The following is a 57224-nucleotide window of genomic DNA, read 5'->3' as shown; positions in this document are numbered from 1 at the left end:
CCGCAGTGGACCTGGTCCCCGGCGAACAACTCCTTGCCGAGCGCCTGGTCGCGGCGGAAGACGCCAAGAAGAGCGGTGCCGTGGAAGTTCCCGCAGGGCTGCAGGAAGTCTCCTTCCAGCTGGAACCGCAACGCGTCGCAGGCGGGCGGATCAACGTGGGCGACCATGTGGGCATCGCCCTCAACTTCGAAAACGGCGCCTACAAGGCAAAAGCGGAAGACGCCAGCACCCAGCTCACGGTCCGCAAGGCTTTGGTCACCGCGGTCCAGCGCGCCCCGCAGGCCGCGGGCGCCGAAACCTCTGAAGACGGCACCAACCCGCAGGACACCACCCTTCCCGAAGGCTCACTTATGCTCACCGTCGCCGTCACCGACGTGGACGCCGCCAAGATCATCTTCACATCCATCAACGGCAGCCTCTGGCTCACCAAGGAACCCCTGGACGCCGAAGACAACGGCCCCCGGGTCGAACGCAAGGAAGTGGTGTACAAGTGAGCCGCTTCGTCCTCCTCTCCCCCAACGGCGAGTTCGACCAGAAGCTGCGCGCCGCCGTCGCCCACGGCCTGCGCGGCACCGTGCAGACCATCGCCTCGGACATCCTCCCGGCCGGCCCCGCCGAGCTGTTCTCCCTGCTCGACCAGGAGCAGCCGGAGGTCCTGATCATCGGCCCGGACGTGCCCTATGAAGAAGCACTCCGGTTCGCCAAGGTCTTCGACGTCCAGCTCCCCGGCCTCAGCCTGGTCCTGGTCAGCGACATCGAGCCGGACTTCCTCCTGCACGCCATGCGCGCCGGCATCAGGGACATCCTCAGCCCCCAGGCGGACGCGGCGGAAATCCGCGTCCTCCTGGAACGCGCCTGCCAGTCCTTCGCCACTCGGCACCGCAACCACGAGGCACCGCCCACGGAAAACGGCGGCAAGGGCCTGGTCATCGGCGTCTTCTCCCCCAAGGGCGGGGTCGGCAAGACCACCCTCGCCACCAACATCGCCATCGGCCTGGGCCAGATCGCGCCCATGAGCGTGGTGATCGTGGACCTGGACCTGCAGTTCGGCGACGTCGCCTCCGGCCTGTACCTGACCCCGGAGCACACCGTCACTGACGCCGTCACCCCGGCGGCCGCGCAGGACCCCCTGGTCCTCAAGGCCTTCCTCACCGTGCACCCGGCAGGCATCTATGCGCTCTGCGCCCCGCCGAACCCGGTGGACGCGGACCACATCACGCCCGAGCAGGTCACCCGCCTTCTTGAGCAGCTGGCGCAGGAGTTCCAGTACGTGGTCATCGATACCGCGCCCGGCATGCCGGAAATCGGCCTCGCCGCCATGGAACAGTGCACCGACGTGGTGTGGGTCAGCGCGATGGACGTCCCCAGCCTCCGCGGCCTGCGCTCCGGCCTGGAAGTCCTCCGCCAGCTGGACATCATGCCCGAGTCCCGGCACGTGGTCCTGAACATGGCCGACGCCAAGGCCGGCCTCAACGTCCAGGACGTCGAGTCCACCATCGGCGCGCCCGTGGATGTTAGCGTCCCCCGGTCCCGCGCCGTGGCCCTGTCCACCAACCGGGGCATCCCCGTCCTCCAGGAATCCAGGAAAGACCCCGCCGTGAAGAGCCTCCGCCAGCTGGTAGAGCGGTTCAACCCGGCGTGGCGTACCCAGACACAGCGGAAGCTTCACCGAAGGGTGGTCATCTGATGAAACTCTCCGAACGGATCAGCGCGGCCCAGGACCGCGGCCAGGCATCCGGCGCGGCCACCGCCGTGCTGGAGCGTCCCGTCTCCGCCGCCCCGGACACTTTTCCGGGCACGACGGCGGAAGGGCACCTTCCCGCGCGCCCCGCCGTCGTGGTGCCAGCGCCCGACGCCGGCACCCAGCAGGTGCCCACGGCACCCAAGGTGGATGTCTTCGCCGCCATGAAGCTGCGTGCGGCCAACGCCCTTTTCGAACGGATGGGCGCCCGGTTCAACGACGCAGCGGTCACCGAGCAGGAACTCCGGAGCACCGCCAAGGAGGAACTCTCCCGCATCATCGACGCCGAGCAGGTTCCGCTCACGTCCGAGGAACGCACCCGCCTGGTCCGCGACGTTGCCGACGACGTCCTGGGCTACGGCCCCCTCCAGCGCCTTCTCGACGATCCGGACGTCAGTGAAATCATGGTCAACCGGATGGACCAGATCTATGTGGAACGCAAAGGCAAACTGACGCTGTCCGAGTCCCGGTTCAGCTCCGAGGAGCACCTGCGCAAGGTCATCGAGCGGATCGTGTCCAAGGTAGGCCGCCGCATCGACGAGTCGTCCCCCTGGTGGACGCCCGGCTCGAGGACGGCTCCCGCGTGAACGCCGTCATCCCGCCGCTGGCGGTGGGCGGATCCTCGCTCACCATCCGTAAGTTCAGCAAGACGCCCCTGACCGTCCGCAACCTGATCGACTTCGGCACCCTGACCCCGGAGATGGCCGAACTGCTCAATGCCTGCGTCAAGGCAAAGCTGAACATCATCGTCTCCGGCGGCACGGGCACCGGTAAGACCACCCTCCTCAACGTCCTCTCGTCCTTCCTTCCGGCGGACGAACGGATCGTCACCATCGAGGACGCCGTGGAACTCCAGATCCAGCAGGAACACGTGGTCCGGCTCGAAAGCCGCCCGCCCAACACCGAAGGCAAGGGTGAGGTGACCATCCGCGAACTGCTGCGGAACTCGCTGCGTATGCGCCCGGACCGGATCGTGGTGGGTGAGGTCCGCGGCGGCGAATCGCTGGACATGCTGCAGGCAATGAACACCGGCCACGACGGCTCGCTGTCCACCGTGCACTCCAACTCCCCGCGCGACGCCGTGGCCAGGCTCGAAACCCTGGTGCTCATGGCCGGGATGGACCTGCCGCTGCGGGCCATCCGGGAACAGATCGCCTCCGCCGTCAACCTCATTGTGCAGATTTCCCGCCTCCGGGACGGGTCCCGGCGCATTACGCACGTCACCGAAGTGCAGGGTATGGAAGGGGACATCGTCACGCTCCAGGACGCCTTCGTCTTCGACTACTCCGCCGGAGTGGACGCGCAGGGACGGTTCCTGGGCAAGCCCGTGGCCACGGGAATCCGGCCCCGCTTCATCGACCGGTTCGAGGACCTGGGCATCCATGTGTCCCCGTCGGTCTTTGCATCACCCCTGAACCCCGCCGGCACCACCACTCCCGGACGATAGGCGCCACCGTGATCCTCGCAACCGGAGCCGTCATCCTGCTCACCGCCGTCTGCCTGCTGGGCGTGGCCGTGATCCTGCCCGGCGCCCCCTCGGTGCCGCTGGACCGCCGTCGTCCGTTCGACGCCGACCCGCCGTCCTCCCTGGCACGCTTCTCGCTGACGGCCGTCCGGTCCTTCGAACGGCTCCTGGCCGGGCGGAACCTCGCCCTGTTCTCCCGCCCCCAGCTTGAGAACGCCGGGCTCCGCCTCAGCCAGGCGGAATTCTTCCTCCTGGTGGGGATCGGCGCCTGCATCGGCATGCTGGTGGGAACTGTCACCGTGGGCCCGCTGGTGGGGCTCCTCCTTGCCCTGCTGGCACCCATGATCGGCAAGCTCGTCCTCGGGTTCCTGGCCGGAAAGCGCCGGGCGGCCTTCGACGGCCAGCTCGGGGACACCCTGCAGCTCCTCTCCGGAGGACTCCGTGCCGGGCACAGCATCCTGCGCGCCATCGACGCGGCCGCGGCCGAGTCGCAGAAGCCGACCTCGGAGGAGATGCGGCGGGTGATCACCGAAACCAGCCTGGGCCGCGACCTGCTGGCCGCGCTCAATGACACGGCCGACCGGATGAAGAACGAGGATTTCGTCTGGATTTCGCAGGCCATCCAGATCAACCGGGAAGTGGGCGGCAACCTCGCCGACGTCCTGGACCAGGTCAACGAAACCATCCGCGAGCGCGCGGAGATCAAGGGCCACATCAAGGCACTGGCGGCGGAAGGCAAGTTCTCCGCCTACATCCTGATCGCCATGCCGTTCGGCATCGTGGCCATGCTGCTCACCGTGAGTCCCACCTACATGGACTCAATGTTCACCCACCCACTGGGCTGGGCCATGATCGGCGCGTCCTTTGTCCTCATGACCATCGGCGCGCTGTGGATGCGCAAGATCATCAACCTGAAGTTCTGAGGACCCCGTGAACGTCATCATCCTCCTCTCCGTCCTGCTGGTCTGTGTCCCGCTGGCGGTCCTCGCCTGGTCCGCCCTGACAGTCGACAAGCAGGGCCGGCTGGCCGTCGGCGAACTCCTCGGCCGCGGCGCCCCGCCCGTCGCCGCGGCGCCGGAAACGAGGCCCGGGCTGCTCGAAGGCATCGGCCGCCGCCTCACTCCCCCCGCCTACGTGGCGTTCCTTGACCGGCTACTGTCCCTGGCCGGCCGCCCGGTCTCCATGCCGCTGGGCAAGGTGCTGGGTCCAAACTCGCCATCGGCCTGGCAGGCATCGCCGTCGGCATCTACCTGACCGCCATCGGCAGTACTCCGCTCATGAAGCTGTCAGGCCTTTTCGTCCTGTTCCTGGGCTACTTCATTCCTGACCTGCTGCTGTACAGCAAGGGGCAGGAGCGGCAGAAGGTCATCCAGCTGGAGCTCGCCAACACCCTGGACCAGATGCTGATCTCCGTGGAGGCCGGCCTCGGGTTCGAGGGCGCCATGGCCCGGGCCGGGAGAACGGGAAGGGGCCGCTGGCGGAGGAGCTGGTCCGCACGCTGCAGGACATGCAGGTGGGCCGCAGCCGCCGCGAGTCCTACATCGCCCTGGCGGAACGGACCAACATCCCGGAGCTGCGGAGCTTTGTCCAGGCCGTGGTCCAGGCGGACACCTACGGGATCGCCATCAGCCGGGTCCTGCGGGTCCAGGCCAAGGTGATGCGCGTGAAGCGCCGGCAACGGGCAGAGGAAAAAGCCATGAAACTTCCGGTGATGATCCTCTTTCCGCTGCTGTTCTTCATTTTCCCCGTCCTCTTCATTGCCATCCTGGGCCCTGCCGTGGTTAATACCGTGATGACGTTCAGCGGCCAATGACAGCCGCAAGGGCCGCTGAAGAGTCGGTCAAGGTTTACACAGATTCGCCCAAAATAGGCCAACGAAAGAATTCCAGGAAGTAGCCTTGAACAATGCACAGTCCAGATTCCGGCTCCAGCAGCGAGGGCCTTTCTGCCGGCCCCTTGCCGGCCGGGATCACAGCGCCCAGCCTTTCCGCGCCCTCACAGGAAGCGGCCGGGCTCTTGCCGCTCATTGACGCCGCCGTCCTGGACGAACTGGAAGACGAACTGGCCGGAACCGGGCTGGCCAAACGCTTCGCACGCGACTATGCGGCCATGTGGGACCAGCGCTATTCGCGCCTCGCCGCAGCGGTCCACAGCCAGGACAGCGAGTCGGCACTGGATGCAGCCATCAGCCTGAAGATCAGCTCCGCCATGGTGGGCGGCGTTCGCCTTGCCAAACTGGCGGAGCTGCTGGAAACACTGATCCGCCTGGGTGACTCTGGCCAGGGCAAGGTCCTGATGGAGCGCGTAGCCATGGACGGCGGCCTGACCATCACCGAGCTCCAGTCCACCTACATCCTGGGAACGGACTAGGTCTTTCCCACGGGCCTTGCCGGTGCCAGCCGGTAGCCCACGCCACGCACGGTCTGCAGCCAGCGCGGCTGCAGCTGGTCCTCCTTGAGCTTGCGCCGCAGGTTGCCGATGTGGACTTCGACGGCCCGCTCGTCCGCCTCGCTGATGTACGTGTCCTCGTCGTAGAAGTCGCCACGGACCGCCTTCACCAGGTCCGCCCTGGTACACACCGCGCCGCCGCCCTTCAGCAGCACATGGAGAAGGTCGAACTCGCTGCGGGTCAGCGCCAGAGGCGCACCGTTTACCTCCACGGTCCTGGTCCGGTGGTTCAGGACCAGGCCGTTGTGCTGCAGGACGGCCACGTCATGGGTCCGGGTTGCAGCGGCAGCGGGCGCGGACGCCCACGCGGTGGGCGCGGGCTTTTGGGCGTTGATTTCGTGCCGCGGCCGCCGCATCATGGCGGCAACACGCGCCCGCAATTCCCTGGGGCGGAAGGGTTTGGCGATGTAGTCGTCCGCCCCCGCGTTCAGCGCGGAGAGCAGGTCCGGCTCCTCGGTCCTGCCCGTCAGCATTACCACATAGGCGTTGCTGAAATGGCGGATCCTCCGGAGGACCTCAAACCCGTCAATATCGGGCAGGCCGATGTCCAGCGTCACCACGTTGGCCTGCTTGCTGCGGACCACCTCAACCCCGGCCCGCCCGTCACATGCTGTATGGACTTCGAAGCCGGCCTGGCTCAGGACCCCTTCCAGGAGGTTCCGAACGTCGGCATCGTCTTCGATGACCACAGCTACACCAAGATCGTCGTCCATTGCTATCCCCATGCCAGGCGGATACGACCCCCCATCGGCCCAGCGCCAATGCCATACCCGCTCCAACCATTTATACGCTACAAGTAAGCCAGGCTGATTACATCTGTTTCGACTTTCATTGTGAAAAGTCAATTATCATGACAGAACATGTGCATTATCGGCTGGGAAAGGATGTGCATGACGGTGACCTGCAGGAATTCGGCACCACAAGGGAACTTTGCCTGGATTATCGGGGCGGGAGGGCTCAAAGGCTTTCATGGCTGAACCCCTGTTCCGGCGCGGTCCGCTGCGCCTTTTCCGGGAATTGGGAACCCGCTCACAAGTCGCACTGTGCCAGTTGCCGCTGACACTGGTGGTGGCTGCGCTTGCCGTGGCCACGCCGCTCGCCTGGCCCACTTTGCTGCAAAATCCGTTCTACATGTCCGGCATCGTCCTGCATGCCTTCCTGTTCGCAGCCTGCCTCCTGGTTCCCTGGGAGCGCCTGCCGCACCGGCCCTACCTGCTGATCCCCGTCCTGGACTTCCTGGCCATCGGACTGCTGCGCAACGGCGCCGCGCCGCTCCTTCCGGGCCTCGCCGTGCTGGTGGTCTTCCCGGTGATCTGGCTCTCCGCCTCAGGGATGCTGGTGCGGAGCAGCTGGTTGCTCAGCTTCGCCGGTACCCTGCTGATCATGCTGCCCGGTGCAGTGGGACGATTCCCCAACCTCACTGCCTCGGACGTGACCACCGTGTTCCTCTTTCCGCTGATGATGCTGGCCGTCTCGCTGGCTATCCGGTTCGCGAGCATGAACCTCCGGCTGCAGCAGCGCGAACTGGCAGAGAAGGACCGCGAACTCCGGCAACTGCTGCACGAAAGCCGGGAACGGGAGAAGCTGCTGGAGACTGTGCTCGAGGCCACCGACGTCGGCATTGCCGCCGTCGACCGTTCCGGGCGCTTCCTCGTTTCGAACGACCGGCAGCGGAACTTCCGCCGGGCAACGGGGGCCGACGACGCCGCCCCCGGGCAGGGGCACCAGCTGATCTTCGGGCCAGACAGGCGGACCCTGCTCCCGCCCGAAAGGCGGCCGGTCAGCCGCGCAATGGCCGGTGAATCCTTCGCGGATTACCTGGTGTGGGCCGGAGATGGACCGGAACAGCGGGCGATGTCCACTGCTGCCCGCCCGCTGGTGGCCGAGGACGGCACCCTCACCGGCGCCGTGGTGGTCTACAGCGACGTCACCGGCTGGGTGGAAGCCCTGGCAGCCCACCAAGAGCTGATCTCCAACGTCTCGCACGAGTTCAAGACGCCCCTGAACTCCATCATCGGCAACGTGGACTTGGTGCTGGACGACGTGACCGGCCTGCCGCCGCAGGTGGAACGGCGGCTCACCGTGGTGCAGCGCAATGCGGAGCGGATGCTGGCCCTCGTCTCAGACCTCACCGCCTCCGCGTCCACGGCCCTGAACGTGCACCCGAAGCGCACCGATCTGGCAAGCCTCGTGGAAACCAGCGTGGGCTCCGCGCAGGCCCAGGCAGAGCAGGCACACATCAAGCTCACGGCGGACGTTCCGTCGCCGCTCTGGGCCTATGCTGACCCCATCCGGATCGGCCAGGCGCTGGACAACCTCGTTTCCAACGCCATCAAGTACTCCCCCGACGGCGGCCGCGTCCTGATCAGCGCCAGCGCCGGCAGCGACTGGGTTCAGCTGAGCGTCAGCGATACGGGGATGGGCATGAGCAACGACGACGCCGGCCAGGTCTTCCGGCGCTTCTTCCGCACCGACGCGGCACGCGAGGCTGCCATCCCCGGCGCCGGGCTGGGGCTGTCCATCACCAAGATGATCGTGGAACGCCACGGCGGCAGCATCACCTGCGTCAGCGGCCAGGGCCAAGGGAGCACCTTCACGCTCACCCTGCCCGCGGACGGACCCCCGCCGTCGTTCTAGGGTTTCCACAGGCTCAACCACCGGTGGTTGAGCCTGTCGAAACCAAGTGCCTTACTCCCGCAGCGCCCGGGTGAGCTCGGCGCGTGCCAGCAGTTCGCCGTCGGACGGGTAGGCCACTTCCTCCAGGACCAGGGGGTGCGGCGCGGCCAGCACGGATTTGGCGTCCCGTTTCTTGGCGAGCAGCCGCTCATAAAGCCAGCCGGGTTCCACCACGCCTTCGCCCACATACAGCGCCGACCCCACCAGGGCACGGACCATGTTGTGGCAGAACGCGTCGGCCTGGACGGTGGCAACGATGACGCCGTTCTCACCGCGTGCGAACTCGAACCGCTGCAGGTCGCGGATGGTGGTGGCGCCTTCCCGCGGCTTGCAGAAGGCCAGGAAGTTCTGCAGCCCCAGCAGCTGGGCGGCGCCCTCGTTCAGCAGGCCGACGTCCAGCGGGTTCTTGTGCCAGAGCGTGGAGTACCGGCCCAGCGGGTCCCAGAGCGCGGGGCCGTCCGCAATACGGTAGCTGTAGCGCCGCCAAAGGGCGGAGAAGCGGGCGTCGAACCCTTCCGGCGCGGGAGCCGCGCGGTGCACCTCCACGGCGCCGTGCAGGTCGCCCAGCACGCGGTTCAGCGCCCCGCGGATCCGCCGCATCATGGCGACGGCGGGATCCAGTTCGTGGCCGCGGGCAAGTCCCAGCCACTCGGCTTCGGAAAGGTCCAGGTGGACCACCTGCCCGCGGGCGTGCACCCCTGCGTCGGTCCGGCCGGCCACGGTCACCCGGACGGGACGCCGGATCAGCAGCTCCAGGGCCTCCTCGAGGACGCCCTGGACCGTGCGCAGGCCCGGCTGCACGGCCCACCCGTTGAACGGGCCGCCGTCGTATGAAAGATCAAGCCGGATACGCAAAAACCCGCCGCCCCCTAAAGCGGGGGCCGCGGGTTTTTGGTCGTTCATAGACCCAAGTCTATGCGAAGCCGGTCAGCGAATTACTTCGCGTCCTTCTCCTCGGCAGCGGGGGCCTCAGCCTCTTCTGCAGGAGCTTCCTCAGCGGCCGGAGCCTCTTCGGTTGCAGCTTCTTCAGCGGCGGGAGCCTCGGTGGTCTCCTCAGCTTCGGGAGCTTCCTCGGCAGCCGGAGCAGCAGCGGCGGCTTCCTTCTTGTCAGCGTCGCGCTTGGCAGCGTTCGTTGCCTCGGCAACGACGGCCTGCTTGGCGGAAACCGGCTCAAGAACCAGCTCGATGACAGCCATGGGAGCGTTGTCGCCCTTGCGGTTGCCGATCTTGGTGATGCGGGTGTAGCCGCCGTCGCGGTTCTCCACTGCCTGGGCAATGTCGGTGAACAGCTCGTGGACAACGCCCTTGTTGCTGATCAGGCCCAGGACGCGGCGGCGGGAAGCCAGGTCGCCACGCTTGGCGAAGGTCACCAGGCGCTCTGCGTACGGCTTCAGGCGCTTGGCCTTGGTCACCGTGGTGGTGATCCGCTTGTGCTCGAACAGGGAAGATGCCAGGTTCGCGAGCATGAGGCGCTCGTGAGCCGGGCCGCCTCCGAGGCGCGGACCCTTAGTGGGGGTAGGCATAATTGTTTCTCCTCATGTGGAAGCCGTGGGCGGCACCCCGTGGTGCTGCCCGACGGCCAAGGTCTGGTTTAGAGTTCGTCGTCGCCGAAGGCGGCGTCGTCCTCTTCGATTGCTGCGGCGCGTGCTGCGAGGTCAAAACCGGGAGGCGAGTCCTTGAGGGACAGGCCCAGTTCAACCAGCTTTGCCTTGACCTCGTCGATGGACTTGGCACCGAAGTTGCGGATGTCCATCAGGTCGGCCTCGGAGCGGGCAACGAGTTCACCCACGGTGTGGATGCCCTCACGCTTGAGGCAGTTGTAGGAACGGACGGTGAGGTCCAGATCCTCGATCGGCAGTGCCATGTCGGCTGCCAGGGCAGCGTCGGTGGGCGACGGGCCGATCTCGATACCTTCAGCTGCGGTGTTCAGCTCACGGGCCAGACCGAACAGTTCCACCAGGGTGGTGCCTGCGGAAGCAACGGCATCGCGCGGGGCGATGGCCTGCTTGGTCTCGACGTCGACAATCAGCTTGTCGAAGTCGGTGCGCTGCTCAACACGGGTTGCTTCCACGCGGAAAGTAACCTTCAGCACCGGCGAGTAGATGGAGTCGACCGGGATACGGCCGATCTCTGCGTCGCCGGACTTGTTCTGAGCTGCCGAAACGTAGCCGCGGCCGCGCTCGATGGTCAGTTCGAGCTCGAACTTGCCCTTCGAGTTCAGCGTGGCGATGTGCAGATCCGGGTTGTGGAATTCGACGCCGGCCGGCGGAGCGATGTCCGCGGCGGTGACGACTCCGGGACCCTGCTTGCGCAGGTAAGCCACAACAGGCTCGTCGTGCTCGGAGGAAACCGACAGGTTCTTGATGTTCAGGATGATCTCGGTGACATCTTCCTTGACACCCGGAACCGTGGTGAACTCATGCAGCACGCCATCGATCCGGATGCTGGTTACGGCAGCACCGGGGATGGAGGAGAGCAGGGTACGGCGGAGGGAGTTTCCGAGGGTGTAGCCGAAGCCCGGTTCCAGCGGTTCGATGACGAACCGGGAACGGTTTTCGGAGACTACCTCTTCGGAGAGGGTGGGGCGCTGTGCAATGAGCACTTAGGTTTCCTTTCGGCGAGCATCCGCTATATGACGCAACACAGGTGGTGGAAATTCGGTCTGAGACTTAACGCGCTGGGCTTGCCCGGACCATTGCTGGTCCGGGCAAGCTCCTGCTGCGGAAAAGAATTAGACGCGGCGGCGCTTCGGGGGGCGGCAGCCGTTGTGGGCTGCGGGGGTGACGTCCTGGATGGAGCCGACCTCGAGGCCTGCGGCCTGCAGCGAACGGATTGCGGTTTCGCGTCCGGAACCCGGTCCCTTGACGAAAACGTCTACCTTGCGCATGCCGTGCTCCTGCGCACGCTTTGCAGCGGCTTCGGCAGCCATCTGGGCAGCGAACGGGGTGGACTTACGCGAGCCCTTGAAGCCGACCTCACCAGAGGAAGCCCAGGAAATAACAGCGCCGGTCGGATCCGTGATGGAAACGATGGTGTTGTTAAAGGTTGCTCTTGATGTGCGCCTGGCCCAGCGCGATATTCTTCTTGTCCTTCTTACGCGGCTTGCGTACCGCGCCACGAGTCTTCGGGGGCATTTTTTCTCCTACAGAAAGTTATTGGGGAAAGCTCCGTTAATCCCGGCCGGGACTTTAACGGGCCTTCTTCTTGCCGGCGACGGTACGCTTCGGCCCTTGCGGGTACGTGCGTTGGTCTTCGTACGCTGACCGCGTACGGGCAGGCCCTTGCGGTGGCGCAGGCCTTCGTAGCTGCCGATTTCAACCTTGCGGCGGATGTCGGCTGCTACTTCGCGGCGAAGGTCACCCTCAACCTTGTAGTTGCCTTCAATGTAGTCACGCAGTTCAACCAGCTGGGCGTCGGTGAGGTCCTTAACGCGGACGTCAGCGCTGATGCCAGTGGCAGCCAGGGTTTCGTGTGCACGGGTCTTGCCCACGCCGTAGATGTAAGTAAGCGCAATTTCCAGCCGCTTTTCGCGGGGAATGTCTACGCCAGCGAGACGAGCCATAGTGGCAGTACTCCTTGAATAAACCGGAGGTCGTAGGCAGTACACCCGCACTTCTGTACGGCCCCAGCCTCCGACCGGGGGTTAGCTGTCCGGACTCTGTCGAGCTCAATGTTCCAGATCAGCTTGTGCTGCCTTTATTTACTTGCGTGGGTTAGCAACCCAGGGTTTCCCAGGAAAGGGAATTAGCCCTGGCGCTGCTTGTGGCGCGGGTTCTCGCAGATCACCATGACCCGGCCATTACGGCGGATCACTTTGCACTTTTCGCAGATCTGCTTGACGCTCGGCTTGACCTTCATGGCATTCCTTTGCGTGTAACAGTGGTCAACTGGAGCAGCAGCAGTTCATACTGACGCCGCCCAGCAATTTACTTGTAGCGGTAGACGATACGACCACGGGTGAGGTCGTACGGGCTCAGCTCCACCACTACGCGATCCTCGGGGAGGATCCGGATGTAGTGCTGACGCATCTTTCCAGAGATGTGTGCCAGGACGATGTGCTTGTTGGTGAGCTCAACGCGAAACATCGCGTTAGGCAGCGCCTCGGTCACAACGCCTTCGATCTCAATGACCCCGTCCTTCTTGGCCATACCCTCCGCTAACTGTTGTTGCCGCAGCCCTGCCGGATTGCACCAGGCATTGCCACGAACGTTTTTGTTGGATCAGTTGCCTGCCCCAGGCCCAAAAGGGCGCGGCAGTCCAGACAACCAACAAACAACACTACGCCATCGGGCCAAGAAAGTTAAATCCAGCCATGCTAGCGCATCTACCCGCCGTACGCACCATAGTCACCGGCCGGAGTGCTGACCGGCTCCGCGCTGGCAACACCGTCCAGGATCGCCAGGCGTACGACGTCGGCTGCCGCACTCTGCAGGGTTACCAGGCTGATTTGCCGGGCGGTTTCATCGCTCCGGTCCAGCGCCACACCGCCAGTGGCGAGGCAGAAGACGGTATCCCCGTCCGCGAGGGTGTGGCTGGGGTTCAGCGCCCGGGCGATCCCGGCATGCGATGCGGCGGCGGTCCGCTTGCATTCGGCCACATCGAGCACGGCATTGGTGGCCACCACAACGAGGGTGGTGTTCAACCCCTGGTGATTGAGCTTGCCGAAATCCCGGCCGCGGGTTTCGACAGGCTCAACCACCGCCTCCTCAACCACCGAATGCTCCACCAGCGGCAGGCCCAGGGCGTTGACCACAGCGAGGGCGCCAACCACCACCCCGCCTTCCAACGTTGCGGAGGCGGTGCCCACCCCGCCCTTGAACGTCCTGCCGATGAGTGCTCCCGTGCCGGCACCCACGTTGCCGCGTTCGACGTCGTGCCCTTCCATTTCAGCGGCCGCGGCAACCGCTGCCGCGTAGCCCATCTCGGGCGTCGGGCGGGCGGAAAAGTCGCCGCCCCTGCCAAGGTCGAAAATCGCGGCGGCCGGAACGATGGGCACCACTCCCCCCGGCACGGCGAACCCGCGGCCGTTTTCCTCGCACCAGCGCTGCACGCCGGCAGCGGAGGCGAGGCCGTAGGCGCTTCCGCCGGTGAGGACCACAGCGTCCACCTGGCTGACGAGGCTGGTGGGGTCCAGCGCATCCGTCTCATGGGTTGCAGGTCCGCCACCCTGGACGTCCACTGAACCCACCGTGCCGGGCGGCGGCAGGACCACGGTCACGCCAGTCAACCAGCCGGCCCCGATTTTGTGGACCTGCCCCACCCGGACACCCGGCACATCAGTCAGAGAACCCATGCGCCCATTCTGCCCCCGCATGGGTCATCGGCGGCGTAACTGAGATGCGTTTACTTAACCTATTGAATATCGATAGAATCATGTTGTTGTTCGATAAAGGAGAGTTCATGGGAAAGCTGGCAGTCCTCGCGCTGCGCATCGTCATCGCGCTGGTTTTGGCTGGTTCACTGTTCGTCCAGGTATGGATGGTGCCCCTGGTGTCCATCGACCTCCAGGAAGCCGCGGCCCCGGACGGGCTGCGGATCGCGTTCCTGGCCATCGTGGTCCTGGGCATCGTCTGCGTTCAGGTCACGGCGGTGTGCGTCTGGCAGCTGCTGACCATGGTGCGGCGGGGAACCGTGTTCTCCCACGGGGCCTTCCGCTACGTGGACATCATCTTCTGGGCCATCGCCGCGGCGGCAGTCCTCGTTTTTGGAATCGCCGTGCTGCTGGCCCCTGGGGACGTCGCGCCGGGCATCGTGCTGCTGATCTGCGGCGCCGCCCTGATGATCGGCGGCGTGGCCCTGATCGTGCTGGTGCTCCGGACCCTCCTGGCCCAGGCAGTGGCGCGTGATGCGGAGGCCAAGCACCTGCGCGATGAACTCGACGAGGTGATCTGATGGCCATCATCGTGGACATCGACGTTCTGCTGGCGAAGCGCAAAATGCCAGTGGGGGTGCTGGCAGAAAAAGTGGGCATCACGCCGGCCAACCTGGCGGTGCTCAAGAACGGACGCGCCAAGGCCGTTCGCTTCACAACGCTTGAGGCGCTGTGCGAGGTGCTCGAGTGCCAGCCCGGCGACCTGCTCCGGTGGGAACCGGACGGCGCTGGGACTGGTGGTTGAGCCTGTCGAAACCCCGCTTCGATTTCGACAGGCTCAATCAACGTCGGTGGTTGAGCCTGTCGAAACCCCGCTTCGATTTCGACAGGCTCAATCAACGGGTCCTAGGGGATCGGCACAGGGGTGACGCCGAGGGGGACAAGGTCCTCCGCGCCGCCGTCGGGCGCTGACAGGACCCAGATGCCCTTCTCGTGCACCGCAACGGAATGCTCCCACTGGCAGGAACGCTTGCCGTCGGTGGTGACCACCGTCCAGTCGTCCTCCAGCACGGCGGTTTCAATGCCGCCGCGGACCAGCATCGGCTCGATGGCAAGGCACAGGCCCGGCTTGATCCTAGGGCCGCGGTGGGTGGTGCGGTAGTTCAGGACGTCCGGCGCCATGTGCATCTCGGAGCCGATGCCGTGCCCCACGTAGTCCTCCAGGATGCCCAGCGGCTTGCCGGGAACCGACGAGACGTAGTCGTCGATGGCGGCGCCGATATCACCCACGTGCGTCCCGGTGGCCAGGGCCGCGATCCCCCGCCACATGGCGGCGCGGGTGACGTCGGAGAGCCGCTGGTCCTCCGGGTCGGCGGTCCCCACGATGACGGTCCGGGCCGAATCGGAGTGCCAGCCGTCCACGATGGCACCGCCGTCGATGGAGATGATGTCGCCGTCCTGCAGCACGCGGCTGCCCGGGATGCCGTGGACCACTTCCTCGTTCACGGAAGTGCAGACGGTGGCGGGGAAGCCGTGGTAGCCGAGGAAGTTGGACTTGGCGCCGGCCTCGTTGAGCACGGCAGCGAAGACATCGTCGAGGTGCTTGGTGGTGACGCCCGGGACGGCGGCGGCAACGGCTGCGTCCAGGGCGCGGCTCAGGACCAGTCCTGCCTCGTGCATGGTGCGCATCTGGGCGTTGTTCTTGAGTTCGATGCGGGGCTGGCGGAAGCCCATGGTGTGTCCTTTCAAATGGCTGAGGCTCCTCCCCTGTTCCGGGAGGAGCCTCAGAAAACGGTGCCTGGATCAGGCTGCCTGTGCCGCCTTGATGGCCTGCATCACGCGGTCGGTCACGTCATCGATGGGGCCGATGCCGTCAACCTGGGTGAGGATGCCGCGCTCGGCGTACTTGGCCACGACCGCTTCGGTCTGCTCGTGGTAGAGGTCAAGGCGGTGGCGGATGACGGCTTCGTTGTCGTCGCTCCGGCCAGTTTCCTTGGCCCGGCCCAGCAGGCGGTGCACCAGTTCCTCATCGTCGGCAGTGAGCTGCAGGACGACGTCGAGCTTCTCGTCGCCCTTGGCGAGGATCTCGTCGAGGTAGTCCACCTGCGCAGTGGTGCGCGGGTAGCCATCCAGCAGGAAGCCGCTTTCGACGTCGGCCTCGCTGAGGCGGTCACGGACCATCTTGTTGGTCACGCTGTCCGGAACGAAGTCCCCGTTGTCCATGTACTTCTTGGCCTCGATGCCAAGGGGCGTTTCGCCCTTTACATTGGCGCGGAAGATGTCGCCGGTGGAGATCGCCACAACGCCGAGGCGCTCTGAAATCCGCTCCGCCTGCGTTCCTTTTCCGGAACCGGGAGGTCCAATAATCAGCATTCTCGTCATCGCAAAAGCCCTTCGTAGTGACGTTGTTGTAGCTGCGCATCAATTTGCTTTACGGTCTCCAGGCCAACGCCCACCATGATCAGGATCGAGGTGCCACCGAACGGGAAGTTCTGGTTCGCGTTGATCAGTACCAGTGCCACCAGCGGAATCAGTGCCACGAAGCCCAAGTACAGGGCGCCGGGGAGCGTGATCCGGGAAAGCACGTACTGCAGGTAATCAGCGGTCGGCTTGCCGGCGCGGATACCTGGAATGAAGCCGCCGTACTTCTTCATGTTGTCGGACACTTCTTCAGGGTTGAAGGTGATCGCGACATAGAAGTAGGTAAAGAAGACGATCATGGCGAAGTACAGAACCATATAGATCGGCTGGTCGCCGCGGACCAGGTTGTTGTTGATCCATTCGACCCACGGCTGGAGCTGCTCGCCCTGCTGCGGCTGGTTGAACTGTGCAATCAGGCCGGGCAGGTAGAGCATGGAGGAAGCGAAGATGACCGGGATAACACCGGCCATGTTCACCTTGATGGGAATGTAGGTGCTGGTGCCGCCCACGGTGCGGCGTCCGATCATCCGCTTGGCGTACTGCACCGGGACCCGGCGCTGTGACTGCTCCACGAAGACCACCAGCGCCACGGTCAGCAGGCCCACGGCCAGGACGGTGAAGAACGTGGCCGGTCCCTGCGAGGTCCAGATGGCACCCAGGGAGGTGGGGAACGTCGCTGCGATCGAGGTGAAGATGAGCAGGGACATGCCGTTGCCCACACCCTTCTCGGTGACGAGCTCGCCCATCCACATGATCAGGCCCGTACCGGCGGTCAGGGTGATGATGATCAGGATGGTGGTGATGATGCTGTCATCGGGGATGATGGGCAGCGCACAACCGGGAAGCAGCTGGCCCGACCGGGCCAGGGACACCAGGGTGGTGGCGTTGAGCAGGCCCAGGGCGATGGTGAGGTACCGCGTGTACTGGGTCAGCTTGGACTGGCCCGACGCGCCCTCTTCGTACAGCTGCTGGAAGCGGGGAATGACCACCCGGAGCAGCTGGACGATGATGCTGGCCGTGATGTACGGCATGATGCCCAGGGCGAAGATGGACACCTGGAGCAACGCGCCGCCGCTGAACAGGTTGACGAGCTGGTACAGCCCGCCGGCCGTCTGACCGTTCTGCAAACATTGCTGGACATTCTGGTAGTCCACACCAGGCGAGGGAATGAAAGCACCCAAGCGGAAGATGGTGATGATTCCCAGCGTGAACAACAACTTGCGTCGCAGATCAGGCGTGCGAAAGGCCCGGCCAAATGCGCTAAGCAAGCGTCCTCCTGTGGTGTTTATAAGAGTGGTGTGATGGGGCCCAATAAATCCCAACAACCGAGTCTAACGGTTGGATGCGCCATGCGAACAATCCGCGGAAGCGCTGCTGCGCCGGATGGCGGGAAAAATACGGCGTGCGGATGTGAAAAACTCCCGATGACCGGGGCGTTGGCCCCGGTCATCGGGAGTTGAACAACGGGCTGTCGCCCACCGGCTCTAGAGAGCGGTGGTGCTTCCGCCTGCTGCTGCGATCTTTTCAGCGGCGCTGGCCGAGAATGCGTGGGCGGTGACGTCAACCTTGACGGTGATGTCGCCGGTGCCCAGCACCTTGACGGGCTGGTTCTTGCGAACGGCACCCTTTTCGACCAGGTTCTCCACGGTGACGGTGCCACCTTCGGGGAACAGCTCGTTGAGCTTGTCCAGGTTCACAACCTGGAACTCAACCCGGAACGGGTTCTTGAAGCCGCGCAGCTTGGGCAGGCGCATGTGCAGCGGCAGCTGGCCGCCGGCAAAGCCAGCCTTCACCTGGTAGCGGGCTGCCGTACCCTTGGTACCGCGACCGGCGGTCTTACCCTTGGATGCCTCACCACGACCAACACGGGTCTTGGCGGTCTTTGCACCCGGGGCGGGACGCAGGTGGTGAACCTTCAGGGCGTTCTGCTTTTCAGCCTGAGCCTTTTCGTTCTCTGCCATTTACTTCGCCTCCTCTACCTTTACCAGGTGCGGAACCGTGTTGAGCATCCCGACGGTCACGGCATCGGCGGTGCGGACAACGGTGTGTCCGATCCGCTTCAGGCCGAGGGACCGCAGGGTGTCGCGCTGGTTCTGCTTGCCGCCAATGGCGGACTTGATCTGAGTGATTTCCAACTGTGCGTCGGAGGGGACCAGGTTCTTAGCCATGACTAAACACCTGCCTTCGGAGCCAGGAGGGCCTTCACCAGTGCCTGCGGAGCGATCTCGTCCAGCGGCAGGCCGCGGCGTGCTGCCACGGATGCCGGCTCTTCGAGGCGCTTCAGGGCATCAACGGTCGCGTGGACGATGTTGATGGCGTTGGAGGAACCGAGCGACTTGGAGAGGATGTCGTGGATGCCCACGCACTCCAGTACTGCACGGACCGGACCACCGGCGATAACACCGGTACCGGCGGAAGCCGGACGCAGCATTACGACGCCGGCAGCGGCTTCACCCTGAACGCGGTGCGGGATGGTGTTGCCAACGCGGGGAACGCGGAAGAAGGACTTCTTGGCCTCTTCAACGCCCTTGGCGATAGCAGCGGGAACTTCCTTGGCCTTGCCGTAGCCCACGCCGACCATGCCGTTACCGTCACCAACGACGACCAGTGCGGTGAAGCTGAAGCGACGACCACCCTTGACCACCTTGGAAACGCGGTTGATGGTGACAACGCGCTCTACGAACTGGTTCTTTTCGGCTTCACGGCCACCGTCGCGGCCGCCACGGCCACCGCGGTCGCCGCGGCCCTGGCCGCGGTCGCCACGCTCGCCACGACGGGCGCCACCACGGCGGTCGTCGGCAGCGGGGGCAGTGGTCTCAGCAGCTGCGGCTTCGGGAGCCTTCTGATCTGCAGACACAGTGTCCTTTTCCTTGTTTGCTTCGGTCACAGTGACAGCCCACCTTCGCGTGCACCGTCAGCGACGGCGGCAATCCGGCCGTGGTACTGTTACCACCGCGGTCGAAGACAACTGCCTCGACACCGGCAGCCTTGGCACGCTCGGCAACGAGCTCGCCAACGCGCTTGGCCTTGGCGGTCTTGTCACCGTCGAATGCACGGAGGTCGGCTTCCAGAGTGGACGCGCTTGCTACGGTCTGGCCAATGCTGTCATCGACAACCTGGACAAATACGTGGCGGGCGGACCGGTTAACCACCAGGCGGGGGCGAACGGCCGTTCCTGCAATGCGCTTGCGGATACGAAGCTGGCGGCGGCTGCGGGCAGCAGCCTTGCTCTTGTTCGTGCGCTTCTTGTTAATGGCGATGGCCATGGTTACTTACCAGCCTTTCCGACCTTGCGGCGGATAACTTCGCCGGCGTAACGGATGCCCTTGCCCTTATACGGGTCAGGCTTCCGCAGCTTGCGGATGTTGGCAGCAACTTCGCCGACCTGCTGCTTGTTGATGCCTGAGACAGAGAGCTTGGTCGGTCCCTCTACTGCAAAGGTGATGCCGGCAGGAGCCGACACGTTGACCGGGTGGCTGAAGCCCAGAGCGAACTCCAGGTCAGATCCCTTGGCCTGAACACGGTAACCGGTACCGACGATTTCAAGCTTCTTCTCGTAGCCTGCGGTGACGCCCTGGATCATGTTGGCGATCAGGGTGCGGGTCAGGCCGTGGAGCGAACGGGAGGCGCGCTCGTCGTTCGGGCGGGTGACGGTCAGGGTGTTGTCTTCCAGGGCAACCTCGATGGGGCTGGCCACAGTGTGGCTCAGTTCGCCCTTGGAACCCTTGACGCTGACGACAGAGCCGTCAACCTTGACCTCAACGCCGGCAGGAACGGTGATGGGGAGACGTCCAATACGTGACATTATTCTCTTCCTTTCCCGTTACCAGACGTACGCGAGGACTTCGCCGCCCACGCCCTTCTTGCCGGCCTGCTTGTCAGTCAGGAGGCCGGAAGAGGTGGACAGGATTGCGATACCCAGGCCACCCAGCACGTGCGGCAGGTTGGTGGACTTCGCGTAAACGCGGAGACCCGGCTTGGAGATGCGGCGAACACCGGCGATGGAACGCTCGCGGTTCGGACCGAACTTGAGCTCGAGGGTCAGCTTCTTGCCGACCTCTGCGTCCTCTTCCTTCCAGCCGGCGATGAAGCCTTCGGCCTTGAGGATGTCGGCAACGCGAGCCTTGAGCTTGCTGTAAGGCATAGACACGGTGTCGTGGTATGCCGAGTTTGCGTTACGCAGGCGCGTAAGCATGTCTGCGACAGGATCTGTCATTGTCATGGTGGGCTCTTGCCCTTCCTCGTAACGGTTTCCGCCGTCTGCTTCCGATGAAGCCGGCGGCCGGACCTTTTACGTAGTAATTAAGCTTCGGTCTTGAACGGGAAACCAAGCGCCTTGAGCAGCGCGCGGCCTTCGTCGTCGGTCTTGGCAGTGGTCACAACCGTGATGTCCATACCGCGGACGCGGTCGATCTTGTCCTGGTCGATTTCGTGGAACATAACCTGCTCGGTCAGACCGAAGGTGTAGTTGCCGTTGCCATCGAACTGCTTGCCGCTGAGGCCGCGGAAGTCGCGGATACGGGGCAGGGCCAGGGTGACCAGACGGTCCACGAATTCCCACATGCGGTCGCCACGCAGGGTAGCGTGTGCGCCGATGGGCATGCCTTCGCGCAGCTTGAACTGTGCGATCGACTTGCGGGCCTTGGTAACCTGCGGCTTCTGGCCGGTGATCTGGGTGAGGTCGCGGACAGCGCCGTCGATCAGCTTGGAGTCCTTGGCGGCATCTCCAACACCCATGTTCACAACAACCTTGACGAGGCGGGGAACCTGGTTCACGTTCGCGTACTTGAATTCATCCTGGAGCTGGGCCTTGATGGATTCTGCGTACTTGGTCTTCAGACGAGGAACGATCTTCGTTGCCGGAGTCTCGAGAGTCTCAGTCATTAGATGTCCTTCCCGGTGCTCTTGGACACGCGGATGCGGACGGTCTTCTTGACGCCGTCCTTCTCTACGGTGTCGAGGCGGAAGCCCACGCGGGTCGGCTTCTTGGTCGACGGGTCAACCAGCGCCACGTTGGAGATGTGGATCGGGGCTTCAACAACCTCGATGCCACCGGTCTTGGTGCCGCGCTGCGACTGACCGACCTTGGTGTGCTTGGTGACGCGGTTGATGCCTTCAACCAACACGCGGTTGGTGTCGGTGAACACGCGCAGGACCTTGCCCTGCTTGCCGCGGTCGCCGCCGCGCTCAGCCTTGGCGCCAGTGATGACCTGGACCAGGTCACCCTTCTTGATCTTTGCAGCCATGGACTAGAGCACCTCCGGAGCCAGAGAAACGATCTTCATGAACTTCTTGTCACGGAGTTCACGACCAACCGGTCCGAAGATACGGGTACCGCGGGGGTCACCGTCGCCCTTCAGGATCACAGCTGCGTTCTCGTCAAACTTGATGTAGGAACCATCCGCACGGCGGCGTTCCTTCTTGGTACGGACGATGACTGCCTTGACAACATCGCCCTTCTTTACGTTGCCGCCCGGGATTGCGTCCTTGACGGTGGCGACAATGACGTCACCGATGCCTGCGTAGCGACGGCCGGATCCACCGAGAACGCGAATGGTAAGGATTTCCTTAGCACCCGTGTTGTCGGCGACCTTGAGTCGCGACTCCTGCTGAATCACTATTTACTCCTTGCGTCGCGCCGGTTCTCAGACCGAAAATCTTCCTACGGAATGAGCCTTGCGGAACGGTTGATCGGGGTGTCTCTTGACCTGCCTGGATTTTGCCAGACCAGGCCTAAACGCCCGTGCCAGAAGCAGTTGCTCCCATCTGTCCGGGACGGATCCCGGGCGCACAGGAGCACTATGCTGTGGCACGCTTGTTTACGAGTTTGGTGAACGGCGCACGAAAGGCGCCATACAAACTCAAAATCTTAGCACAGATCGGCCGGTTCCCCATATCACCACAGGCCGCTCCCCCGCAAGCAACACGGCGCCACCAACGCTCCCCCACTTACAGCGCGCCCTCTTCCAACGGGTTCTAGGCGCCGTTAGTCAGCGGGCGTCGGGGTACGACGGCGTCACGCCCGGCAGCCTTTCGGGCCGCCGAAGGTGCCGCTCCCCCGGAAAGCCGCGGCACCGCCGTCGTAAGCCCACCGGAAGCGTGCACCGCGTGACGCAGGGTTGAGTTAAACGGACAGCCCCCGCTCCCGATGGGAGCAGGGGCTACAACAGCGAAGCAGCAGGTGCTACTTGGCCTTCTCGAGGATTTCCACGAGCCGCCAGTTCTTGGTGGCGGACAGCGGACGGGTCTCGGCGATGACAACCAGGTCGCCGATGCCGGCGGTGTTGTTCTCGTCGTGGGCCTTGACCTTGGAGGTACGGCGGATGACCTTGCCGTACAGTGCGTGCTTCACGCGGTCCTCAACCTGGACAACGATGGTCTTTTCCATCTTGTCCGAGACCACGTAGCCGCGACGCGTCTTGCGGTAACCGCGCTGCTCAGCCGTGGCTGCGGTAGCAGTTTCCGTCACGTTCTGGTCCTTTTCACTCACTTGGCATCCTCCTCGGTCTCAACCGTTTCAGCCTTTTCGGCCTTCTTGGTTGCAGCCTTCTTGGACTTCTTCTCTTCCTTGGCTTCCACAACCGGTGCGGCAACCTCGGCACGGATGCCCAGCTCGCGCTCACGGAGAACGGTGTAGATGCGGGCGATGTCCTTCTTTACCGCGCGCAGGCGACCGTGGTTCTCCAGCTGACCGGTGGCGGACTGGAAACGCAGGTTGAACAGCTCTTCCTTGGCCTTGCGGAGTTCTTCAACGAGACGCTCGTTGTCGAAACCGTCCAGCTTTGCGGGAGCCAGATCCTTGGATCCTACTGCCATTTCTATTCACCACCCTCGCGACGCACGATGCGTGCCTTCAACGGCAGCTTGTGGATTGCCAGGCGCAGGGCCTCGCGAGCTACCTCTTCATTGACACCGGCGAGTTCGAAGAGAACCCGGCCCGGCTTGACGTTGGCGACCCACCATTCCGGCGAACCCTTACCGGAACCCATGCGGGTTTCGGCAGGCTTCTTGGTCAGGGGACGGTCCGGGTAGATGTTGATCCAGACCTTACCGCCACGCTTGATGTGGCGGGTCATCGCGATACGAGCGGACTCGATCTGACGGTTGGTGACGTATGCCGGGCTCAGGGCCTGGATGCCGTACTCACCGAACGAGACCTTGGTGCCGCCCGTAGCAGCGCCGGAACGACCCGGGTGGTGCTGCTTACGGTGCTTGACTCGACGTGGGATAAGCATTTAAGCCTGTCCTCCTTCTACTGCTGCAGCGGGTGCAGCCTCACCTGCCGGCGCTTCGGCAGCAGGAGCTGCGTCAGCGGCCGGACGGTCGTTGCGACGGCGGCGATCGCCACGGTCAGCGCCACCCGGGCGGCCCGGACGGTCGCCGGAGCGGCCGCGGGACGGGGCGGAAGCGGCCTGGGCGGCCAGTTCCTTGGCGGTGACGTCACCCTTGTAGATCCAGACCTTCACACCGATGCGGCCGAAGGTGGTCTTGGCTTCGTAGAAGCCGTAGTCGATGTTCGCGCGGAGGGTGTGCAGGGGCACACGGCCTTCGCGGTAGAACTCCGAGCGGGACATTTCAGCGCCACCCAGTCGACCCGAGCAGGCGATACGGATGCCCTTGGCACCGGCACGCTGCGCGGACTGCATGGCCTTCTTCATGGCGCGGCGGAATGCCACACGGGAAGTCAGCTGCTCAGCAACGCCCTGGGCAACAAGCTGGGCTTCCATCTCGGGGTTCTTGACCTCGAGGATGTTCAGCTGGACCTGCTTGCCAGTGAGCTTTTCGAGCTCGCCGCGGATGCGGTCTGCTTCTGCTCCACGGCGGCCGATGACGATGCCGGGACGGGCCGTGTGGATGTCCACGCGGACACGGTCACGGGTGCGCTCGATCTCGACCTTCGCGATACCGGCGCGCTCCATGCCCGTGGACATGAGCTGGCGGATGCGGATGTCTTCGCGAACGAAGTCCTTGTACCGCTGGCCGGCCTTGGTGCTGTCAGCGAACCAGTGCGATACGTGATCGGTGGTGATGCCGAGTCGGAACCCGTGCGGGTTTACTTTCTGTCCCACTTAGCGAGCCTCCTCTTTCTCCGGGGTAGCGACTACCACGGTGATGTGGCTGGTGCGCTTCTTGATCTGAAATGCACGACCCTGGGCGCGCGGCTGGAACCGCTTCATGGTCGGGCCTTCATCAACAAACGCTTCGCTGATGATGAGGTCACCTTCGTCAAACGCAACGCCGTCGCGGTCCGCGAGGACCCGGGCGTTGGAGATTGCCGACTGTACTACCTTGAATACCGGCTCCGAAGCTGCCTGCGGGGCAAACTTCAGAATTGCCAGAGCCTCATTCGCTTGCAATCCACGAACAAGGTTGACGACGCGCCGGGCCTTCATAGGCGTTACGCGGATGTGGCGCGCAATTGCCTTGGCTTCCATTGCTTTCCTTCTCTCGTCTATGACGTAAGCGCAGGCGCCTAGCGGCGCTTGCCCTTACGGTCGTCCTTGACATGGCCGCGGAATGTCCGCGTGGGAGCGAATTCGCCGAGCTTGTGCCCGACCATCGACTCAGTGACAAACACCGGGATGTGCTTGCGTCCGTCGTGTACGGCGATCGTGTGTCCGAGCATGTCGGGGATGATCATCGAACGGCGGGACCAGGTCTTGATGACGTTCTTGGTGCCCTTTTCGTTTTCCCTGGCTACCTTCACAAAGAGGTGCTGGTCAACGAAAGGACCTTTTTTTCAGGCTGCGTGGCATGTGTCCAGGCTCCTATCGCTTGTTCTTGCCAGTACGACGGCGACGCACAATAAGCTTGTCGCTCTCTTTGTTGGGGCGCCGGGTGCGGCCTTCCCGCTGACCGTTCGGGTTGACGGGGTTACGACCACCGGAGGTCTTACCTTCACCACCACCGTGCGGGTGGTCAACCGGGTTCATGGCGACACCACGGACGGTCGGGCGGACGCCCTTCCACCGCATACGGCCGGCCTTGCCCCAGTTGATGTTCGACTGCTCGGCGTTGCCGACCTCGCCGACGGTTGCGCGGCAGCGCACGTCAACGTTGCGGATTTCGCCGGAAGGCAGGCGCAGCTGGGCGAAGCGGCCTTCCTTGGCAACGAGCTGGATGGATGCACCGGCGGAGCGGCCCATCTTGGCGCCGCCACCCGGACGCAGTTCAACTGCGTGGATAACGGTACCCACGGGGATGTTGCGCAGGGGCAGGTTGTTGCCAGGCTTGATGTCAGCGTTGGCACCTGCTTCCACGAAGTCACCCTGGACAGCTTGTTCGGGGCGATGATGTAACGCTTGGTGCCATCAACGTAGTGCAGGAGCGCGATGCGGGCCGTACGGTTCGGATCGTACTCAATTTCGGCTACGCGGGCGTCAACGCCGTCCTTGTCGTGGCGACGGAAGTCGATCAGACGGTACTGGCGCTTGTGTCCGCCACCCTTGTGACGGGTGGTGATCTTACCGGTGTTGTTACGGCCGCCCTTCTTGGGCAGCGGACGTACCAACGACTTTTCCGGCGTCGACCGCGTGATTTCGATGAAGTCCGCTACGCTCGAGCCACGACGGCCCGGGGTAGTCGGCTTGTATTTACGGATTCCCATAATTTATTTCCTCGTTAAAGTGGTCTCCGCTACGAGAGCGGACCGCCGAAGATGTCGATGGTGCCTTCTTTGAGGGTGACAATCGCACGCTTGGTGTTCTTGCGGGTACCCCATCCGAATTTGGTGCGCTTGCGCTTACCGGCACGGTTGATGGTGTTGATCGATTCGACCTTGACGGAGAAGATCTTCTCCACGGCCAGCTTGATCTCGGTCTTGTTCGACCGGGGGTCCACCAGGAAGGTGTACTTGCCCTCGTCGATCAGGCCGTAGCTCTTTTCCGACACGACGGGTGCAAGCACGACGTCGCGGGGATCCTTGATGGTGGCTGCGCTCACTTGGCATCCTCCTCGTTCTTAGCTGCCTTGGCGGCAACGAATGCGTCGTAGGCAGCCTTGGTGAAGACAACGTCATCAGACACGAGAACGTCGTAGGTGTTCAGCTGGTCTGCGTACAGAACGTGAACACCGGCAAGGTTGCGCACGGACAGTGCAGCAACGTCGTTGGCGCGCTCGATGACAACCAGCAGGTTCTTGCGGTCGGAAACACCGCGGAGCGTTGCCAGTGCGGTCTTGGCCGAAGGCTTGTCGCCTGCAACCAGCTCGGAGACAACGTGGATGCGTCCGTTGCGGGCCCGGTCAGACAGTGCGCCGCGCAGGGCAGCAGCAATCATCTTCTTGGGGGTGCGCTGGCTGTAGTCACGCGGGGTGGGACCGTGGACAATGCCACCGCCGGTCATGTGCGGAGCACGGATCGAACCCTGGCGGGCGCGGCCGGTACCCTTCTGCTTGAACGGCTTGCGTCCTGCACCGGAAACTTCAGCGCGGGTCTTGGTCTTGTGGGTACCCTGGCGAGCAGCAGCGAGCTGGGCAACGACAACCTGGTGCAGCAGCGGCACGTTGGTCTGAACGTCGAAGATCTCTGCAGGCAGGTCAACCTGGACAGTGTTAGCCATTGAACTAGGCTCCCTTCACGGCGGTGCGTACGAGTACGACCTGGCCGCGGGCGCCGGGAACGGCACCCTTGATCAGGAGCAGCGACTTCTCGACGTCAACCGCGTGAACCGTCAGGTTCAGCGTGGTGTGACGAACGGCGCCCATGCGGCCGGCCATTTTCATGCCCTTGAAGACGCGGCTCGGGGTGGATGCACCACCGATGGAACCGGGCTTACGGTGGTTCTTGTGGGCACCGTGGGAAGCTCCAACGCCGTGGAAGCCGTGACGCTTCATAACACCGGCGAAGCCCTTACCCTTGGTGGTGCCAACGACGTCGATCTTCTGGCCGGCTTCGAAGAGCTCCACGGAGAGCTCCTGGCCCAGCTTGTACTCGGCAGCATCTGCGGTACGAAGTTCGACGACGTGACGGCGAGGCGTAACGCCTGCCTTTTCAAAGTGACCAGCCAGCGGCTTGGTGACCTTGCGGGGATCGATCTGGCCGTAGCCGATCTGAACGGCGACGTAGCCATCAGCTTCTGCGTTGCGCAGCTGGGTGATGACGTTCGAGTCTGCCTGGACCACAGTGACGGGGATGAGCTTGTTGTTCTCGTCCCAGACCTGGGTCATGCCGAGCTTCGTGCCCAGCAGGCCCTTTACGTTACGGGTTGCGGTCATAGTTTCTCAGCACCTCCCTACAGCTTGATTTCGATGTTCACGTCAGCCGGCAGGTCGAGACGCATGAGCGAGTCAACAGCCTTCGGCGTGGGATCGATGATGTCGATAAGACGCTTGTGCGTGCGCATTTCGAAGTGCTCGCGGCTGTCCTTGTACTTGTGCGGAGAGCGGATAACGCAGTAAACGTTCTTCTCCGTCGGCAGCGGCACGGGGCCAACTACCGTTGCGCCTGCGCGCGTGACCGTCTCAACGATCTTCCGTGCTGAAACGTCAATGACCTCGTGGTCGTATGACTTCAGCCGGATGCGGATTTTTTTGTCCCGCCATGTCGCCTGACTCTCTTTCAGTCTGTGCTTCCCCGGTTTAGGGCTGCCCTGTTCACTTTCCTGTTGTATGTGGCTGCCGAAGCATTTGAAGTCGTAACTACCACCCGCCGCACAAACTGAATCCGGATGAATCCGGGTTCCTCACCTTGCCGGCGTAACCGACCCCCGCGGTCGGGCGTGTCGCGCTCAACACGCATACAAATCCGCAATTCCATTGGGGTGGGTTATGTTTGGTCTTCAACCTGGACCCTGCATCCGGCATTATCCGGATCGGGACGCGAAGAAGCGCTTGAACAACTCATCTAGTATGTCGGAAATCCCCGGCAGATGCGAATCGTCCCTCGTGGGGCCGGGCCTGGCCGGGCCATTGCCCTTGGTTGCCTCCGAATGGATGATAAGGACATGACGCTGGAAAGCACTGAATCGGTGACGGAACTGGCCGGCCGGATGCCGCCGTCGTTCACTCTTGGCGTGGCGGCCGCCGCCTTCCAGATTGAGGGCGCCCTCGGTGAAGGCGGTCGCGGCCCCTCGGGCTGGGACGCGTTCGCGGAGAAACCCGGCGCCATCATGGACGGCCACTCCCCCCGCCGTTGCCTGCGACCACTACAACAGGCTGCCGGAGGATGTGGCGCTGCTGCAGGAACTGGGCGTGGATTCCTACCGGTTCTCGCTGTCGTGGCCGCGGATCCAGCCTGACGGCCGGGGCAGCTTCAACCCGGAGGGCCTGGACTTCTACGACCGGCTGATCGACCAGCTGCTGGAGGCCGGCGTCTCCCCCATGGCCACGCTGTACCACTGGGACACGCCCCTGCCCCTCGAGCACCGCGGCGGCTGGCTGAACCGCGAGACCGCCGAACGCTTTGGCGAGTACGCCGCCGCAGCCGCGGCGCGCTACGGCGACCGCGTGGCCCAGTGGGTCACGCTCAACGAGCCCCTCTCGGTAACCCTGAACGGCTATGCCCTGGGCGTCCACGCCCCCGGCCACGCGCTGATGTTCGATGCCCTCCCCTCCATCCACCACCAGTTGCTGGCGCACGGGCTGGGCGTACAGGCACTCCGGGCTGCCGGCGTGACGGGCAGCGTGGGCGTGACCAACCTCCATGCGCCCGTCCGGCCCGGCAGCCGGAGCATCGGCGACCGGATGGTGGCCCGGATGTATGACCTGCTGATGAACCGGATCTACGCCGACCCCGTCCTGCTGGGCCGGTACCCCACGCTTCCGGTGTACGCCCGGCCGTGGCTGCGCTCCATCGGCAGGATCTCCGACGCAGACCTGCGCACCATCCACCAGCCACTGGATTTCTACGGCCTGAACTACTACTTCCCGGTGAAGGTGGCCGTCGGCCGGGGCGTCACCCCCATCCCGGCCAACACTCACAAAGCTGTGGCCCGGCTGCCCTTCCACGAGGTGGGGTACCCAGAGCTCAGCAGCACCGGATTCGGCTGGCCCGTGGCCCCCGAACATTTGGCCATCCTGCTCAAGGAACTCCAGGACCGGTACGGGACGCCCTCCCGCCCGTCTACATCACCGAAGGCGGTGCCAGTTTTCCCGAGCCCGACAAGGTTGAAGGCACCCTGCAGGATGAGGAGCGGGTGCAATACCTGGCCACGCACCTGCGCGCAGCGCTGGACGCCACATCCCCGGGCGGCATGGCGGCAGGCGTCGACCTGCGGGGCGATTACGTGTGGACGCTGATGGACAACTTCGAGTGGGCTGCCGGCTACTCCCAAAGATTCGGGTTGGTCCACGTTGACTTCGAGACGCAGGCCAGGACCCCGAAACAGTCCTTCTACTGGTACCGGGCCCTTTCGCGGGCGCGGAAGAACCGGGCGGGCCAGTAGCCGGGCCCAGGTATTCCTTATCCGCGGAAGCCGGCAGAGCGGCCAGCTACTGGTTCTTGTTGGCCCGGTTGATCCGCTTGGCGCGGTCGATCTCGTGGCGGAAGTGCTTCTTGGCCCAGAACACGCCTGCCACCACCACGGCCACGATGATCAGGAAAATAAGCCATCCCATAATGATCTCCTCTCGATGCTGCCACAGTATCAGGGGAGCTTCCGCGCGGGGCCGTCCTTCCCGCCGGCAGCTTCAGCGCCCGTGCTGCGGTTGAGGCGCCACACGGCAAAGGCAATCAGTCCGACGGCGACAATCGCCAGCAGCGCGAAGGTGTACTCCCGCATTGCCCACAGGATGCAGGCAGCAACCCCGCCGGCGCCCCAACGAACAAAGAACCGGTCCCCAGTACCAGGCCCGCCACCAGCAGCCCGGCCAGAAGGAGCAGGAGCCACAACTGCTGGCCGCCAGTCCCGCCCGCGACAACTCCGGCGCCGGACAGCGTGAGCAGGGCAGCCGACGCCGTTGCAAGAGCCCGGCCAGGCGCGTTCTGGCCGGCAAGGTACCGCAAGGCTGCGAGCAAGGTTCCCAGCACCACGTACCACTGGACTGCCCAGAAGGGGTCCGGCAGGTCCGCTGTATCGAATCTGAAGAGGGCCGCCCGCTGGGCCGCCGCAACCACTGCCAGTGCCCCGATTTCCGCCGCTACGCGGCGCAGTGCTGCAGGGGCTTCAAGCACGGCGACTCCGGCAGCACAAGCCAGCAGTGCAGCAGCACACCACGCTGTTGAATCGACCGGAAGCCCGGCCAGCGCAGCTGTGCCGAAGCCCAGGAAGGATGCGCCCGCCAGTGACCAGCGGCGCAGCGGCTCCTGGACCAGGCGGGAGGCCCTGGCCCGGCGCAGCGCATACAGGGCTGCGGCCGCAAGTCCGGGGCCGGCCAGCCACGGAAGATAGCGGCCCCAGTCCCCACCGAGCCCGTCAAATACTGGGCCTGCGAGCATGAACGCGCCGGTGGGCAGTGCTGCCGCCGCGGGCGGGTACAGCGCCGGGATCCGTTCAACGTCTGAGGCAATGAACAGGACAGCGGCCAGGGCAAGGACGGCGGTGCCGGAAACCCAGCCCGCCGCCTGCGGTGCAACCAGCAGGGCTGTGCCTGTGAAAGATACTGCTGCAACAAGCCACAGCCAACGCTCCACCCCGGCAGGCGTAGTGTGCCGACGGTTCCCCAGCACGCCTGCCCCTGCTGCGAGGAGGCCCAGGAGCATGAGGACCGCTGAGGTTTCCGTGTATCCCAACAGCGGCCCGGCCCCGAAAGTAGCGAACGGACCGAGCACCAGCACCCCGAACAACACGGCGTAGAGGCCGAAGTACAGGGCACCGCGGGCAACAAACAGACGGCGGGCCAGCACAGCGGATACGAGCAGCAGCGCCAGCTCCAGGAACAGGACGCCGCGGCCCCCGCTTTCACCCGCCTGGCCGTAGCGGAGGGCGTATCCCAGGGGCAGCAGGGCCTGTCCGGCCAGCGTAATCCAGACGGCTGCCTGCTGGAACGGCACCGACTGCAGGCTGGACCGCAGCAACCAGCGCACCGCATGCTGGGCCGCAAGGACCAAGGCGAACGTCAGGGACACCGCGGCCGGCGAAGCAGTGATGTCGTAGCTGAGGACCACCGCCAGTGCAGCCGTCAACACACGGGCCGCGACGAAGTACCACCCTTTCTGCAGGGAGGAGGAAGCAGCCGGCACCATGACTGCGGCGAACAGTGCGAAAATGCCGAGCAGCACCTCTACGAGGAGCAGGTTGCCGGACGAGAGGTACACCAGGACAACGAACGCCCCCGGCGCAAACCATTCGGCGCCACCCTCACGCCGCAGTACGTACCCGGCCAGCACGGCCGATCCGGCCGCCACGGCCGGAACAAAGACGGCCTGCCAGCTTCCTTCACCCAGCGGGGCCGTCAGGGCGGCGATCAGCTGCACCACGAGGACCAGGCCGATATCAACTGTCACACCGCGCGGCGTGCGCTGCCGGAGATACGCACCCAGGACAAGGACCAGCTGGAGTCCCAGGGCCACGGCCAGCATGGTGGCCGGCCGGACCTGCTCCCTGGCCAGGACGGGCACGGCCCCACCCTGCACAAGCTGCCCGAACGCCGTCAGCACCAGGATTGTTCCCGTAACCCTCGCCAGCCACCAGTAGCTCCAGCGGTGGAGGCGGGCAGGCAGCGTCAATGCGACACCAGCCACATATGCCAGCAGCAGCACAAGCGCCACGTTTCCTGCGCCGGTGGAAACCAGCCGAAAGGCGAATTCCACCATGACGGCGGAAACCACAAGCGGCAGCAGTTCGCCAACGGTGGGACGCCAGGTGCTGGATCGGCAGGACGCCGGAGCAGCATCAGGCCGGTGGACAGAGCTGCCAGCAACTGCAGCAGGATCGCGACCATTGTCAGGAGATTTCCACGGGTGGCGTCGACTGACGCCAGGACGGCGACTCCCACAACACCAAGGCCTGAAAAAGCGGCCAGTGTGGCTTGCGAAGCAAGAGCGGCGTGCCCCAGGCGCTGCAATGCTGCGGACAACAACTGCTGGCTGACTGCCACCGCAACAACGCCGAACCACACCGCGTGGTTCTGCAGAACCCCCTGCGTGAGGGCCGCTGCCGCCGCGGGAACCGCCAAGGTAGCGGCAACCCGGGCGTTCAGCACCAGCAGCCCCGGCCGTTCCTCCCCCTTCCGGAGCGCCCTCGCCAGCCAGATGAGCGACGCCAGCAGCGGCAAGGCCGCAAACGCCCACTCCCCCAGCACCGGACTGAAGAACCAGGCCAGCCCCAAGGCCGCGAACGGTGCCAGTTCAGCGCCGCCCTGGAGCCTTGCAGCCAGCACGAAGCCGGCGAGCAGCAGGATCAAGGCCGGCAGCCAGAGCGGTACCAGGCTGTCGCCCTGCAGGGAGGCAACCGCCGTTCCCGGCAGCGCGGTGACGGCGGCCAACGCCGCCGTCACCGCGAAGTGCGCCGCATGTGTCAGGAGCGCGTCAAGGCGCCACCACCCGGCACTCCGCAAAGTGCCGCCGTCGGGCGCCTGTGGTTGCCTGGCCAGCCACCCTGCCGCGGCGGCGTCACCTGGAAACCAGCCGGCCAGGACGCGACCGCCAAAGGCGGTTGCGGTGGACTGCAGCGCCAGGAACAGCCCGGCAGCGAACAACGCATCCGCCCCGTGGCCCGTGACTTCCCACACCGCTACACTGCCGGACACAGTCAGCGCCAGCCGCGCAGCATAGAAATTCAACAGCCTGAACGGGGCGCCCCGGACGGCGGTCATCACGCCGAAGTACACCCCGCAGATGCCCAGGACCAGGGCATACTCCCACCTGGCCAGCAGCAGCGGGAAGAAGGTCGATACCAAGGCAACCGCCGGCACCACCAGAGGGTGGAGGGTGGCCAAGGGCCTGGTGAAGACAGGAGGAAGCCATCCCGGCCGCAGCAGGGACACCACCGTAAACAGCACCGCCACGCCTGCGAGAGCAACGAAGTACCACACGAGGGCGCCACCCAGCACGGCAACGCCGGACCATGCTGTTGAAACGACGAACGTTAACGACAGGTACACCAGGACCCTGCTCTCGAGCCGAAGGGCGGCGGCGATGTAAGCGAAGGTTCCGGCGAGGGACGTCAGCAGCCAGACTGCTGGTCCGTGGAACAACACGAAGTTATACAGGGCAAGGCCGATCACCGGTATCAGCGCGAGGCCCGTACCGGTGAACGCCACGGCGGCAGGCCTGAGCCGGTGGACCCTCCGGTGAAGGACCAGTCCCGAGGCGTAGAACAGGGCAGCGACTGCGCAGACGCCGGCGAAGCGGAACATCGGCGCCAACCCGGTCCCCACGAACAGCGCCGCTGCCGCAACAAGGAGGAGGCTGGCAACGTACAGCGTGACGTTGATGTTCTGCCGGTCCCGGCGCTCCCGGCGGGCCTTGCGTTCTTCGTCGGATTCGGCGAGACGTGCCGGCCTGGCAGGATACGTTTGCTGCCTGGCCGGCGGGAGCACTTTCGCGGCAGGCTGCTGCCGGGCAGGGGGCCGGGCTGGGGGCTGGGGCGGCGGCGTCCTTCCAATAACAGGCGCGGCTATCCCGGGCACGGACTGCAGCGGCGGCATGGACTTCGGCTGCCGCTCCTGGGCGACCTTCGCCATCGCGTCCAGCCACCCCTGGAGGTGGCCGTCCCGGTACCCCGCCTCGTAGGATGCATCCCTCATGCCGCTTCCTCTCGCTAGGCAGTACTGTACGACTGCAATTTATCCAATGACTGGATTAACGGTAGCAAAAGAAAGCCCCGCTGCACATGGCAGCGGGGCTTTCTGTGGATTATGCGGGTCTATTCCCCCATGATCCGGTGATCAGCAAGGACTACTTGATGATCTTGGTAACGCGTCCCGAACCCACGGTGCGGCCGCCTTCGCGGATAGCGAAGCCGAGGCCCTCTTCCATAGCGATCGGCTGGATGAGCGCAACGGTCATCTCAGTGTTGTCGCCGGGCATAACCATTTCCGTGCCCTCGGGCAGGGTGATAACGCCGGTAACGTCCGTCGTGCGGAAGTAGAACTGCGGGCGGTAGTTCGAGTAGAACGGGTTGTGGCGTCCGCCTTCGTCCTTGGACAGGATGTAGACGTTGGCCTCGAAGTCGGTGTGCGGGGTGATGGAACCCGGCTTGACGACAACCTGGCCACGCTCGACGTCGTCGCGCTTCAGACCGCGGAGCAGGAGGCCACAGTTCTCGCCGGCCCATGCTTCGTCGAGCTGCTTGTGGAACATCTCGATACCGGTAACCGTGGTCTTCTGGACCGGGCGGATGCCGACGATCTCAACCTCGGAGTTGATGGCGAGGGTTCCACGCTCGGCGCGGCCCGTAACAACGGTGCCACGACCGGTGATGGTAAAGACGTCTTCGATCGGCATCAGGAACGGCTTGTCGCGGTCACGAACGGGGTCCGGAACGGACTCGTCCACAGCAGCCATCAGGTCCTCAACGGACTTGACCCACTCGGGGTCGCCTTCCAGGGCCTTCAGGCCGGAAACGCGGACAACCGGAGCGTCGTCGCCATCGAAGCCCTGCGAGCTCAGGAGCTCACGAACTTCCATTTCAACGAGGTCGAGGAGTTCCTCGTCCTCAACCATGTCAGCCTTGTTCAGCGCGACCAGCAGGTAGGGAACACCAACCTGGCGGGCGAGCAAAACGTGCTCGCGGGTCTGTGCCATGGGGCCGTCGGTAGCAGCAACCACGAGGATTGCGCCGTCCATCTGGGCAGCACCGGTGATCATGTTCTTGATGTAGTCAGCGTGACCGGGGGCGTCAACGTGTGCGTAGTGACGCTTCTCGGTCTGGTACTCCACGTGGGAGATGTTGATGGTAATACCGCGCTGACGCTCTTCGGGAGCAGAGTCGATCGACGCGAAGTCGCGCTTCTCGTTGAGATCCGGGTACTTGTCGTACAGCACCTTGGAAATGGCGGCCGTCAGCGTCGTCTTACCGTGGTCAACGTGACCGATGGTGCCGATGTTGACGTGCGGCTTAGTCCGCTCGAACTTTGCCTTTGCCACAGGTTCCTCCTAGAACGTTTTCAAATGGCTTGCCCTCTAACCGCGCTTCTCGCGGCAGAAACTCAGGCAAGTCTACTTGGGGGCTTTGGATTGGTGAAATTGCAGATTCAGGAACTAATACTAGTCCCTTGAGCCTGTTCGTACAGGTGGCCGGATCCGGCCGGGACCAGGCCCGGCCACCTGTACTGGCTGCGCTTTCCGTTTCCGGCGGGCGCACCCGAGGTGTTCGCTTTGAAAGTCCGAAGGACTACTCGCCGCGGCTCTTCTGGATGATCTCGTCGGCAACTGCCTTCGGGACCTCGGCGTAGCTGTTGAACGTCATGGAGTAGACAGCACGGCCCTGGGTCTTCGAACGCAGGTCGCCGATGTAACCGAACATGCCGGACAGCGGAACGTGTGCACGAACAACCTTGACGCCTGCTGCGTCCTCCATGGACTGCATCTGGCCACGACGGGAGTTGAGGTCACCGATAACGTCACCCATGTATTCCTCAGGGGTGCGGACCTCGACATCCATCAGCGGTTCGAGCAGAACCGGGTTTGCCTTCCGCGCAGCTTCCTTGAAAGCCATGCGGCCGGCGATCTTGAACGCCATTTCCGAGGAGTCAACATCGTGGTAGGCGCCGTCAATCAGCGTTGCCTTGATGCCGACAACCGGGTAACCGGCCAGCACACCGTCATTCAGGGCGTCCTGGATACCGGCGTCCACAGACGGGATGTACTCGCGCGGAACGCGGCCACCGGTGACCTTGTTCTCGAACTCGTACAGCTCGCCCTCGGCCGTGTCCAGCGGCTCGATCGCGATCTGGACCTTTGCGAACTGGCCGGAACCACCGGTCTGCTTCTTGTGCGTGTAGTCGTGGCGCTCCACGGCACGCTTGATGGTTTCGCGGTAAGCAACCTGCGGCTTGCCCACGTTGGCCTCGACCTTGAATTCGCGGCGCATGCGGTCCACCAGGATGTCCAGGTGGAGTTCGCCCATGCCGGCGATGATGGTCTGGCCGGTGTCTTCGTTGAGGGACACCTGGAAGGTGGGGTCCTCAGCGGAGAGCTTCTGGATGGCCGTGGAGAGCTTCTCCTGGTCACCCTTGGTGTTCGGCTCGATGGCCACGGAGATCACGGGCTCCGGGAAGCTCATGGACTCGAGGACGATCTGGTTGTTGGCATCACACAGGGTGTCGCCCGTGGTGGTGTCCTTCAGGCCGATCGCTGCGTAGATGTGGCCGGCGGTGGCTGCCTCAACGGGCATTTCCTTGTTGGCGTGCATCTGGAACAGCTTGCCGATGCGCTCCTTCTTGCCCTTGGTGGAGTTGACCACCTGGGCTCCGGATTCAACGTGGCCGGAGTACACGCGGATGAAGGTGAGCTGGCCGAAGAACGGGTGTGCCGCAATCTTGAACGCCAGGGCCGAGAACGGCTCGTCGGCGGAAGGCTTGCGGGTCAGTTCCTTCTCTTCGTCCTTCGGATCGTGACCGATCATCGGAGGAACGTCGAGCGGGTTAGGCAGGTAGTCCACCACTGCGTCGAGCATGGGCTGCACGCCGCGGTTCTTGAAGGCGGAGCCACAGAAGACCGGGTACAGCTCGGAGTTGATGGTCATCTTGCGGATGCCGGCCTTGAGCTCGTCGATGGTGAGCTCTTCGCCTTCGAGGTACTTCTCCATGAGTTCCTCGGAGGCCTCGGCAACGGTCTCAACCAGCTGCGCGCGGTACTCTTCAGCCTTCTCCTGGAGGTCAGCCGGGATCTCCTGGATCTCGTACTTCGCACCCATGGTGACGTCACCCTTGGCATCGCCGGGCCACACCAGTGCGCGCATGTAGAGCAGGTCCACGACGCCGATGAAGTCGTTCTCGGCACCGATGGGCAGCTGCATGACCAGCGGCTTGGCACCGAGGCGGCTGATGATGGTGTCTACGGTGAAGTAGAAGTCAGCACCCAGCTTGTCCATCTTGTTGACGAAGCAGATACGCGGGACGTTGTACTTGTCAGCCTGGCGCCACACGGTCTCGGACTGCGGCTCAACGCCTTCCTTGCCATCGAAGACGGCAACGGCGCCGTCGAGGACGCGCAGGGAGCGCTCTACCTCAACGGTGAAGTCAACGTGGCCGGGGGTGTCGATGATGTTGATCTGGTTGTTTTCCCAGAAGCAGGTCACGGCGGCAGACGTGATGGTGATGCCGCGTTCCTTTTCCTGTTCCATCCAGTCAGTGGTCGAAGCGCCGTCGTGCGTTTCGCCGATCTTGTGGTTCACACCCGTGTAGAACAGGATGCGCTCGGTTGTGGTGGTCTTGCCGGCATCAATGTGGGCCATGATGCCGATGTTGCGGACCTTACTAAGGTCGGTAAGCACGTCCTGTGCCACGGGGTCTCCTTTTGGGATGGACTACGCGTTCGCCGCCGGCTCTTTTGAGCCGGCGGCGTCCGGGGAGTATTACCAGCGGTAGTGTGCGAAGGCCTTGTTGGACTCGGCCATCTTGTGGGTGTCTTCGCGACGCTTCACAGCGGCACCGAGACCGTTGGAGGCATCCAGGATTTCGTTCTGGAGGCGCTCGGTCATGGTCTTCTCACGGCGGGCCTTGGAGTAGCCCACCAGCCACCGCAGGGCGAGTGCGGTGGAGCGGCCCGGCTTAACCTCAACCGGAACCTGGTACGTGGCGCCACCGACACGGCGGGAGCGGACCTCGAGGGAAGGCTTGACGTTGTCCATGGCCTTCTTCAGGGCTGCTACGGGGTCGCCGCCGGACTTGGCGCGTGCGCCTTCGAGGGCACCGTAGACGATGCGCTCTGCCGTGGACTTCTTGCCGTCAACGAGCACCTTGTTGATGAGCTGGGTTACCAGCGGGGAGCCGTAAACCGGATCCGAAACGAGCGGCCGCTTGGGGGCCGGACCCTTGCGAGGCATATTACTTCTTCTCCATCTTTGCGCCGTAGCGGCTGCGGGCCTGCTTACGGTTCTTCACGCCCTGGGTATCGAGGGCGCCACGGACGATCTTGTAGCGGACACCCGGGAGGTCCTTAACACGACCACCGCGAACGAGCACAATGGAGTGCTCCTGCAGGTTGTGGCCAACACCGGGGATGTAGGCGGTTACTTCCACGCCGCCGTTGAGGCGCACACGTGCCACCTTACGCAGAGCCGAGTTCGGCTTCTTGGGGGTGGTGGTGTAGACGCGGGTGCAAACACCGCGGCGCATCGGGCTGCCCTTAAGCGCGGGAGCCTTGGTCTTTGAGACCTTAGGCGTGCGGCCCTTGCGGACCAGCTGGTTAATCGTAGGCACTCTCGTGTTCTCCGTTTTATCCGGAACAGCCGCTTCCGGCCGCTCTCTTGTTGCGTTGCCCCGCCGCCCGGGCCCTTGGAGGAATCTCCGGAGGCGGCGAAGGCGAAGCCTTAATAGTCGGATCCCATGCCCGTGACCCGACTCGCGTCAAAATGTCCCTAGGCATGCGAAAATGTGGCATACGTTGCACAAGAACCCTGCAAACCGGAAACGTCGCTCTGGCTCAGCCTTTCAGCTGGTGCCGGCGCACTCATCCACTGCCACAATAACAATTGGTAACAAGTCTAGCATGGACGGCCTCCATGCCTTAATCGGCCCTGTTAACGGGGATGGTCCCGCACCGTACGGTGCGGGACCATCCCTTACAGGCACGTCTACCGGAAGTCGTTGCCCAGGTCGTAGTCATCCAGCGGGATGGCGTGGAACTCAGGAGCTCCGTCGCCGCCCAGGGTGTCGTACGAGAAGTCACTGAATGCGCTGGGGCCTGTGAACAGGTTGGCCTTCGCTTCCTCAGTGGGCTCGACGGTGACCTCGGTGTAGCGCGGGAGGCCCGTGCCGGCCGGGATCAGCTTACCGATGATGACGTTCTCCTTGAGGCCAAGCAGCGGATCGCTCTTGCCTTCCATGGCCGCCTGCGTCAGGACGCGGGTGGTCTCCTGGAAGGAAGCTGCCGACAGCCAGGACTCGGTGGCCAGCGATGCCTTGGTGATACCCATGAGCTCGGGACGTCCGGATGCCGGAGTCTTGCCCTCGGATACAACGCGGCGGTTGGCGTCCTCGAAGCGGCTCCGCTCGGCGAGTTCGCCGGGGAGCAGGTCCGATTCGCCGGACTCGATGACCGTGACGCGGCGCAGCATCTGGCGGACGATAACCTCGACGTGCTTGTCGTGGATACCGATGCCCTGGCTGCGGTACACGCCCTGGACTTCGTCCACCAGGAACTTCTGTGCAGCACGCGGACCCATGATGCGCAGGACCTGCTTGGGGTCCACCGGTCCGTTGATCAGCTTCTGGCCGACGGTGACGTGGTCGCCATCCTCGATCAGCAGGCGTGAACGGCGAAGGACCGGGTAGGCGATCTCTTCGGTTCCGTCATCCGGGGTGATGACCAGGCGCATCTGGCGCTCGGACTCTTCGATGGTGATGCGGCCGGCTGCTTCAGCAATCGGTGCGACACCCTTCGGAGTACGGGCTTCGAAGAGCTCCTGGATACGGGGCAGACCCTGGGTGATGTCGTCGCCACCGCTGGCGGAAACAGCACCACCGGTGTGGAACGTACGCATGGTCAGCTGGGTACCGGGCTCACCGATGGACTGTGCGGCGATAATGCCCACGGCCTCGCCGATGTCCACGGTCTTGCCGGTGGCCAGTGAACGGCCGTAGCACAGCGCACAGGTTCCGACGCTGGACTCACAGGTGAGTACGGAGCGGACCTTGACCTCGGTGATGCCTGCCTTGAACAGCTCATCGATCACCACGTCACCGCAGTCGGTGCCGGCGGCTGCGAGGACCTTGCCCTCGGAGTCCACGACGTCGACGGCGAGCGTACGTGCGTAGGCACTGTTCTCGACGTTCTCGTCCAGCACCAGCTCGCCATTGGCGTCGGCGACGGCGATGGGCGTGACCAGGCCGCGCTCGGTGCCGCAGTCCTCTTCGCGGACGATGACGTCCTGGGACACGTCCACCAGACGACGGGTCAGGTAACCCGAGTTGGCGGTACGCAGAGCAGTATCGGCGAGGCCCTTACGGGCACCGTGCGTGGCGATGAAGTATTCCAGCACCGACAGGCCCTCACGGTAGGAGGACTTGATGGGGCGCGGGATGATTTCACCCTTCGGGTTGGCCACCAGGCCACGGATACCCGCGATCTGGCGGACCTGCATCCAGTTACCACGTGCACCGGAGGACACCATGCGGTTAATGGTGTTCATCGGGGACAGGCTCTCGCGCATCACCGAAGCGATCTCGTTGGTTGCCTTGTTCCAGATCTCGATCAGTTCCTGGCGGCGCTCGTCGTCGTCGATCAGGCCCTTGTCGTACTGGCCCTGGATCTTCGCTGCACGCTCCTCGTACCCGGCAAGGATTTCCGGCTTTGCGGCCGGGACCTCGATGTCGGAGATGGCGACGGTGACGCCCGAGCGGGTGGCCCAGTAGAAACCGGCGTCCTTCAGGTTGTCCAGCGTGGCAGCCGTGACGACCTTCGGGTAGCGCTCGGCGAGGTCGTTGACGATGCGGGACAGTTCGCCCTTGTCGGCAACAGCCTCAACCCACGGGTAGTCCTCAGGCAGGGTCTCGTTGAAGAGCACCTGGCCCAGGGAGGTCTGGACGAGCGCGGGCTGGCCCGGCTCCCAGCCCTCGGGGGCTTCCCAGCCGGCGTACGGCACGAAGCCTTCGAGGCGGATCTTGACCTGCGAGTTCAGGTGCAGCTCGCGGGCGTCGAACGCCATGATGGCCTCGGAGACCGAGCCGAAGATGCGGCCCTCGCCGGCCGAACCCTTCCGCTTGGTGGTCAGGTGGTAGAGGCCGATGATCATATCCTGCGACGGCAGGGTGACCGGGCGTCCGTCCGAGGGCTTCAGGATGTTGTTCGAGGACAGCATCAGGATGCGGGCCTCAGCCTGGGCTTCAGGGCTCAGCGGCAGGTGGACTGCCATCTGGTCGCCGTCGAAGTCGGCGTTGAAGGCGCCACAGACCAGCGGGTGAAGCTGGATGGCCTTGCCTTCAACGAGCTGCGGCTCGAACGCCTGGATGCCCAGGCGGTGCAGGGTAGGTGCACGGTTGAGCAGCACCGGGTGTTCGGTGATGATCTCTTCGAGCACGTCCCAGACCTGCGGACGGTAACGCTCCACCATGCGCTTGGCCGACTTGATGTTCTGGGCGTGGTTGAGGTCAACCAGGCGCTTCATCACGAACGGCTTGAAGAGCTCCAGCGCCATCTGCTTGGGCAGGCCGCACTGGTGCAGCTTCAGCTGCGGGCCGACGACGATGACCGAACGGCCGGAGTAATCGACGCGCTTGCCGAGGAGGTTCTGGCGGAAACGGCCCTGCTTGCCCTTAAGCATGTCGCTCAGGGACTTCAGCGGACGGTTGCCCGGGCCGGTGACGGGACGGCCGCGGCGGCCGTTGTCGAAGAGGCTGTCAACAGCTTCCTGAAGCATGCGCTTCTCGTTGTTGACGATGATCTCCGGCGCACCCAGGTCAAGCAGGCGCTTGAGGCGGTTGTTGCGGTTGATCACGCGGCGGTACAGGTCGTTGAGGTCGGAGGTCGCGAAGCGGCCACCGTCCAGCTGGACCATGGGGCGCAGTTCCGGCGGGATCACCGGGACGGCGTCGAGGACCATGCCAAGCGGGCTGTTGTTGGTGGTCAGGAACGCATTGACCACCTTGAGGCGCTTGAGGGCGCGGGTCTTGCGCTGGCCCTTGCCGTTGGCGATGACGTCGCGGAGCAGGTCGGATTCGGCCTGCATGTCGAAGCTTTCAAGGCGCTTCTTGATCGCTTCGGCACCCATGGAGCCTTCGAAGTACATGCCGTAGCGGTCACGCAGTTCGCGGTACAGGCCCTCGTCACCTTCGAGGTCGGCGACCTTCAGGTTCTTGAAGCGGTCCCAGACCTGCTCGAGGCGCTCGATGTCGGCGTCGGCACGCTTGCGCACGTTCGCCATCTGGCGGTCGGCGGAGTCGCGTGCCTTCTTCTTGTCGGCAGCCTTGGCGCCTTCGGCCTCCAGGCGCGCGATTTCGCCCTCGAGGTCGCGGGCAATCGCGGCGATATCGGAATCGCGGTTGTCGATCAGCTGCTTCTTCTCGATGTCGTGCTCAACCTGCAGGTTGGGCAGTTCCTCGTGGCGGGCCGCCTCGTCGACGCTGGTGATCATGTAGGCAGCGAAGTAGATGACCTTTTCGAGGTCCTTCGGTGCCAGGTCAAGGAGGTAGCCCAGGCGGGACGGAACACCCTTGAAGTACCAGATGTGCGTGACCGGTGCGGCCAGCTCGATGTGGCCCATGCGCTCGCGGCGGACCTTGGCGCGGGTGACTTCGACGCCACAGCGCTCACAGATGATGCCCTTGAAGCGCACGCGCTTGTACTTGCCGCAGTAGCATTCCCAGTCGCGGGACGGGCCGAAGATCTTCTCGCAGAAGAGGCCGTCCTTCTCGGGCTTGAGCGTGCGGTAGTTGATGGTTTCCGGCTTCTTTAACCTCGCCGTAAGACCAGCCGCGGATGTCTTCCGCGGTGGCGAGGCCGATCTGCATGAGGCCGAAGGAGGATTCGCTGGACATATGGTCCCTGTTCTCTCTTGTTCTCTAAATTCTGAAGTCTTTACGGTGCCGGGGTTTCGACTCGGTTGTTGAGCCTGTCGAAACACAACCACCGGGCACCTTGGGTGCGGGAGAAGGAAGGAGGACGACGGCGGACGCGGCCCGCCGTCGTCGGACTCCTTAGACCTCTTCTACGGAGCTGGGCTCTGCACGAGACAGATCGATGCCCAGTTCCTCCGCAGCCGTGAAGACTGCGTCATCAGAGTCACGCATTTCAATTGTGGTTCCGTCCGTGGAGAGGACTTCCACGTTCAGGCACAGCGACTGCATTTCCTTGATCAACACCTTGAAGGACTCGGGAACACCCGGCTCCGGGATGTTCTCGCCCTTGACGATCGCCTCGTAGACCTTCACGCGGCCGTGGATGTCATCGGACTTGATCGTGAGGAGTTCCTGGAGCGTGTAGGCGGCGCCGTAGGCTTCGAGCGCCCACACTTCCATTTCACCGAAGCGCTGGCCACCGAACTGCGCCTTACCACCCAGCGGCTGCTGCGTGATCATGGAGTACGGGCCGGTGGAGCGGGCGTGGATCTTGTCGTCCACCAGGTGGTGGAGCTTCAGGATGTACATGTAGCCGACCGAGATCGGATCCGGGAACGGCTCGCCGGAGCGGCCGTCGAACAGGCGGGTCTTGCCGGAGGAGTTGATCAGGCGCTCACCGTCGCGGGTCACGTTGGTGGAGTCCAGCAGGCCCGTGATTTCCTCTTCGCGGGCGCCGTCGAACACCGGAGTGGCAACAGTGGTGGGGCCACTCTCGCGCGGCAGGTTGGGCAGCTGCTTGACCCACTCGGGCTCGCCTTCGATCTTCCAGCCGGTCTTGGCGACCCAGCCAAGGTGCGTCTCGAGCACCTGGCCGACGTTCATACGGCCCGGAACACCCAGCGGGTTCAGGACGATATCAACGGGGGTACCGTCCGCAAGGAAGGGCATGTCCTCGACCGGGAGGATCTTGGAGATAACGCCCTTGTTGCCGTGGCGGCCGGCGAGCTTGTCGCCGTCGGTGATCTTGCGCTTGGCAGCCACGTAGACGCGGACCAGCTGGTTGACGCCCGGGGCAGCTCGTCATCGTTGTCGCGGTCGAAGACGCGGACGCCGATGACGGTGCCGGACTCGCCGTGGGGAACCTTCAGGGAGGTGTCGCGCACTTCGCGGGACTTCTCGCCGAAGATGGCGCGCAGCAGGCGCTCTTCCGGGGTCAGCTCGGTTTCACCCTTCGGGGTGACCTTTCCGACCAGGATGTCGCCGGCTTCGACCTCGGCACCGATGTGGATGATGCCACGCTCGTCCAGGCCTGCCAGGACTTCCTCGGACACGTTGGGGATGTCACGGGTGATTTCCTCGGCACCAAGCTTGGTGTCGCGGGCATCGATCTCGTGCTCCTCGATGTGGATGGAGGAAAGGACGTCCTCGGCAACGATGCGCTGCGAGAGGATGATGGCGTCCTCGAAGTTGTGGCCTTCCCAGGACATGAATGCCACGAGCAGGTTCTTGCCGAGGGCAAGCTCACCCTGGTCCGTTGCCGGGCCGTCGGCGATGATGCCGCCGACCTCGAGGCGCTGGCCTTCGTTCACCAGGACACGGTGGTTGTAGCAGTTGCCCTGGTTGGAGCGGGCGAACTTGTTGATGCGGTAGTTGGTTTCCGTGCCGTCGTCGTTGAGCATGATGACGAGTTCGGCGGAGACCTCGGTGACCACACCGGCCTTCTTGGCGATGACCACGTCACCGGCGTCCACGGCAGCGGCGCGCTCCATGCCGGTGCCCACGAACGGGGCCTCGGAACGGACCAGCGGCACGGCCTGGCGCTGCATGTTGGCACCCATGAGTGCGCGGTTGGCGTCGTCGTGCTCGAGGAACGGGATCAGGGCCGTAGCCACGGACACCATCTGGCGCGGGGACACGTCCATGAACTCGACGTCTTCAGCCGGAACCAGGACGGGCTCGCCTCCACCACCACGGGCACGGACCAGGACGGTCTCTTCCGCGAAGCGCTTGTTCTCGTCCAGCGGCGCGTTGGCCTGGGCGATCAGCACCTCAGCCTCGTCGTCGGCCGTCAGGTACTGGACGTCGTCGGACACGACGCCGTCCTTGACCTTGCGGTACGGGGTCTCGATGAAGCCGAACGGGTTGATGCGTCCGTAGGATGCCAACGAACCGATCAGACCAATGTTCGGGCCTTCAGGGGTTTCGATGGGGCACATACGTCCGTAGTGGGACGGGTGCACGTCACGGACTTCCATGCCGGCGCGGTCACGGGACAGACCACCGGGGCCAAGGGCCGACAGGCGGCGCTTGTGGGTCAGGCCCGAGAGCGGGTTGTTCTGGTCCATGAACTGCGACAGCTGGGAGGTTCCGAAGAACTCCTTGATGGCTGCAACCACGGGGCGGATGTTGATCAGGGTCTGCGGCGTGATGGCCTCGACGTCCTGGGTGGTCATACGCTCGCGGACAACGCGCTCCATGCGGGACAGGCCGGTGCGGACCTGGTTCTCGATGAGCTCGCCGACCGCGCGGATGCGGCGGTTGCCGAAGTGGTCGATATCGTCGATCTCGACGCGCAGGTCCACTTCCTGGCCGTCGCGGACGCCCTTAATGGTCTTCTCGCCGGCGTGCAGCGCGACGAGGAACTTGATCATGGCAACGATGTCTTCAACGTGCAGGACCGAGGCTTCCTTGTCGCCAAGGGAGCGGTCGATGCCGAGCTTGCGGTTGATCTTGTAGCGGCCGACCTTGGCCAGATCGTAGCGCTTGGAGTTGAAGTACAGGTTGTCCAGCAGGGACTGGGCAGCCTCGACGGTGGGCGGCTCGCCCGGACGCAGCTTGCGGTAGATGTCCAGCAGCGCGTCTTCGCGGGTCTCGGTAGCGTCCTTCTCCAGGGTGGCGCGCATGGAGTCGTACTGGCCGAACTCTTCGAGGATCTGGCCTTCGGTCCAGCCAAGGGCCTTCAGCAGGACGGTGACGGACTGCTTGCGCTTGCGGTCGAGGCGGACGCCGACCTGGTCGCGCTTGTCGATTTCGAGCTCGAACCATGCACCGCGGGACGGGATGATCTTGGCAGTGAAGATGTCCTTGTCGCTGGTCTTGTCAGCGGCGCGCTCGAAGTAGGCGCCCGGCGAACGGACCAGCTGGGAGACGACGACACGCTCGGTGCCGTTGACCACGAAGGTGCCCTTCTCGGTCATCAGCGGGAAGTCGCCCATGAACACGGTCTGCTGCTTGATTTCGCCCGTGTTGTTGTTCATGAACTCGGCCTTGACGTACAGCGGAGCCGAGTAGGTTGCGTCCCGGTCCTTGCACTCGGCCATGGTGTACTTGGGGTCGGCGAACTCCGGATCGGAGAAGCTCAGGGACATGGTGCCCTGGAAGTCCTCGATCGGGGAGATTTCTTCGAAGATGTCCGAGAGGCCGGACGTGGTGGCGACGCTGAGATCGTTTTCTTCGACAGCCTTTGCTACGCGTGCCTGCCAGCGTTCGTTGCCGACCAGCCAGTCAAAGCTGTCCGTCTGCAGGGCAAGCAGATTCGGAACGTCAAGAGGTTCGTGAATCTTTGCGAATGAAAGCCGGCGAGTGGCACCATCAGTGCTGTCGGCGGTGTTAGCGGTTTCGTTATTAGAGGTGCTCGAGGCGACCAAGAGGGATCCTTCCACAGACCTTCAGGCGTTTTCAGATCTCCCCCGCTGTGCACCCTGCAGACAGAGTCCGCAGCGCTACCATCCGGTTCCGCTATATGACCCGGGGCCGGCACCGACTATGCTGTGACGTTGTTACGGCACGTTGATTGTCAGCTGCCAGGCAAAGCCCACCGCTATATGAAGGCTGAAGGTAAACAGGGAAGACGCAAATATCTACGATACGGCAAAATAACCTACGTGTCTACCCCACATCCGGCCGGAATGCAAGCACTTGTTTTGAGGTGCGCCGGATACCCTGCCGGAACCCTTCAGAGCCGGAGGGTGACCCCTTCCGCCGTGCAGGTTCCGGAGTTCGCGAAGACCGCATCGCGCACGGCGTCCCGCGATTCCTGGGCTGGCGCCCCGCCGGCTTCCGCCGTCGACGAATGGTCGATGGCCAGCAGGCTAAGGGCAGCGAACAGGCCCCGCAAGTCCCCCGCCACGGTGTCCTTCGCGTCCTCGGCCTGAAGGTAGATGTCCTCATAGCCGCCGGCGTCGTCCGCCCTAACGGCTGCATACTCGGCGAACAGGGAGTTGAACCGCTCGCATGCCTCCCGCGCGCCTGAGGCTGCGGCTGGGGCGCCGGACGGCGCTGACGGCGCCGGTTCGGTCCCGCCGGAAGCCGGCGCCACGGATTCCGACGGCGACGGTCCGGCAGGTGCCGGGGCAGAGACCGAGCAACCGGTCAACGCCGCCAGGCCGGCAGCGGCCACGAGGGCCAGAGTCTTCTTCACTTTTACTTCTCCGTCCGCCCGGCGTCCGGGTCCCCACCGGCAATACTGTCCGCCGCCCACCCTACGCAGGCAGCCGCCGTCGTGCATCCCGAAACGATGGGGACCTCTCCCCTGGCGCCAGGCGCACAGGGCGGAATGCACATAGCCGCTCCGGCGTTTGAATAGTTAGGTGACCAGGGTCACGATAGCCTTGGTGGCTTACATCGGATCAGAGCGGAAGAGATAACCATGGCCAACTCTCCAGACAACAGCGACGTTGTTATCCTCGCGGCAGCACGCACTCCAACAGGCCGGATCAACGGCCAGCTGGCGAGCTTCACCGCCGTCGATTTGGGAGCCCACGCGATCAGGGCTGCGCTGGAGGCCAGCGGCGTGGACGCTGGCGACGTCGAGGCGGTGATCATGGGCCAGGTCCTGCAGGCCGGTGCCGGCCAGAACCCTGCCCGGCAGAGCTCCATCGGCGCCGGCATCGGCTGGAATGTTCCGGCGGTGACGGTCAACAAGGTGTGCCTCTGGGCCTGACTGCGGTCATTGACGCCGCCCGGATGATCCGCGCAGGCGAGGCCGCCGTGGTGGTGGCCGGCGGCCAGGAGTCGATGACCCGGGCACCGCACCTGCTGCCCGGCTCGCGGCAGGGCTGGACCTACGGCTCCATCCAGGCTTTGGACGCCGCCGCCCACGACGGCTTGACCGACGCCTTTGACGGCCAGTCGATGGGCCTGTCCACGGAAACCCGGAACCTCACCCTGGGCATCGACCGGACGTCACAGGACAACGTGGCTGCGCAGTCGCACCAGCGCGCGGCGCTGGCGGCAAAGAACGGAACGTTCGACGACGAGATCGTCCCCCTCAGCGTGAAGCAGCGCAAGGGCGACCCCCTCGTGGTGGACACTGACGAGGGCGTCCGCCCCAACGCCTCCGTCGAGTCCCTGGCCGGGCTGCGGGCTGCCTTCGTCACTGACGGCACCATCACCGCCGGCAACTCGTCTCCCCTGTCCGACGGCGCCGCCGCCCTGGTGCTGGCCTCGCGGGCTTATGCCGAGGCCCACGGGCTGGAGTACCTGGCCGTGGTGGGCAAGCCGGGACAGGTGGCCGGACCGGACAATTCCCTGCATTCGCAGCCTTCGAACGCCATCATGAACGCGCTGGGCCGGGCCGGGTGGACCACGGCGGACCTGGACTTCATCGAGATCAACGAGGCCTTCGGATCGGTGGCCGTGCAGTCACTCAAGGACCTGGACTACCCGCTGGAGAAGTGCAATATCCACGGCGGGGCCATCGCCCTGGGGCATCCCATCGGCGCTTCCGGTGCACGTCTGGCGGTCCATGCCGCCCACGAGCTCAAGCGCCGCGGAACAGGCAAGGCCGCCGTGTCCCTGTGCGGGGGCGGCGGGCAGGGCGAGGCGCTCCTGCTGTACCGCGACTGATGGCGGGGGCAGCCTCGAACGGAGCGGACGGCGCCGGGCAGGAACGGTTCCTGGCCGACGCCGCCGCCCGCGGCCTGAAGGTCGACATCGTGGAACGCCCGGCCGCCCGGAGCCTCGAGGAAGCGGCGGGCATCCTGGGAATCAGCCCCGCCGACATCGTGAAATCGCTGGTGGTCAAGCACAAGGACGGGACTTTCCTGTTCGCGCTGGTTCCGGGCGACCGGCAAATTTCCTGGCCGAAGCTGCGCACCCTCGTGGGGGTCAACAAGCTGTCCCTGCCGCCAGCGGACATGGCGCTGGAGGCAACCGGGTACGAACGCGGCACCATCACCCCGCTGGGAAGCACCACCCCGTGGCCTGTCTATGCGGATGCCACCATTACCGGCCGGCGGATCTCCATGGGTGCCGGCGCCCACGGCTACAGCGCCTTCGTCGACGCCGACGCCCTGACGTCCGCCTTGGACGCCGTGGTGGCTGACATCTCCGATCCCGCCTAGGACCCGTCCAGGACGCAGAAAACCCCGCCCACCGGAGTGGACGGGGTTTTCCAGGAGTATGCGCTGTTACTTGAGGGTAACGGTGGCGCCTGCAGCCTCGAGCTGCTCCTTGGCCTTCTCGGCAGCTTCCTTGTTTGCACCTTCGAGGACAGCCTTGGGGGCACCGTCAACCAGGTCCTTGGCTTCCTTGAGGCCGAGGGAGGTGATGGCGCGAACTTCCTTGATGACTGCGATCTTCTTGTCGCCAGCAGCTTCGAGGATGACGTCGAAGTCGGTCTTCTCTTCAGCCTCTTCTGCAGCACCGCCGGCAGCGGGGCCAGCAACTGCAACAGCAGCAGCGGTAACTTCGAAGGTCTCTTCGAAGAGCTTGACGAACTCGGAGAGCTCGATGATGGTCAGTTCCTTGAAAGCTTCAATGAGCTCTTCGTTGCTGAGCTTCGCCATGGTAGGCGTCCTTCCTGTTGTGGTGTCCGGCAGGCTCATCGCCCGGCCGTGCACCTGAGTCTTGTGGGGTAAAGAGAATTAGTTCTCTTCGGCTGCGGGAGCTTCGGCAGGTGCTTCGGCTTCGGCGGCGGAGCTTCTTCAGCGGCGGGCGCCTCGGCAGCAGCCGGAGCACCGTTCTCTTCTTCAAGCTTGAGGCGCAGTGCGTCAATGATGCGTGCAGCTGCGGCGGCGGGAGCCTTGAGGACGCCTGCAACCTTGGCGAGCTGCAGCTCGCGGGACTCGAGCGCTGCCAGTTCGGCAACCTCGCTGGCGTTCAGTGCCTTGCCCTCGAAGTAGCCGGTCTTGATGACCAGCTGCTTGTTGGCCTTGGCAAAATCCGTCAGGCTCTTGGCAGCGGCAACTGCGTCACCCTTGATGAACGCGATTGCAGTGGGGCCGGCAAGCTGGCCGTCGAATGCTTCGACGCCGGCTTCCTTGGCTGCAATGGCGGTCAGGGTGTTCTTGACGACCGCGAACTTGGTGTCCTGGCCAGAGAAACACGCAGCTGCTTGAGCTGTGCAACGGTGAGCCCGCGGTATTCGGTCAGGACAGCGGCGTTCGATTCCTTGAAATCGTTAGTGATCTCAGCTACTGCTGAAACCTTGGTAGGCGTTGCCATAACCCTCCTTCCGGGGATAGTGCCGGGTATTCGACGGTCCCCGCTCAAGAGAGCTAAAACTAAAAACGCCCCGCGCAGATGCACGGGGCTTGGCTCAACACGGTTCTCCATGGAGCTTTGCTTCGTTCACCTGCGCCGGCCGCCCTATGTTCAGGGGCCTTCGTAAGGAAAACCACGGCACCTCCCGCGCAGGACAGCAGAGTTGCGCCATGTCCGGGAGAGTGGATTTCCAATAACCGACGGTCTTTGGTCATCCCAGTCTACGGGAGGGCATGACGGACCGCCAAATCGTGCCCCTGCCACTCCTTCAGGGGCGCGGCAGGCCGTCAGCTGTTCCGGCTCTGCAGCTTGGGAAGTTCCTTCTGCCAGATGCCTGTGACCCCGGCGGTGCGGAAGCCCAGCTGCTGGTTGACTGTCAGCAGGTACCGGTTTTCCGGGGCATTCCAGGTGTAGATCACGCGGGCATCAGGAAACTGCTCTGTGAGCCGTTCCATGTTGGCCACCTTGATCAGCAGCCCCAGCTTGTTGCCCCGGTGTTCCTGCAGCACCAGCGTGTCGTCCTGAAACACCACGTCCGTGCGGTGCGCCAGCACCGTAATGGTGGTCAGCCCCACCAGCGAACCGCTGGCGATGTGCTCGACGGCGGTGACCACCGTCCGCCTGCCCTGCGCAATGGCGACGTCCTCCGCTTCACGGAGGATGCCGCCGTCGAACACCATGTCCTGCTCCACCGGCACGTCCAGTGCGGGGTCCACATCCGCGCCCGCCTGGTTCTCCAGGACGGCGACGGCTTCCAGCCACCGGTCGGGGCAGCGGTCAGTCCAGTGGTGCAGCCGGTACCGGCCGTTGTTCGCCTCGTCCGCCTCGGCCTGCAGGTCGGCCACGAGCTTCGAATCCAGCGGGAGTGAACACGAACTGAACTGCTCGATGTGCTGCAGCGTGTAGCCCGTCTTCTGGGCGAACTCCACTTCCCGGCTCTCCAGCGGGACGAACCCCAGCCCCGAACCCGGGACCAGCAATGCCTTCTCAAACTCGTGCAGGGAAGCACCAGGGTGGTTCGTGTCCACCAGGATCATGGTGCGACCCTCAGCGCGGGCCAGGTGTTCGGCGGCTTCGAGGAGGCGGCGGCCCACGCCCTGGCGCTGGAACTCGGGCAGGATGTCGAGGGTGAACTCCGCAAGGTCCAGGTGGTCCGTCATGGGCAGGGCGATATCCACGGTGCCCACGATTTCGCCGTCGACTTTTGCCACCAGGATGAGCTGGCGCTCGTACGGGTCCTCGAACTCGAGAAGCTTCTCCAGCGGCCCGTAGGCGAGGTCGTCACTCCCCCAGGTCTGCATCCTGACCTTGCGGCCCACTTCGACGGCGGCCAAAAAGTCCGCCGCGTCCGGAGAGTCCAGCGAGTCGGGGATCCAGAGCTGCTCGATCTTCACGTCTTTTGCCATATGGGGCATCATCCCAGCCGTTTCTGCCACTCACCCTCATAGCCTGCAGGTGTGAATCCAAGCGCAATATTAATCGCCAGCATATGCTGGTTTTCGTTGGCGTTCCATGTCAAGACCGACTTCGCTGCGGGCCATCTGTCCTGGGCCACCTGCAGGTTGCTGATCTTGATCAGCATCCCCAGGCGGTGCCCCCGGTGCTGGCCGGACACCAGGGTGTCCTGCTGCAGGATGACTCCGGGGACCTCCGGCCGCCAGTTGAGGACGGTGTAGGCCACCAGTTGGCCGGTAGGCCTGTGCATCGCTGCTGACACCACGGACTGCACGCCGCTGCGGGCAAGCATCTCCTCGTCCCGGCGAACCCTGTCCGCGTCCCAGAGTTCGCCCTCCCAGTCCATTCCGGCCGTGGGCACATCAACACTCATCCGGGCGTTCAGCTGCGCGTAGCTGTCCACGAGTTCGGCGGGGCAGGCATCAGCCCATCCCACGAGCGTGTAGTCCCCCGCATGGGCGGACGCGGCAGCCTCCAGTGCGGCCAGCCGCTCGGGCGGCACGGGCAGGACAAGGCGGCTGGACGTCTCCACCTGTTCAAGCTCGTAGCCTCCGGCCGCCGCGAAGGCGGTGGAAGGCTCCCCCGCCGGCAGCCCCCCGGCCCCGGATTTTGCGGGCAGCAGCGGACCTGCGCCTTCCATCACGTGTGCCGGCAGTTCAAAGTAGCCGTCCAGCGAGGTACGGCCGTGCTGCTGCGCCACGTCCTCGGCAAACAGCAGGAGCTGGCGGCCCAGTCCGCGCCTGCGGTACCCGGGTGATACCAGGACGTTGATGCCGGCCGTCCACAGGTTCTCCCGCAGTGGCAGAGCCACCGAGCACATACCGACGGTTTTCCCGTCGATCCGGCCCACGAACAGGTGCCGGGCCTCATAGGGGGTTCCGCGCCAGTGTTCCAGTTCCTCGGCGAGGGTGTACCCGCGGTCAAGGTTGCCCCAGGTCTCCAGCTCGTGCGCCTGCCGCATTTCCTGGCAGTCAAGGAAGTCCCGTGCGTCCTGTGCTTCGTCCAGGGACCCGGGCATCACGACGGCGGTAATCGCCAGGCCGTTCGGCTGCGTCATGACCATAGCCTAGCCAGCCCGGGCCTGCTGTCGAGTGCGGCGACGGGAAAGGTGGGGCTTAACGCGGAAGGGACCGCCCGGCTGCTGCCGGGCGGTCCCTTCCTGTGTGCCGGAATGGCACGGGATGCTGCTAAAGGCTATGCCTCGATGAGCACCTTGGTGACGTTGGGGTCAACGGAGATGCCGGGACCGAACGTGGTGGCAACCGTGGCCTTCTGGATGTAGCGGCCCTTGGCAGCGGACGGCTTCAGGCGAAGCACCTCTTCCAGGGCTGCGGCGTAGTTCTCGGCCAGCTTCACGGCGTCGAACGAGACCTTGCCGATGATGAAGTGCAGGTTGGAGTGCTTGTCGACGCGGAAGTCGATCTTGCCACCCTTGATGTCGTTGACGGCCTTGGTGACGTCGGGGTCACGGTGCCCGTCTTCGGGTTCGGCATCAGGTTACGCGGACCCAGGACCTTGCCGAGGCGGCCAACCTTGCCCATGAGGTCAGGGGTGGCGACGGCGGCGTCGAAGTCGGTCCAGCCGGCGGCGATCTTCTCGATCAGGTCGTCGGAACCAACGAAGTCGGCGCCGGCGGCGATTGCTGCCTCAGCCTTGTCACCCGTAGCGAACACGAGGACGCGGGCGGTCTTGCCGGTGCCGTGGGGCAGGTTGACCGTGCCGCGGACCATCTGGTCAGCCTTGCGGGGGTCAACGCCGAGGCGGAAGGCAACCTCAACCGTGGCGTCGAACTTGGACGGGTTGGTGTCCTTGGCGAGCGTTACTGCCTCGAACGGCGCGTAGAACTTCTCCGCGTCGATCTTGGCGGCTGCTGCCTCATATGCTTTGCTGCGCTTTGCCATGCTGCTTGTTTCTCCTTGTGCAGTTGTGGTCTGCGGACCGCGCTGGGCCCTGCCACAGTCGGTGGTCCGGTCTCGTTATTCGGCCCGGATGCCCGACATTTCAATTTTTGATGGTGCCGGTTTCCCGGCGGTGCCGCCCGTCGTCGTCAACTGCCCGAGTCCGGAAGGCTGGACGGGGTATTAGCCCTCGACCGTGATGCCCATGGAGCGGGCGGTGCCGGCGATGATCTTTGCTGCACCTTCGAGGCTGGTGGCGTTGAGGTCTTCCATCTTGGTGGAGGCGATCTCGTTGACCTGGGCCTGGGTCAGCTTGGCAACCTTGACGGTGTGCGGGGTGGCGGAACCCTTGGCAACGCCTGCAGCCTTCTTGATGAGCTCTGCAGCCGGCGGGGTCTTGGTGATGAACGTGAAGGAACGGTCTTCGTAGACCGTGATTTCCACGGGGATGACGTTTCCGCGCTGGGCTTCCGTCGCAGCGTTGTACGCCTTGCAGAATTCCATGATGTTGACACCGTGCTGGCCAAGCGCAGGACCGATCGGCGGAGCCGGGTTAGCGGCACCTGCCTGGATCTGCAGCTTGATGAGGCCGGTGACCTTCTTCTTGGGAGCCGATGCAGGGTCCTTCTCTCAATAACGTCCTGGGACACAGGAGCGTGCCTCAGGTTTTTGGCCGCCATGGCAAGGCGGCCGGCCGTTCCGGTGCCGCTAAGCGGGCAGCGCCGGGACGAATTCTTGGGTTGTCAGATCTTGGTGACCTGGTTGAACGCCAGGGTGACCGGCGTTTCGCGCTCGAAGATGGAGACCAGCACCACGAGGGTCTGGGATTCCGGCTTGATTTCGGAGATGGTGGCCGGGAGGGTCTCGAACGGGCCCTCCTTGACGATGACCGACTCGCCGACTTCGAAGTCGACAGCCACGGGAGCCTGGTTCTGCTTGTTGACCGGCTTGCCCTTCTCGGCCTGCTCTTCCTCGAAGACCGGGGCCAGCATGGAGAAGACCTCGTCCAGGCGCAGCGGCACCGGGTTGTGGGCGTTGCCCACGAAGCCGGTCACGCCGGGGGTGTGGCGGACGGCGCCCCAGGAGGCGTCGGTCAGGTCCATGCGGACCAGGACGTAGCCGGGGATGCGGACGCGGTTGATGATCTTGCGCTGGGCGTTCTTGATCTCAACGACTTCTTCCATCGGCACCTGGATTTCGAAGATGTAATCTTCCATGTCCAGTGTCTGGATGCGGGTCTCGAGGTTGGCCTTCACGCGGTTTTCGTAACCGGCGTAGGAGTGGATGACGTACCAGTCACCTTCCTGGCGGCGCAGCTTGGCCTTGAACTCCTCGGCCGGGTCGGCGGCCGCGGTGGCGGCGGCAGCGGCGAGGGCGTCGGCGGGCTCGTCGTCGCCCTCCCCGCCTTCGGTCTCGGCAACGTCGGAGCCGGCGGCGTCGGATTCGGGCGCGGCGGACTCAACCTCAGACTCGTCACCGGCTTCTGCCGTGATGTCCGCGGACTCTTCCAGCTCAGTCTCGGTTACCCCGAGCTCCTGCTCAGACACTTGGTCTCCTGCTTCCTCATTGCCTAACATGCCTATTTAAATGGCTCAATTCCGCACGCCGCTGTTTCCCTCCGGTTTTCCGGAGTAAACACGCGGCCTGCGGACCCTGCAGCCTTAGCTGTCCGTGGAGCCGGAACCGCCGAAGATCCAGCCGATAGCGGATCCGAATCCGATATCCAGCAGGCTGACGATGACCATCATGATGGCCACGAACACCAGCACCACGAGCGTGTAATTGATCAGTTCCTTGCGGGTTGGTGCAACAACCTTCTTCAGTTCGCCAATGATCTGGCGGACGAAGAGCGCAATGCGGGCGAAGAAGTTTGCCTTGGCGTCCTTCTTAGCTGGGCGGCCCTTGGAGCTGCTGGCAGCTGTTTCGGTCACCTGGTCCTCGCTCATCTTTGCAATGCTGGATTACCCGGCCCTGATCAGAACCATGGTTGCTGCGCTTGCCCCTGGATTTTGCCCCGGGGCAGCTTGCGCAGGGCAGACAGGACTCGAACCTGCAACCTGCGGTTTTGGAGACCGCTGCGCTACCAATTGCGCCACTACCCTATGGAGTGAATGTCACTCCGACGACGATCCGCCAGCTTGAACTGGGGCGCACGCCATCATCCGTGTTTTCAACACCGGTGAACCAGTCTACGCAACATCTGCACGTTCGTAAAACCGGCCCGTTCGGGCCCCTCACCAGCGCGTCCTGAGATCACCTGCCGGGGCAGTCACAATTCAAAACGGGCCACCCGAAGGGTCCGGTGAACAGCATAGAGTAGAACTCGTCGAATCCCACATTCCAGCCTCACGGCTGCAAGCGAAGAACGGACCTGCCATGTCTGCCGCCCGCGTTTCCCAACGCATTTCCGCTATTGCCGAATCCGCAACCCTTGCCGTCGATGCCAAGGCGAAGGCGCTCAAGGCAGCTGGCCGGCCGGTGATTGGCTTCGGGGCGGGCGAACCCGACTTCCCCACCCCGGACTACATCGTGCAGGCAGCCATCGACGCCGCAAGCCAGCCGAAGTACCACCGGTACTCCCCCGCGGGAGGGCTGCCCGAACTGAAGAAGGCCATCGCCGAGAAGACTCTCCGCGACTCGGGCTACGCCGTCGACCCGTCCCAGGTGCTGGTCACCAACGGCGGCAAGCAGGCGGTCTACAACACGTTCGCCACCTTGGTGGATCCGGGTGACGAGGTCATCGTTCCCACCCCCTTCTGGACCACCTACCCGGAGGCCATCCGGCTGGCCGGCGGCGTTCCGGTCGAGGTTTTCGCCGGCCCGGAGCAGGATTACCTGGTGACCGTCGAGCAGCTCGAGGCTGCCGTCACGGACCGCACCAAGATCCTGCTGTTCGTCTCGCCGTCGAACCCCACGGGCTCGGTCTACTCCCCGGAACAGGTGGCCGAGATCGGCAAGTGGGCCGCGGCGAAGGGCCTCTGGGTGGTCACCGACGAGATCTACGAGCACCTGACCTACGACGGCGTCCCCTTCACCTCCATCGCCACCGCCGCTCCCGAGCTGGGCGACAAGGTGGTCATCCTCAACGGCGTGGCCAAGACCTACGCCATGACCGGCTGGCGCGTGGGCTGGATGATCGGCCCCGCAGACGTCATCAAGGCCGCCACCAACCTGCAGTCGCACGCTACCTCCAACGTCTCCAACATCATGCAGATCGCCGCGCTTGCCGCTGTCTCCGGCCCGCTGACCGCCGTGGACGAGATGAAGGTCGCGTTCGACCGCCGCCGGAAGGCCATCGTCGCGGGCCTGAACGCCATCGAGGGCGTCGAATGCCCGACGCCGAAGGGTGCGTTCTACGTCTACGCGGACGTTCGCGCGCTGCTGGGCAAGGAGTTCCCGACGGCGTCAGGCACCGCCACGCCGCAGACCTCCGCGGAACTGGCTTCGCTGATCCTGGACGAGGTTGAGGTGGCCGTGGTTCCCGGCGAGGCGTTCGGCCCCTCCGGTTACCTGCGCCTGTCCTACGCCCTGGGCGACGAGGACCTGGCCACCGGTGTGCAGCGCCTGCAGGACTTCCTCGGCAAGGCCCAGTAACTCCCCCCACACCGGTTGCTCCATCACTTTTGGTCCCTAAACCGCCCTTTTAGGGACCAAAAGTGATGGAGCAACTTTGGTTTAGAGGAGGCGGCGTTCGGCGGCCCACTTGGTGAGCTCATGCCGGCTGGAAAGCTGGAGCTTCCGCAGCACCGCCGAGACGTGGGTTTCCACCGTCTTGATGCTGAT

The 57224-nt window shown here is 64.3% G+C and carries 50 protein-coding genes, 1 tRNA gene and 14 pseudogenes (2 of these 65 running past the window's edge); 13 read left to right on the top strand and 52 right to left on the bottom strand.

From position 1 onward, the window contains the following. From cpaB to ACPEE0_RS05390, 6 genes and pseudogenes are all read left to right on the top strand, one after another. A protein-coding gene (gene cpaB, locus ACPEE0_RS05415) for a Flp pilus assembly protein CpaB (protein ID WP_424574094.1) crosses the window boundary here: on the top strand, nt 1-494 show its 3' portion. 262 nt of this gene lie to the left of the window's left edge; the window shows 494 of its 756 coding nt (coding positions 263-756); the start codon falls outside the window, past its left edge; the stop codon is at nt 492-494. Next, nucleotides 491-1687, top strand: coding sequence for an AAA family ATPase (locus ACPEE0_RS05410; protein ID WP_424574093.1), 1197 nt, complete (start codon nt 491-493; stop codon nt 1685-1687). The genes cpaB and ACPEE0_RS05410 overlap by 4 nt, the downstream gene beginning before the upstream one ends. Beyond that, nucleotides 1687-3188: pseudogene (locus tag ACPEE0_RS05405) on the top strand (CpaF family protein). Before ACPEE0_RS05410 ends, ACPEE0_RS05405 begins: the two are co-directional and overlap by 1 nt. Before the next feature lie 8 nt (nt 3189-3196). Next, nucleotides 3197-4129, top strand: a complete 933-nt coding sequence (locus ACPEE0_RS05400) for a type II secretion system F family protein (RefSeq protein WP_424574092.1) — start codon at nt 3197-3199, stop codon at nt 4127-4129. A gap of 7 nt (nt 4130-4136) precedes the next feature. After that, nucleotides 4137-5019, top strand: a pseudogene (locus ACPEE0_RS05395) (type II secretion system F family protein). 203 nt (nt 5020-5222) lie between these two features. Continuing rightward, nucleotides 5223-5576 (top strand): Hpt domain-containing protein, encoded by a 354-nt coding sequence (locus ACPEE0_RS05390; RefSeq protein WP_424574091.1) that lies wholly within the window; start codon nt 5223-5225, stop codon nt 5574-5576. Here the strand turns inward: ACPEE0_RS05390 and ACPEE0_RS05385 are convergent. Continuing rightward, nucleotides 5573-6367: a response regulator transcription factor gene (locus tag ACPEE0_RS05385; RefSeq protein ID WP_424574090.1), complete on the bottom strand. Its 795-nt coding sequence runs from the start codon at nt 6365-6367 to the stop codon at nt 5573-5575. The two genes, ACPEE0_RS05390 and ACPEE0_RS05385, sit on opposite strands and share 4 nt — an antisense overlap. Before the next feature lie 256 nt (nt 6368-6623). Here ACPEE0_RS05385 and ACPEE0_RS05380 point away from each other — a divergent pair, with 256 nt between their 5' ends. Beyond that, complete coding sequence (locus tag ACPEE0_RS05380) at nt 6624-8291, top strand: sensor histidine kinase (RefSeq protein WP_009358716.1); 1668 nt, start codon at nt 6624-6626, stop codon at nt 8289-8291. Nucleotides 8292-8342: 51 nt separating this feature from the next. Here ACPEE0_RS05380 and ACPEE0_RS05375 read toward each other — a convergent pair whose 3' ends face one another. From ACPEE0_RS05375 to ACPEE0_RS05340, 8 genes and pseudogenes are all read right to left on the bottom strand, one after another. Beyond that, nucleotides 8343-9233 (bottom strand): tRNA pseudouridine synthase A, encoded by an 891-nt coding sequence (locus ACPEE0_RS05375; protein ID WP_035753290.1) that lies wholly within the window; start codon nt 9231-9233, stop codon nt 8343-8345. 32 nt (nt 9234-9265) lie between these two features. After that, nucleotides 9266-9853, bottom strand: coding sequence for a 50S ribosomal protein L17 (gene rplQ / locus ACPEE0_RS05370; protein WP_035753292.1), 588 nt, complete (start codon nt 9851-9853; stop codon nt 9266-9268). A 68-nt stretch (nt 9854-9921) separates the two neighbouring features. Then, on the bottom strand, nt 9922-10932 hold the full coding sequence (locus ACPEE0_RS05365) for a DNA-directed RNA polymerase subunit alpha (RefSeq protein ID WP_009358719.1): 1011 nt from the start codon (nt 10930-10932) through the stop codon (nt 9922-9924). A 129-nt stretch (nt 10933-11061) separates the two neighbouring features. Beyond that, nucleotides 11062-11464, bottom strand: a pseudogene (gene rpsK / locus ACPEE0_RS05360) (30S ribosomal protein S11). 54 nt (nt 11465-11518) lie between these two features. Continuing rightward, nucleotides 11519-11892: pseudogene (gene rpsM, locus ACPEE0_RS05355) on the bottom strand (30S ribosomal protein S13). A gap of 182 nt (nt 11893-12074) precedes the next feature. Continuing rightward, a complete protein-coding gene (rpmJ, locus tag ACPEE0_RS05350) occupies nt 12075-12188 on the bottom strand; it encodes a 50S ribosomal protein L36 (protein WP_009358722.1) in 114 nt (37 codons plus the stop codon). A 68-nt stretch (nt 12189-12256) separates the two neighbouring features. After that, nucleotides 12257-12478, bottom strand: coding sequence for a translation initiation factor IF-1 (infA, locus tag ACPEE0_RS05345; protein ID WP_009358723.1), 222 nt, complete (start codon nt 12476-12478; stop codon nt 12257-12259). 176 nt (nt 12479-12654) lie between these two features. Further along, nucleotides 12655-13623 carry a P1 family peptidase gene (locus tag ACPEE0_RS05340; protein ID WP_009358724.1) on the bottom strand — a complete coding sequence of 323 codons (969 nt, stop codon included), beginning with the start codon at nt 13621-13623 and terminating at the stop codon, nt 12655-12657. Between the two features lie 107 nt (nt 13624-13730). On the opposite strand from ACPEE0_RS05340, the gene ACPEE0_RS05335 reads away from it, so the two are divergent. Together ACPEE0_RS05335 and ACPEE0_RS05330 are read left to right on the top strand one after the other, a co-directional pair. Then, nucleotides 13731-14222 carry a DUF2975 domain-containing protein gene (locus tag ACPEE0_RS05335; RefSeq protein WP_009358725.1) on the top strand — a complete coding sequence of 164 codons (492 nt, stop codon included), beginning with the start codon at nt 13731-13733 and terminating at the stop codon, nt 14220-14222. Beyond that, entirely contained in the window at nt 14222-14446 is a 225-nt protein-coding gene (locus ACPEE0_RS05330; protein WP_009358726.1) for a helix-turn-helix domain-containing protein, read from the top strand. The genes ACPEE0_RS05335 and ACPEE0_RS05330 overlap by 1 nt, the downstream gene beginning before the upstream one ends. 101 nt (nt 14447-14547) lie before the next feature. Here the strand turns inward: ACPEE0_RS05330 and map are convergent, their stop codons facing one another. The 23 genes and pseudogenes from map to rpsJ all read right to left on the bottom strand — a co-directional run bounded on the left by map (nt 14548) and on the right by rpsJ (nt 27623). Continuing rightward, nucleotides 14548-15375, bottom strand: a complete 828-nt coding sequence (gene map / locus ACPEE0_RS05325; RefSeq protein ID WP_009358727.1) for a type I methionyl aminopeptidase — start codon at nt 15373-15375, stop codon at nt 14548-14550. Nucleotides 15376-15444: 69 nt separating this feature from the next. Next, on the bottom strand, nt 15445-16014 hold the full coding sequence (locus ACPEE0_RS05320) for an adenylate kinase (protein WP_205753905.1): 570 nt from the start codon (nt 16012-16014) through the stop codon (nt 15445-15447). A 5-nt stretch (nt 16015-16019) separates the two neighbouring features. After that, the gene (gene secY / locus ACPEE0_RS05315; RefSeq protein WP_009358729.1) at nt 16020-17330 is read right to left on the bottom strand and encodes a preprotein translocase subunit SecY; all 1311 of its coding nucleotides are present in this window, start codon (nt 17328-17330) and stop codon (nt 16020-16022) included. A 216-nt stretch (nt 17331-17546) separates the two neighbouring features. Next, the gene (rplO, locus tag ACPEE0_RS05310; RefSeq protein WP_009358730.1) at nt 17547-18023 is read right to left on the bottom strand and encodes a 50S ribosomal protein L15; all 477 of its coding nucleotides are present in this window, start codon (nt 18021-18023) and stop codon (nt 17547-17549) included. Beyond that, nucleotides 18024-18230, bottom strand: coding sequence for a 50S ribosomal protein L30 (gene rpmD, locus ACPEE0_RS05305; protein WP_009358731.1), 207 nt, complete (start codon nt 18228-18230; stop codon nt 18024-18026). A gap of 2 nt (nt 18231-18232) precedes the next feature. Then, on the bottom strand, nt 18233-18949 hold the full coding sequence (gene rpsE / locus ACPEE0_RS05300) for a 30S ribosomal protein S5 (RefSeq protein ID WP_133345796.1): 717 nt from the start codon (nt 18947-18949) through the stop codon (nt 18233-18235). Next, nucleotides 18946-19328 (bottom strand): annotated as a pseudogene (rplR, locus tag ACPEE0_RS05295) (50S ribosomal protein L18). Before rplR ends, rpsE begins: the two are co-directional and overlap by 4 nt. Nucleotides 19329-19330: 2 nt before the next feature. Continuing rightward, entirely contained in the window at nt 19331-19867 is a 537-nt protein-coding gene (gene rplF / locus ACPEE0_RS05290) for a 50S ribosomal protein L6 (RefSeq protein ID WP_009358294.1), read from the bottom strand. Between the two features lie 18 nt (nt 19868-19885). Further along, nucleotides 19886-20284 carry a 30S ribosomal protein S8 gene (gene rpsH, locus ACPEE0_RS05285; protein WP_043454616.1) on the bottom strand — a complete coding sequence of 133 codons (399 nt, stop codon included), beginning with the start codon at nt 20282-20284 and terminating at the stop codon, nt 19886-19888. Between the two features lie 80 nt (nt 20285-20364). Next, complete coding sequence (rplE, locus tag ACPEE0_RS05280; protein ID WP_009358297.1) at nt 20365-20946, bottom strand: 50S ribosomal protein L5; 582 nt, start codon at nt 20944-20946, stop codon at nt 20365-20367. Then, nucleotides 20946-21308, bottom strand: coding sequence for a 50S ribosomal protein L24 (gene rplX / locus ACPEE0_RS05275; RefSeq protein WP_009358298.1), 363 nt, complete (start codon nt 21306-21308; stop codon nt 20946-20948). Before rplX ends, rplE begins: the two co-directional genes overlap by 1 nt. Before the next feature lie 3 nt (nt 21309-21311). Then, nucleotides 21312-21680 (bottom strand): 50S ribosomal protein L14, encoded by a 369-nt coding sequence (gene rplN / locus ACPEE0_RS05270; RefSeq protein WP_009358299.1) that lies wholly within the window; start codon nt 21678-21680, stop codon nt 21312-21314. A gap of 566 nt (nt 21681-22246) precedes the next feature. Next, nucleotides 22247-22552, bottom strand: coding sequence for a 30S ribosomal protein S17 (rpsQ, locus tag ACPEE0_RS05265; protein WP_009358300.1), 306 nt, complete (start codon nt 22550-22552; stop codon nt 22247-22249). Continuing rightward, nucleotides 22549-22878 (bottom strand): 50S ribosomal protein L29, encoded by a 330-nt coding sequence (rpmC, locus tag ACPEE0_RS05260; protein WP_009358301.1) that lies wholly within the window; start codon nt 22876-22878, stop codon nt 22549-22551. Before rpmC ends, rpsQ begins: the two co-directional genes overlap by 4 nt. Nucleotides 22879-22880: 2 nt before the next feature. Further along, complete coding sequence (gene rplP, locus ACPEE0_RS05255) at nt 22881-23297, bottom strand: 50S ribosomal protein L16 (protein ID WP_009358302.1); 417 nt, start codon at nt 23295-23297, stop codon at nt 22881-22883. After that, the gene (gene rpsC, locus ACPEE0_RS05250) at nt 23298-24131 is read right to left on the bottom strand and encodes a 30S ribosomal protein S3 (RefSeq protein WP_009358303.1); all 834 of its coding nucleotides are present in this window, start codon (nt 24129-24131) and stop codon (nt 23298-23300) included. Then, on the bottom strand, nt 24132-24497 hold the full coding sequence (gene rplV, locus ACPEE0_RS05245) for a 50S ribosomal protein L22 (protein WP_009358304.1): 366 nt from the start codon (nt 24495-24497) through the stop codon (nt 24132-24134). A gap of 38 nt (nt 24498-24535) precedes the next feature. Beyond that, nucleotides 24536-24818 (bottom strand): annotated as a pseudogene (gene rpsS / locus ACPEE0_RS05240) (30S ribosomal protein S19). A 12-nt stretch (nt 24819-24830) separates the two neighbouring features. Further along, a pseudogene (rplB, locus tag ACPEE0_RS05235) lies at nt 24831-25669 on the bottom strand (50S ribosomal protein L2). A gap of 29 nt (nt 25670-25698) precedes the next feature. Beyond that, entirely contained in the window at nt 25699-26004 is a 306-nt protein-coding gene (gene rplW, locus ACPEE0_RS05230) for a 50S ribosomal protein L23 (protein WP_009358306.1), read from the bottom strand. Continuing rightward, entirely contained in the window at nt 26001-26621 is a 621-nt protein-coding gene (gene rplD, locus ACPEE0_RS05225; RefSeq protein WP_133345792.1) for a 50S ribosomal protein L4, read from the bottom strand. The genes rplW and rplD overlap by 4 nt, the downstream gene beginning before the upstream one ends. 4 nt (nt 26622-26625) lie before the next feature. After that, nucleotides 26626-27276 carry a 50S ribosomal protein L3 gene (gene rplC / locus ACPEE0_RS05220; RefSeq protein WP_354175172.1) on the bottom strand — a complete coding sequence of 217 codons (651 nt, stop codon included), beginning with the start codon at nt 27274-27276 and terminating at the stop codon, nt 26626-26628. A gap of 17 nt (nt 27277-27293) precedes the next feature. Further along, entirely contained in the window at nt 27294-27623 is a 330-nt protein-coding gene (gene rpsJ / locus ACPEE0_RS05215) for a 30S ribosomal protein S10 (RefSeq protein ID WP_424575242.1), read from the bottom strand. 381 nt (nt 27624-28004) lie between these two features. Here rpsJ and ACPEE0_RS05210 point away from each other — a divergent pair. Continuing rightward, a pseudogene (locus ACPEE0_RS05210) lies at nt 28005-29444 on the top strand (GH1 family beta-glucosidase). Nucleotides 29445-29490: 46 nt separating this feature from the next. Here the strand turns inward: ACPEE0_RS05210 and ACPEE0_RS05205 are convergent. From ACPEE0_RS05205 to ACPEE0_RS05160, 10 genes and pseudogenes are all read right to left on the bottom strand, one after another. Beyond that, a complete protein-coding gene (locus ACPEE0_RS05205) occupies nt 29491-29616 on the bottom strand; it encodes a hypothetical protein (RefSeq protein ID WP_009358308.1) in 126 nt (41 codons plus the stop codon). 115 nt (nt 29617-29731) lie between these two features. Further along, entirely contained in the window at nt 29732-31708 is a 1977-nt protein-coding gene (locus tag ACPEE0_RS05200) for a hypothetical protein (protein WP_424574089.1), read from the bottom strand. Next, nucleotides 31663-33687 carry a hypothetical protein gene (locus ACPEE0_RS05195; protein WP_424574088.1) on the bottom strand — a complete coding sequence of 675 codons (2025 nt, stop codon included), beginning with the start codon at nt 33685-33687 and terminating at the stop codon, nt 31663-31665. The genes ACPEE0_RS05200 and ACPEE0_RS05195 overlap by 46 nt, the downstream gene beginning before the upstream one ends. A gap of 151 nt (nt 33688-33838) precedes the next feature. Next, on the bottom strand, nt 33839-35029 hold the full coding sequence (gene tuf / locus ACPEE0_RS05190) for an elongation factor Tu (RefSeq protein WP_009358310.1): 1191 nt from the start codon (nt 35027-35029) through the stop codon (nt 33839-33841). A gap of 247 nt (nt 35030-35276) precedes the next feature. Next, nucleotides 35277-37391, bottom strand: a complete 2115-nt coding sequence (gene fusA, locus ACPEE0_RS05185) for an elongation factor G (protein ID WP_009358311.1) — start codon at nt 37389-37391, stop codon at nt 35277-35279. Nucleotides 37392-37460: 69 nt separating this feature from the next. After that, the gene (gene rpsG, locus ACPEE0_RS05180) at nt 37461-37931 is read right to left on the bottom strand and encodes a 30S ribosomal protein S7 (RefSeq protein ID WP_003803829.1); all 471 of its coding nucleotides are present in this window, start codon (nt 37929-37931) and stop codon (nt 37461-37463) included. 1 nt (nt 37932) lies between these two features. Further along, nucleotides 37933-38307, bottom strand: a complete 375-nt coding sequence (gene rpsL, locus ACPEE0_RS05175) for a 30S ribosomal protein S12 (protein ID WP_009358312.1) — start codon at nt 38305-38307, stop codon at nt 37933-37935. Nucleotides 38308-38681: 374 nt separating this feature from the next. Beyond that, nucleotides 38682-42582, bottom strand: a pseudogene (locus ACPEE0_RS05170) (DNA-directed RNA polymerase subunit beta'). A 159-nt stretch (nt 42583-42741) separates the two neighbouring features. Further along, nucleotides 42742-46250, bottom strand: a pseudogene (gene rpoB, locus ACPEE0_RS05165) (DNA-directed RNA polymerase subunit beta). A 308-nt stretch (nt 46251-46558) separates the two neighbouring features. Continuing rightward, nucleotides 46559-47023: a hypothetical protein gene (locus ACPEE0_RS05160; protein ID WP_009358313.1), complete on the bottom strand. Its 465-nt coding sequence runs from the start codon at nt 47021-47023 to the stop codon at nt 46559-46561. A gap of 228 nt (nt 47024-47251) precedes the next feature. On the opposite strand from ACPEE0_RS05160, the pseudogene ACPEE0_RS05155 reads away from it, so the two are divergent. Next, a pseudogene (locus ACPEE0_RS05155) lies at nt 47252-48450 on the top strand (acetyl-CoA C-acetyltransferase). Beyond that, a complete protein-coding gene (locus ACPEE0_RS05150; RefSeq protein ID WP_009358315.1) occupies nt 48450-48947 on the top strand; it encodes an aminoacyl-tRNA deacylase in 498 nt (165 codons plus the stop codon). Before ACPEE0_RS05155 ends, ACPEE0_RS05150 begins: the two are co-directional and overlap by 1 nt. 66 nt (nt 48948-49013) lie before the next feature. Here ACPEE0_RS05150 and rplL read toward each other — a convergent pair whose 3' ends face one another. The 9 genes and pseudogenes from rplL to ACPEE0_RS05105 all read right to left on the bottom strand — a co-directional run bounded on the left by rplL (nt 49014) and on the right by ACPEE0_RS05105 (nt 55543). After that, a complete protein-coding gene (gene rplL / locus ACPEE0_RS05145) occupies nt 49014-49391 on the bottom strand; it encodes a 50S ribosomal protein L7/L12 (RefSeq protein WP_009358316.1) in 378 nt (125 codons plus the stop codon). A 78-nt stretch (nt 49392-49469) separates the two neighbouring features. Then, nucleotides 49470-50049: pseudogene (gene rplJ, locus ACPEE0_RS05140) on the bottom strand (50S ribosomal protein L10). 326 nt (nt 50050-50375) lie between these two features. After that, nucleotides 50376-51494, bottom strand: coding sequence for a GNAT family N-acetyltransferase (locus ACPEE0_RS05135; RefSeq protein ID WP_009358318.1), 1119 nt, complete (start codon nt 51492-51494; stop codon nt 50376-50378). A gap of 8 nt (nt 51495-51502) precedes the next feature. Then, nucleotides 51503-52600 carry a GNAT family N-acetyltransferase gene (locus ACPEE0_RS05130; protein ID WP_354175165.1) on the bottom strand — a complete coding sequence of 366 codons (1098 nt, stop codon included), beginning with the start codon at nt 52598-52600 and terminating at the stop codon, nt 51503-51505. Nucleotides 52601-52737: 137 nt separating this feature from the next. Beyond that, nucleotides 52738-53444: pseudogene (gene rplA, locus ACPEE0_RS05125) on the bottom strand (50S ribosomal protein L1). A 180-nt stretch (nt 53445-53624) separates the two neighbouring features. Continuing rightward, nucleotides 53625-54053: pseudogene (rplK, locus tag ACPEE0_RS05120) on the bottom strand (50S ribosomal protein L11); the annotation flags it as partial. 131 nt (nt 54054-54184) lie between these two features. Beyond that, nucleotides 54185-54988, bottom strand: coding sequence for a transcription termination/antitermination protein NusG (gene nusG, locus ACPEE0_RS05115; RefSeq protein WP_009358321.1), 804 nt, complete (start codon nt 54986-54988; stop codon nt 54185-54187). A gap of 114 nt (nt 54989-55102) precedes the next feature. Further along, a complete protein-coding gene (gene secE / locus ACPEE0_RS05110; protein WP_009358322.1) occupies nt 55103-55387 on the bottom strand; it encodes a preprotein translocase subunit SecE in 285 nt (94 codons plus the stop codon). 83 nt (nt 55388-55470) lie between these two features. Continuing rightward, nucleotides 55471-55543 (bottom strand) — tRNA-Trp (locus ACPEE0_RS05105). Between the two features lie 274 nt (nt 55544-55817). Between ACPEE0_RS05105 and ACPEE0_RS05100 the strand changes: the two genes are divergently transcribed. Beyond that, nucleotides 55818-57035 carry a pyridoxal phosphate-dependent aminotransferase gene (locus ACPEE0_RS05100; RefSeq protein ID WP_009358323.1) on the top strand — a complete coding sequence of 406 codons (1218 nt, stop codon included), beginning with the start codon at nt 55818-55820 and terminating at the stop codon, nt 57033-57035. A gap of 81 nt (nt 57036-57116) precedes the next feature. On the opposite strand, the gene ACPEE0_RS05095 is transcribed toward ACPEE0_RS05100, so the two are convergent. Beyond that, nucleotides 57117-57224 carry the 3' portion of a LuxR C-terminal-related transcriptional regulator gene (locus tag ACPEE0_RS05095; protein ID WP_009358324.1) on the bottom strand. Its footprint extends 573 nt past the window's final position, so 108 of the gene's 681 nt are visible here — the last part of the coding sequence; the start codon falls outside the window, past its right edge; the stop codon is at nt 57117-57119.

This window comes from Arthrobacter sp. SD76, assembly GCF_049726125.1.
Taxonomy (GTDB): Bacteria; Actinomycetota; Actinomycetes; order Actinomycetales; family Micrococcaceae; genus Arthrobacter; species Arthrobacter nitrophenolicus.
Note: the sequence above shows the minus strand (reverse complement) of the source record. Positions and strands in the feature narration are given on the sequence as shown.

Coding starts and splice junctions, on each gene's coding strand:
- ACPEE0_RS05130 (WP_354175165.1), bottom strand. CDS start 52,600: ATGACGCAGCCGAACGGCCTGGCGATTACCGCCGTCGTGATGCCCGGG.
- rpsG (WP_003803829.1), bottom strand. CDS start 37,931: ATGCCTCGCAAGGGTCCGGCCCCCAAGCGGCCGCTCGTTTCGGATCCG.
- secE (WP_009358322.1), bottom strand. CDS start 55,387: ATGAGCGAGGACCAGGTGACCGAAACAGCTGCCAGCAGCTCCAAGGGC.
- ACPEE0_RS05335 (WP_009358725.1), top strand. CDS start 13,731: ATGGGAAAGCTGGCAGTCCTCGCGCTGCGCATCGTCATCGCGCTGGTT.
- rplO (WP_009358730.1), bottom strand. CDS start 18,023: ATGGCAGAGAACGAAAAGGCTCAGGCTGAAAAGCAGAACGCCCTGAAG.
- ACPEE0_RS05100 (WP_009358323.1), top strand. CDS start 55,818: ATGTCTGCCGCCCGCGTTTCCCAACGCATTTCCGCTATTGCCGAATCC.
- ACPEE0_RS05150 (WP_009358315.1), top strand. CDS start 48,450: ATGGCGGGGGCAGCCTCGAACGGAGCGGACGGCGCCGGGCAGGAACGG.
- rplF (WP_009358294.1), bottom strand. CDS start 19,867: ATGTCACGTATTGGACGTCTCCCCATCACCGTTCCTGCCGGCGTTGAG.
- rplV (WP_009358304.1), bottom strand. CDS start 24,497: ATGGAAGCCAAGGCAATTGCGCGCCACATCCGCGTAACGCCTATGAAG.
- rplX (WP_009358298.1), bottom strand. CDS start 21,308: ATGGCTGCAAAGATCAAGAAGGGTGACCTGGTCCAGGTCATCACTGGC.
- ACPEE0_RS05205 (WP_009358308.1), bottom strand. CDS start 29,616: ATGGGATGGCTTATTTTCCTGATCATCGTGGCCGTGGTGGTGGCAGGC.
- ACPEE0_RS05375 (WP_035753290.1), bottom strand. CDS start 9,233: ATGAACGACCAAAAACCCGCGGCCCCCGCTTTAGGGGGCGGCGGGTTT.
- infA (WP_009358723.1), bottom strand. CDS start 12,478: ATGGCCAAGAAGGACGGGGTCATTGAGATCGAAGGCGTTGTGACCGAG.
- rpsH (WP_043454616.1), bottom strand. CDS start 20,284: ATGACAATGACAGATCCTGTCGCAGACATGCTTACGCGCCTGCGTAAC.
- rpmJ (WP_009358722.1), bottom strand. CDS start 12,188: ATGAAGGTCAAGCCGAGCGTCAAGCAGATCTGCGAAAAGTGCAAAGTG.
- rplD (WP_133345792.1), bottom strand. CDS start 26,621: ATGGCTAACACTGTCCAGGTTGACCTGCCTGCAGAGATCTTCGACGTT.
- rpmD (WP_009358731.1), bottom strand. CDS start 18,230: ATGGCTAAGAACCTGGTCCCCTCCGACGCACAGTTGGAAATCACTCAG.
- ACPEE0_RS05320 (WP_205753905.1), bottom strand. CDS start 16,014: ATGCTGATTATTGGACCTCCCGGTTCCGGAAAAGGAACGCAGGCGGAG.
- rplL (WP_009358316.1), bottom strand. CDS start 49,391: ATGGCGAAGCTCAGCAACGAAGAGCTCATTGAAGCTTTCAAGGAACTG.
- rplC (WP_354175172.1), bottom strand. CDS start 27,276: ATGACCGCAACCCGTAACGTAAAGGGCCTGCTGGGCACGAAGCTCGGC.
- ACPEE0_RS05385 (WP_424574090.1), bottom strand. CDS start 6,367: ATGGACGACGATCTTGGTGTAGCTGTGGTCATCGAAGACGATGCCGAC.
- rplE (WP_009358297.1), bottom strand. CDS start 20,946: ATGACTGAGACTCTCGAGACTCCGGCAACGAAGATCGTTCCTCGTCTG.
- ACPEE0_RS05135 (WP_009358318.1), bottom strand. CDS start 51,494: ATGGCAAAAGACGTGAAGATCGAGCAGCTCTGGATCCCCGACTCGCTG.
- rplP (WP_009358302.1), bottom strand. CDS start 23,297: ATGCTTATCCCACGTCGAGTCAAGCACCGTAAGCAGCACCACCCGGGT.
- ACPEE0_RS05195 (WP_424574088.1), bottom strand. CDS start 33,687: ATGAGGGATGCATCCTACGAGGCGGGGTACCGGGACGGCCACCTCCAG.
- rpmC (WP_009358301.1), bottom strand. CDS start 22,878: ATGGCAGTAGGATCCAAGGATCTGGCTCCCGCAAAGCTGGACGGTTTC.
- ACPEE0_RS05340 (WP_009358724.1), bottom strand. CDS start 13,623: ATGGGTTCTCTGACTGATGTGCCGGGTGTCCGGGTGGGGCAGGTCCAC.
- rplQ (WP_035753292.1), bottom strand. CDS start 9,853: ATGCCTACCCCCACTAAGGGTCCGCGCCTCGGAGGCGGCCCGGCTCAC.
- ACPEE0_RS05380 (WP_009358716.1), top strand. CDS start 6,624: ATGGCTGAACCCCTGTTCCGGCGCGGTCCGCTGCGCCTTTTCCGGGAA.
- ACPEE0_RS05330 (WP_009358726.1), top strand. CDS start 14,222: ATGGCCATCATCGTGGACATCGACGTTCTGCTGGCGAAGCGCAAAATG.
- map (WP_009358727.1), bottom strand. CDS start 15,375: ATGGGCTTCCGCCAGCCCCGCATCGAACTCAAGAACAACGCCCAGATG.